We start from the raw sequence: 56,214 nt of genomic DNA, 5'->3' as shown, positions 1-56,214 counted from the left end.
CTTCTCGCCCATGAGATTAGCCAGCAATGCGTCACACCCGCCGGCATGGGAGTTTACCCCGCCGAGATCAGCACCCCGCCACCGGCGAGCAGCGCCTCCACCGCCCACGCAGGCAGTTTCCATACGCTGAGCAGCAGGAAGTCGGTGAGTATTTCGGGCTCATGCTCAATGATGGTTGTTGGAAATGCCTATGATCAAACGCATCTGTCTACGCAGCGGACGAGCGTCCGCTCCAGTGGCTGGAGTAATGTGGTCGCAGTTTGGTCGCAGTTTGCAGCGACTCTACGTTGTGTGTGTAAGCAATGTAAGTCTGCAAGCGGTTGATTTATCGACAAATGCCCGTGGCAAGCGCGGCCTAGAGTTGTCGTAAAACGGATTCAAAATCCGCCGGGTGCAAGCCCTTGTCGGTTCGAGTCCGACCGCCGGTACCATTTAAATCAAGCCGTTAGCGGTTCCTTCCTTGGCTTGGTTCTATAGCAAGATTCTAATGTGTCAACAGAGTGTCAATCGACCTTTGGCGAGTCATCGCGCCAGTTTGGTGTGCACGGCGCATGTGTAAGCTCGCCCCCATTCCTTTCTGTAGCTTTTAGGCTACAATGCTTTTGATGATGGAGCTGACACACTACCTCACCGCCGACGGACACGATCCATTTCAAGTGTGGTTAGATGACACTAAGGCCAAGGATCGTCAGGCCGCTATGCGGGTGCTGACTCGCCTAAACCGCTTGGCTGCTGGAAATGCAGGAGATACCAAGGCCGTTGGTGATGGGGTGCTGGAGCTACGCATCGATTACGGCCCTGGCTACCGCGTCTATTACGCCAAGGTGGGTAGGCGCCTGGTGATGTTGTTGATCGGTGGCACCAAGAAGCGCCAGCAGGCCGACATTGAGCAGGCCAAGGCGTTTCTGGCAGACCACCGAAGGAGAACCCGGACATGAAAAGCCACGATACCGCTGTGATTGAGATGCTGCGCGATGATCCTGACATGGCGATTGACTACCTACGCACTGCTTTTGACGAGCTGGACGAGGAGGGCGGAGAGTCTGCCTTCTTGATGGCCCTGCGCCATGTGGTGGAGGCTCAGGGTGGCATGGCTGTCGTTGCCGAGCGTGCCAAGGTGTCACGCGAAAGCCTGTACCGAGCGCTGTCCCCAAAGGGGAATCCAACGCTGCGAACCATGACGGCCGTTATCAAGGCGACTGGGATTCACTTCCACGATCTGACGCATCATGCCTCGTGATCTGAGAGAAGGCGTGGCAAGACGCATTATCCAGAATCATCTAAGCGCATCTCGAGTTTGTTTCAGGTGCTGCACTTGGTCACTGAGAACGCCCTTTAAATAGCCACTATGTGACGGACATTCCCCCAAGAGAGCAGAACGATGGCACTACCGCTGCGTGATACCCATACCCACTACGGCCGTATCAGCCGTGCCTTTCACTGGGCGATGGCGCTGCTGTTTGCCTGGCAGTTCACCAGCGTGGCGGCGCGGGTGCTGTTCGAGGATTCCATCTTCGACGATTTCATGTGGGCGTGGCATCGCGATGTCGGGGTGCTGCTGTTCACGCTACTGCTGTTGCGCGGTGCCTGGGGGCTGCTCAATCTGTCGCGGCGTCCGCCATCGGTGAGCGTGATGGCCAAGCTCGGTCATCTGGTGCTGTATGGGCTGATGCTGGTGGTACCGTTGGTGGCGCTGCTGCGTCAGTACGGTTCGGGGCGCTCGCTGTCGGCCTTCGGTATTCCATTGATGCCGGGCTTCGAGGGCCCCGAGATCGAGTGGATGGTAGCACTGGGCAGTGTTTTCCATGGCTTCCTGGGCTGGACGCTGCTGGTGCTGATCCTCGGCCATGTGGCGATGGTGGCAATTCATCGCCGTTACGCGCATCACGATGTGCTGACGCGCATGGCGGGAAGTCGCTAACGCTGAGCGTCTGTTGACGGTGGGGAGGGTGCCAAGGGCCCTGCGCTGGCGTAGTCTTAGGGTATCGCTACAACGAGGAACCCGTGCATGCCACGCAGCAAGAACAAGCGTCACAAGCCTACACCGTCGTCTTCCCGGCCGGCGCCGCGCAAGCGCCCCTTCAGCCCCAGGCGCCTGGTCCGCGGCGTGCTGATAGCAGTGGCGATTCTCGCCGTGCCGGCGGCCTGGTTCGCCATGGAGGCGTGGCAGGCGCGGGAGGTCAGTGACCTGAGCGTGATCGGCGGCGGCGAGCCGGTGGTGGTACAGGTGCACGAGCCGGGCTGCACCAGCTGCGAGCAGCTGCTCGAACAGGCTCAGGAGGCGCGCAGTCGCCTGGATGAGGAACTGACCCTGCGGCGCGCCAACATCGCCAGCAGTAGTGGTAGGCGGTTCGCCTATGAGTACGGCGTGTCGCAAAGTACCCTGGTGCTGTTCGATGCCCGCGGTGGGGTAGTGGATATCAAGCGCGGCGTGGTGCCAGCCGACGAGCTGGAGGCCGACTTCATCGCGCTGCAGGAACTGCCCCGCCCGCGTCGCCGCTAGGGCTGTCAAAGCCTTGGCGAAAGCCTTATAGTGAATCGATACACAGTCCTTTGCCCTATCCAGGGCGAAGGGCTGTTTTCGTTGTCAGGCCGTATCTACGTTATTATAGCGTTTGCGGATAGGAGAGACCCATGTCATCACGCCCCAAGATCATCATCAATCGGCTCGACGCCGAGCGGCTGCAGCGGCTGATCGATGCCGCCAGCGACAAGGACCTGGCGGTGGCCGAGTCGCTGGAAGCCGAGCTGGAGCGCGGTGAGGTGGTCGACCCCGAGCAGATCCCCGCCGACGTGGTCAGCATGAACAGCCAGGTGCAGTTTACCGATCTGGGACGTGGCCGTCAGCTGGTGCGCACCCTGGTCTATCCGCGCTCGCTGGCCGAGAGCGAGGATGGCCTGTCGGTGATGGCGCCGATCGGCGCGGCGCTGCTGGGTCTAAGGGTCGGCGACGTGATTGACTGGCCGCTGCCCGACGGCAGCGAGACCCGGCTGCGCATCGATGCGATTCTCTGGCAGCCTGAGCGCGAGGGGCAGTTCCACCGCTGAGAGCGGCCTGGCCAGGCTGTTTGAGCCCTTGAACGAGGAAATCGGATGCCGTTATCGCTGTGGTTGTCGCTGGTAGCGATCTGCGCGGTGGGTGCCATGTCGCCGGGCCCCAGCCTGGCACTAGTGCTGCGCCATACCCTGGGCGGTGGGCGCCTGCCGGGCGTCGTCGCGGCGCTCTCCCATGCGCTGGGCGTGGGCCTTTACGCGTTACTCACCGTATGGGGCCTGGGAGCGCTGATCGCCCGCCAGCCACTGCTGTTCCAGTTCATCACCTGGGCAGGGGCGGCCTATCTGGCCTGGCTGGGGATCAAGGCGTTGCGCGCCGGACGGGCGGCAGCCCTGGAGCCGAACGCGGTACTCACCACCGGTCCCCAGGCGGCCCGCGAGGGCATGTTGGTGGCGCTGGGCAATCCCAAGCTGATCCTGTTCTTCGTGGCGCTGCTCAGCCAGTTCGTCAGCCCCGAGATGAGTGTCGCGGCCAAGGCGCTGATCGTGCTCACCGCCATGATCATCGACGGTGGCTGGTACGTGATCGTGGCGGTGGCGCTGTCGCACTCGCGGGTGCTGCCCTGGCTGCAGGCCAGGGCGCACTGGGTCAACCGCATCACCGGCGTGCTGCTGATCGCGATTGCGCTGAGAGTGGTGGTCGGCTAGCCGTCAGTGGTCGTGGTGATGGTGGCCGTCGGCCGCCTCGCCGCCCTCGTTGGCCTCCTGAATCCACACTTCGACCTCGATCTCGCCCTGCTCGGCAAACTCCAGGGTCAGTGGGAAGCTATCGCCTTCGACGAGGGTCTCTTCCAGGCCCAGTAGCATCAGGTGGTAGCCGCCGCCGGGGCGCATGGTCACTGTCTCGCCGGCCTCGACGTCGATGGCGTCGAGTTTGCGCATCTGCATGTTGCCGTCGTCCATGATCATGTCGTGAATTTCCACCACCGCGCTGATCGGGCTGCTGGCGCCGACCAGCTCGGCGGGCTCGTCGACGGCGGTAATATCCAGGTAGGCGGCGCCGTTGGGCGCCCCCGGCGGCGTCGGGGTGGCGAAGGGGTGAGCGATGCGGATGTCGTCGAGGGTAAAGTCATGGGCACTGGCCAGTGACGGCAGCAGTGTGCAGCCGAGCAGCAGGGCGGAGGCAAGCGAGGCGGTGCGGGTGATCATCGATAATCCTTGTCGTCGTATGTTGGCGTTAACCCTTGGGTCACCCAAAGCTTACGACAGCCGGGCCGGCTGCCAAGCGTCGTTTTGTCGCAACCGCAGCATAGGGCTGTCAGTTGCTCGGTGTCACCCGTGCCAGAATTTCCGCCAGAGGGGCGTCCGCCGGCAGCACCCCGTAGGCGGGGCTGACCTCGCCCAGCCGTGCCCGGCAGAAGGTCGCGGCCACTGCGGTCGGGGTATGGCGCAGCAGCAGCGCTGCCTGCAGGCACTGGGCAAGGCGCTGGGTCAGCCAGCGTGCCTGGGGCACCAGCGCTTCGCTGGGCATGCCCAGGGTGCGCTCGAGCTCGCCCAGCGCGCGGTCGTAATGGGCATTCTGTCCACGCGGCGCGTCCAGCTCGTGGCGCAGTGCAGCCACCGCCTCGGGGTGCTTGCCCAGCACGCGCAGCACATCCAGACAGATCACATTGCCTGACCCCTCCCAAATCGAGTTGACCGGCGCCTCGCGGTACAGCCTGGCCAGCGGTGTCTCCTCGACGTAGCCAATGCCGCCCAGGCACTCCATGGCCTCGGCCATGAACCCCGGGCCGCGCTTGTTGTGCCAGTACTTGGCCAGCGCCGGGGTGATGCGCGCCAGGCCCTGCTCGTGTTCGCTATGCGGGGTGTCGAAGGCGCGGGCGATGCGCAGCGCCAGTGCCACGCCGGCCTCGACCTCGAGCGCCAGGTCGGCAATCACCGCGCGCATCAGCGGCTGATCGGCAAGACGCTGGCCGAAAGCGTGGCGGGTCTGGACGTGCTGCCAGGCCAGTAGCAGCGCCTGGCGCATCATGCCCACCGGCGCGGTGGCGGCGTCGAGGCGGGTTTGCTGAACCATCTCGAGAATGGTGGCGATGCCGCGCCCGGGTTCGCCGATCGGCTGTGCCCAGGCGTGGCGATACTCGATCTCGGCGGAGGCGTTGGCACGATTGCCGCATTTGTCCTTGAGGCGCTGCAGCTCGATGGCGTTGCGCTCGCCGTCTGGGGTGAAGCGCGGCACTAGAAAGCAGCCCAGACCCTCATCGGTCTGGGCCAGGGTCAGGAAGGCATCCGACATCGGCGCACTGCAGAACCACTTGTGGCCTACCAGGCGCACGCCGTCTTCGCTGGCTTCGGCGCGGGTGGTGTTGGCGCGCACGTCGCTGCCGCCCTGTTTCTCGGTCATCGCCATGCCCAGGGTCACTGCCGGCTTGTCGCTGGCCGGCAGGGCGCGGGGATCATAGTCCCAGGCCAGCAGGGGCGGCGCCCACTGGGCCAGCACCACGGGGGCATGACGCAGCGCCGGCATGGCGGCATGGGTCATGGTGACTGGGCAGCAGACGCCCGGCTCGGCCTGGGTCAGCAAATAGAGCGCGGCGACGTGGGCCTGGTGGCCGCCGCGGGCCTCCTCCTGCCAGGCCACGGCGTGCCAGCCCTGGTCGCAGGCCAGGTGCATCAGCTCGTGGTAGGCGGGGTGGTAGCTGACCTCGTCGAGGCGTCGGCCGTGGCGGTCGAACAGCCGCAGCTCCGGCGGATGGCGATTGGCCTGCTCGCCGAGCGTCTGGACGCGGCGGCTGCCGACCTGCTCGCCGAGAGGCGCCAGGCGGCGGGCGACCCACTCCGGGGCTTCTCGGGCCAGCGCCTGCTGTAGGGGAAGGTCCAGGGCGAACAGGTCGAGGTCGCTGTCCGCCGGCGGCTGGTTGAGCACCTCGTGGGTGGCGAGCCGCTGGCGTGGGGCATGGTCGTGCATGGCGAGGCTCCTGCAGCGCTGCTATGGATCGAGCATGGCCAGCGCTCAGCGTGGGGTCAACGTCGAGAGCTGCGCTAGCCGCGACTGATGCGACTGGTTACGCTGAGCACTGTTCTGCCATGGGAGTCCGTCATGCCCCCCGAGGTTTCCGCGCCGGCGCCGCTGATCGCTGATGAGCGCATCCAACTGGTCGATGCCTGCAACCGCCCTTGCGGCAGTGCGCCGCGTGCGCTGATGCGGCGCTTTCACTTCTGGCACCGCGCCACCTATGTGGTGGTGCTGAATGCTAGCGGCGAGCTCTGTGTCCAGCGCCGCACTCTGACCAAGGAGGTGTTTCCTGGAGGCCTCGACCTGGCCGCGGGAGGCGTGGTCGGTGCCGGCGAATCGGTACACGTGGCGGCGCGCCGTGAGCTGGCCGAGGAGCTCGGTATTCGCGGCGTGGCGCTGCGCTACTGCCTGGCCTTCCGCTACGCCGCCGATGGCAACCATATCTTCGGCAGCGTCTATCTGGTGCAGCATGACGGGCCGCTCGCGCTGCAGGCCGAGGAGGTTGCCGATGCCTTCTGGCTGCCGCTGGATGAGGCGCTGTCCCTCGACGAGGTGACCCCGGATACCCGCACTGCAGTGCGACGTTTGCAGCATGCAGGCCTTCTGGCGGAGGCGTCATGAACCGCCGTGAGCCGCTGGCTGCGGCGCGCCTCGACGACCTGCTGGCGGCCCTCGAGGCGGTGGTGCGCGGCAAGTCCCGGCAGGTGCGGTTGGCGCTGTGCTGTCTGCTGTGTCGCGGCCATCTGCTGATCGAGGATCTGCCGGGGCTGGGCAAGACCACCCTGGCCCAGTCGCTGGCGCGGGTGACCGGGCTGGACATGCAGCGCCTGCAGTTCACCAGCGACCTGCTGCCGGCCGACGTGCTGGGGGTTTCGGTGTTCGACCCGCGTCAGGCCAGCTTTCACTTCCATCCGGGGCCGATCTTTCATCAGCTGGTGCTGGCCGACGAAATCAATCGCGCCACTCCCAAGACCCAGAGCGCGCTGCTCGAGGCGATGGAGGAGGGGCAGGTCACGGTGGAGGGTGAGACCCGCCGTTTGCCTGAACCGTTCTTCGTCATCGCAACCCAGAACCCCCAGGAGCAGGCCGGCACCTTCGCGCTGCCGGAGTCGCAGCTCGACCGCTTCCTGATGCGCCTTTCGCTGGGCTACCCCGACGCGCGCGCCGAACGCGAGATCCTGCGCGGAGAAGCCGGTCGCGCCCAGTTGGAAGAGCTGGCCCAGTGGCTGGATGCCGAGACCCTGTGTGGCTGGCAGGCGCGGGTCGCCGAGGTGCATGTGGCGGATGCGTTGCTCGACTATCTGCAGGCGCTGGCCGCCGCCAGTCGCACGCATCCCGAGCTGCCCTGGGGGCTGTCGACCCGGGCGGTGCTGGCACTGCTGCACGCCGCCCGCGGCTGGGCGCTGCTGGCGGGGCGCGACCATGTGCTGCCGGAAGACGTCCAGGCGGTATGGGTGCCGGTAGTTGGCCATCGGCTCAGCGACGGGCGCCGCGAGGAGGGGGAGGCGCTGGCCCACCACCTGCTGGCCAGCGTGCCGGTCTCGGTCTAGGCCATGGCCGGTCTGTCTCCGATACGGCAGCTGCATGACTGGTGGCAGCGGCGACGGCTGAGCGCGGCCGGCCAGCCGCTCGGCGCCCAGCGGCTGTTCCTGATGCCGACCCGTTTCGGGGTGATCTGGGCGGTGCTGATCCCGGTGCTGCTGCTGTTCGGCATCAATTATCAGAACAACCTGGCCTATGGTCTGGCCTTCTGGCTGTTCGCCGTGGCGCTGGTGTCGCTATGGCGCGGCTGGCGCAACCTGCACGGTGTGTCCCTCACGGCGAGTGCCTCGGGCGAGGTGTTTGCCGGCGACCTGGCGCATCTGAGCGTTCGCCTGAGCGCGGCGCGCCACCGCCACGCGCTGCGCGTGGTACTGGTGGCTGGCCCAGGTCAGGTGGCCGCCGCCGAGGGGGAGATACGCGGTACCGAGTTGATCCTGCCGCTGGCGGTGCCCACTCTGCATCGCGGTCAATGGCGGCTGCCGCCGCTGCGTCTGGAGAGCGCCTGGCCGCTGGGGCTGGTGCGGTTGGTCGCCTGGATCGACAGTGGCGTCGAGCTGCTGGTCTATCCGGCTCCCGGTGAGACCGGCGAGGCCCTCGCGCGGCGCCGTGGTCAGGGGCTGGCGCCCCAGGACTTCGCCGGCCTGCGCCGTTTCGAACCCGGTGATGGCCCGGCGCGGCTGGCCTGGAAGCAGTGGAGCCGCACCGGCGTACTCAGCACCAAGGCGTTCAGCCTGCCACCGCGTCGCCAGCGCTGGCTCGACTACGATGCCTGCACCGGCGAGCCCGAGGCGCGGCTGTCGCAGCTGTGTGCGCAGCTGCTCGACTACCACCGCGCCGGTGACCTTTACGGGCTGCGCCTGCCGGGGCTCGAGCTGGCCCCGGCCAGCGGGCCGGCCCAGCGGCGCCGTGCGCTGCAAGCGCTGGCGCGCTGGGCCGCGCCGTCCACGAGGAGCGGCTCATGAGCGCCCCCTCGGCGCTGCTCGCCGACGGCCGCAGCCTGTCGGCGCCGCTGCTGATCCAGCTGTTCATCGGCCAGTGTCTGGTGCTGGCACTGCATCTGCCGTTCATGCCGCCGTGGCTGCTGGGCGTGGCGCTGGCCGCTGCCGGTTGGCGCTTCCTGCAACTGCGTCGGCGGTTGCCGCGGGCCGGCGTGCTGCTGCGCCTGACCGCGGTGGTCGGGGTGCTGGCGGGGCTATGGCTGCAATATGGTGGGCTGATGGGCATGCAGGCGCTGATGGGCGTGCTGCTGGGGATCTATCTGCTCAAGCTGCTCGAGACCCACGACCGCCGCGACGGCCGGGTGGTGGTGATCATCGGCTTCGTGACGCTGACTGCCGCCTTCCTCCACGATCAGAGCCTGCTGATGAGTGCTGCGGCGCTACTGGCCGCGGCCTGGCTGCTGCAGACACTGGTGGTGCTGGCCGGCGGCCGGCCCGGGCGCGCTGCCTGGCGCGAGGCGCTGTGGCTGCTGGCGCTGTCGGCGCCGCTGATGGTGGTGTTGTTCCTGGTGGTGCCGCGGATCGGTCCGCTGTGGAGCCTGCCCCAGGCCGATCAGGCCGCCACCGGGCTCAGCGATGAGATCGCCCCGGGCGACATTGCCCAGCTGTCACGCAGCGACGCGCGGGCCTTCAGAGCGCGATTCGACGGCGCCGAGCCGCCCCCTGCCGAGCGCTACTGGCGGGTCTATACCCTGTCGCAGTTCGACGGCGAGCGCTGGACGCGGATGGGTCCCGAGCAGCATGCGGCCAGCGCCGGCCAGCCGGTATCGCGTTTCGTCCAGGAGGCCAGCCGCTCGCCATACGATGCCGGCGCGCCGCGCTATATCGCCGAGCTGCTGCTGGAGCCGGACAGCCGCCCCTGGCGACCGAGCCTGGGGACACCGCTGGCCAGCGACGCCCGCCAGCGCTACCTGGCCGACGGCACCCTGGAAGGCCTGGTGCCGCTCTCATCACGGGGTCTGCTGCAGGTGGGCAGCAGTGCCGCAGCACCGCGCTATCCCGACCCCGCCGGGCCGGCCTGGCATCGGCTGCTGCCGCAGGACGCCAACCCGCGCAGCCGCGAGCTTGCCGAGCGACTTTGGCACGCGGCCGAGGGCGACCCGCGGCGCTATCTGGCGGCGCTCATGGCGCGCTTTGGTGAGGCGCCGTTTCGCTACACCCTGAGCCCGCCGCCGTTGGCCGGGCGCGACCGTATCGACGACTTCCTGTTCGATACCCGTGCCGGCTACTGCACTCACTACGCCTCGGCGGCGGCGGTGATGGCGCGGATGGTGGGTATTCCGGCGCGGGTGGTGGTGGGCTTTCAAGGCGGTGAGCGCCATCCCGACGGCCACTTCACGATACGCGACTACGACGCCCACGCCTGGATCGAGGTATGGTTGGATGGTGCCTGGGAGCGTCTCGATCCGACCGCGGCGATCGCCCCAGAGCGCATCGAGCAGGGCGCTGAGGCGTTTCTCGGCGGCAGCGATGACTTCCTGGCCGATGCACCCTTCTCGCCGCTACGGCTGCGCGAACTGGGCTGGGCCAACCGCCTGCGGCTCAACGTCGAGCGTGCCGAGTATCGCTGGCAGCGTGGTGTCATCGGCTATCAGCGCGAGCGCCGTGAGGCGCTACTGGCGGGGCTCACCGAGCGTCTCGCCACGCTGTGGTCGAGGTTGGGGCAACTGACCCTCGGCGACGCGCTGCATCTGGCCGCAGTCGCCACCGGGTTACTGCTGCTGTGGTCGGCGATACGCCGCTGGCGTCAGCGCTGCGCGGGCGGCGAGGGGCATCGGGTACGGCTGCTCCAGGCCTGGCTCGCCAAACGCGGCCACGGCCCCCTCGGCGGCGAGTCGCCGGCGGCCCACCTGCGCCGCATTGCCCCTGTGGCAGGACCGGCACAGGGGGCCCTGGAGGGCATGGCCAACGATCTCGAGCGGCTGCTGTATGCGCCGCTACCGGAGGCCGAGCGGCGCCTGCGCCGTCGCCGATTAGTGCGCCAGCTGGCCGAGATCAAGCGACGCTGGCCGCGTCGTAGATGATGGCTCGGACTGGCGCCGCGACGCCGGGCATGGCATCGTGGAAGCCTCGGTTTTGCGTTTTTCACCCAGCGCTAGCGGCGGCCATGGCATCTCGACCCTCACTCCCCTTGCATGAACTGGACTGTCGTACCCATCGCGGCGAGCCCTTCAACCTGCGCGCGCTGCGCGGCCAGGTGCTGCTGGTGGTCAACGTCGCCAGCCGCTGCGGCTATACCCCTCAGCTCAAGGAGCTGGAGTCGCTTTATCGGCACTACCATCGCCAGGGCTTTACGGTGCTGGCGTTTCCCTGCAACCAGTTCGCCCGTCAGTCGCCGGAGTCAGCCAAGGCCTTCTGCAGCTTCAGTGAGCGCGAGTATGCGGTGACCTTTCCGGTAATGGAGAAGGTCCGTGTCAACGGGCCGCGCGCCCATCCGCTGTTCGTGGCGCTGCGCCGTCAGGCCCCCGGGGTGCTGGGCAGCACCCTGATCAAGTGGAATTTCACCAAGTTCCTGGTCGGACGCGATGGCCGGGTGCTGCGTCGCTTCGGGCCGCGCGCCGGCGAGAGTCAGATGCGCGTGGCACTGGAGGAAGCCCTCGACCAGCCCTACGAGGTGTAGGGTCAGGGCGCTTCGCCGCGGGCGATCATCACCCGCGTCATCAGCTCGTTCCAGCGGTGGCGGGTCATCATGGTGATCAATCCCGAGAACAGCGCCCAGCTCTTGCGACGCCAGCCGCGCAGCCGCAAGTTGTGGGCCACCAGGCGCTTCATCAGCTGATGATCATCGAAGCGCCGCCACTCGCTGGCCACCGACATCTGGGTGCGTGACAGCACCGGTGCCAGCTCGATGCGAAAGATCCACTCGAGTTCGTCGAGGGTCAGCTCGTGGCGCTGGATGACCTCGACCATGCGTGCATAGTCGCGCTCGCGGGGTTCGCGATCCAACCACAGCGGGGCCAGTGCCAGCCACAGCTCGCCGCGTTCATCGACCAGAGTCTGGGCGTCCATCGTTCTCTCCTGCCGGGTTCGTCGCATCCTAGCCGGCAATCTTGTCCCACCCGGCGATCTACCTCAAGGGCGGACAGCGTCTAGCTGTGTGGGTAGAATGACGCCAACTGTCCACTGTCGTATCGAGGTCTGACGTGATCATCAAACCCAAGGTTCGCGGTTTCATCTGTACCACCACCCATCCGGTCGGCTGCGAGAAGAACGTGCTCGAGCAGATCGAAGCCACCCGTGCCCGCGGGCTCGACAAGAGCGCCGGGCCAAAGAAGGTGCTGGTGATCGGTGCCTCCAGCGGCTACGGGCTGGCGGCGCGCATTACGGCGGCCTTTGGCTACGGCGCCGACACCCTGGGGGTGTTCTTCGAGAAGCCGGGCAGCGAGAAGCGTACCGGCACCGCCGGTTGGTACAACAGCGCGGCGTTCGATAAGTTCGCCAAGGCCGAAGGGCTCTACAGCAAGTCGATCAACGGCGACGCCTTCTCCCATGAAGCGCGAGAAAAAGCCATCGAGATGATCAAGGCCGATCTCGGCCAGGTCGATCTGGTGGTCTACTCGCTGGCCTCGCCGGTGCGCAAGCTCCCCGACAGCGGTGAGCTCAAGCGCTCGGCGCTCAAGCCGATCGGCGAGACCTATCGCGCCACCGCCATCGATACCAACAAGGATGCCATCATCGAGGCCGAGGTCGAGCCCGCCACCCAGCAGGAGATCGACGACACCATCACGGTGATGGGCGGCGAGGACTGGGAGCTGTGGATGGGTGCCCTCGACCGGGCCGGCGTACTGGCACCGGGCGCGCGTAGCGTGGCATTCAGCTATATCGGCACCGAGATCACCTGGCCGATCTACTGGCACGGCGCGCTGGGCAAGGCCAAGGAGGACCTGGACCGTGCCGCCGGTGAGATCGACGCCAAACTCAAGGCCAGCGGTGGTGGCGCCAATGTGGCGGTGCTCAAATCGGTGGTGACCCAGGCCAGCGCGGCGATTCCGGTGATGCCGCTGTATATCGCCATGGTCTATCGGGTGATGAAGGAGCAGGGACTGCATGAGGGCACCATCGACCAGCTCAACCGGCTGTTCGGTGAGCACCTCTACTCCTCTCAAGGCCTGGCGGGCGAGTTCTCCACCGACGAGGCCCGCCGTCTGCGCCTCGATGACTGGGAGCTGCGCGATGACGTGCAGCAGGCCTGCAAGGACCTGTGGCCCAAGGTGACCAGCGATAACCTGTTCGAGATCACCGACTATGCCGGCTACAAGCACGAGTTCCTCAAGCTGTTCGGCTTCGAGCGCGACGACGTGGACTACGATGCCGATGCCGACCCGGTGGCCGACTTCGACGTGGTGGAGCTGTGAGCGAGTGGTGAACACCCCCGTTGCGGGGTAGTCTGAGGGGGTAACGCAGGATTTTTCCCTGGGCAGCGAGGAGGTCCCTATGGACACCAAGGAAAGCAAGACCCCGGAAGAAGAGAAAGAGCACGTGATGGGACAGCGGATCCCCGAGGACTTCGACGAAGCCGAGCCGCAGCGTCAGCCCGAGGCGAAGAAACCGCCCACGGGCATGCACAAGCTGCTGCCGGTGGCGGTGGTGCTGGTTCTGATCGCCGGCCTGGCGTTCCACTTCCTGGGCCGCTGACACTCGGCGGATACGCTTGACGCCGGGCCCGTAGGGCTCGGCGTTTGCGTATCTGCGACCCGTGCTTGCATCGCGCGTCGGTCGATTGGCCGCGGGGCACTGCCCGAAACGTGGCAATTGGGTAAGATGTGGGGCCCAGCCCCTCACAGCGATAGCGATGCCTGCACTTAGACCCGCCAGCGCCCAGCCGGGCAATAGCCGCCAGATCGCCTTCCTGCTGCTGCCGGGTTTCTCGCTGCTGGCGCAGGCCTGTGCCCTGGAACCGCTGCAGGTGGCCAATCAACTTGCCGGTGCGCGCCTCTATGTGCCGTCGACCTACGGTCTGGAGGCACGTGAGATCCGCAGTGCCAGTGAACTCGGGCTGACCCCGCGCCATGCGGTGGGAGAGGACGACGGCGGTCTCGATATGCTGCTGGTGTGCGCGCCCAGTCCGCTACCGCAGAGCCTGCCAGCGAAGGTATGCGATTGGCTCAAGCGCCTCGCCGGTCGCGGCGTGGTGCTGGGCGGCGTGGCCGGTGGGACCGAGGTGCTGGCCCGGGCCGGGGTGCTCGACGGTTACCGTGCGACCCTGCCATGGCAGCGCTTCGACGCCTTCGCCCGCGACTACCCGCGGGTCAATCTCTCCCAGCAACTGTTCGAGATCGACCGCGACCGGCTGACCTGCGGGGGCGGTACCGCGGCGATGGACATGATGATGACGCTGATCGGCCAGCACCACGGCCAGCGGCTCGCCGAGCGGGTCTCGGAGCATTTCGTCTGCGAGCGCATTCGCCCCGGCGATGAGCCCCAGCATGTGCCGCTGCGCTCGCGGTTGGGGCATGCGCCGCAGAGCCTGGTCGAGGCGGTCACGCTGATGGAGGCCAATATCGAGGAGCCGTTGACCACCCATGAGCTGGCCGAGCACCTGGGCATCTCGCGGCGCCAGCTCGAGCGGCTGTTCAAGAAGTACCTGCAGGCGGTGCCCAGCCGCTACTATCTGGACCTGCGCTTGCAAGAGGCGCGCAAGCTGCTGCGCGAATCCGACCGCGCGGTGGGCGATATCGCGCTGCTGACCGGCTTCTCGTCCGGCGCGCACTTCTCCACCGCCTATCGCAACCACTTCGGCATGACCCCGCGCGAGGAGCGCCTGGTCTGAGCGAGCTGCCCTGCGGGGCGTGACAAGGAGGTGCTTATTCGCGCACTACGCCCCCATTTATTTCTGCTGCTGGTGGCGGCGATCTTCGCCGGCAACATCCTGGTCGGCAAGGCGCTGGCGGGCCTGCCGCCGTTCACCATCTCGCTGGGTCGGGTCTTCATCGCGCTGCTGATCATGCTGCCTCTGGGCTGGCATCAGGCGCGCCGCGGCTGGCCGCTGTTTCGCGAGCACTGGCGGCCGCTGGTGGGGCTGGCGCTGACCGGGGTAGCGTTCTTCAATGCGTTGATCTATGCCGCGCTCAACTTCACCAGCGCGACCAACGTGGCGATTCTCGAGAGCATGATTCCGGTGGTGACATTGCTGTTCAGCGTGGCACTGCTCGGTGAGCGCTTCCGCGTCGTGCAGTGGCTGGGGGTGGCGCTGTCGCTGGCCGGTGCGGTGACGGTGATCACCGCCGGTCAACAGGGGCCTGCCCTCGCCGCCGGGATCAACCCCGGCGATGCCATCATGCTGCTGGCGGTGCTGGTGTGGGTGGGCTACTCGCTGCTGGTCAAGACGCACATGGCGCGCTTTCCGCGCTACGGCGGCCTGCTGGTAATGCTGGTGATCGCCAACTTGGCGCTGGCGCCGATCGCGCTGTTCGAAGGCGCCGCCCAGCAGCTGCCGCAGATCAGCGGCGAGCAGCTGCTGGGGCTGGCCTACCTGGGGATCTTCCCCTCGGTGGTGGCGCTGCTGCTCTACAACAGCGCCCTGGCCGACATCGGCCCGACCCGCGCGGCGATCTACCTCAACTTGTTGCCGGTGTTCACCATGCTCGGCGCCTGGTGGTGGCTCGACGAGCGCATCGTGGCGCTGCAGGTGCTGGCCAGTGCGGTGGTCATCGTCGGCGTGTGGTTGACCATCGCGCCGCGCAGGACATCGTGAGCGCCGCCAGAGCCTAACGCTTGCTGGCCAGCAGGGCGCGAAACAGATCACCCATCATCACCGGCGTGTCGTGCTCGATGACGAAGCCGGCGCTCTCCAGCAGCGGCCGGGCCTGGCGGGTGATATCGGTGGCCAGCGCCGTGGTCACCAGGTTTAGCGCACGGCGACCGATCCCGGCGGGATGGGCGTCGGGCTGGAACTTGTCCATCACGCACAGCTGGCCGTCGCGGGTCAGTACGCGGTGGGCCTCGGCCAGGCCGCGTGCCGGGTCCGGCATCACCGCCACGATCAGGTGCATCACCACCACGTCGAAGTGGCCGTCGGGGTAGTCGAGGTCGGCGGCGTCCATGCTGTATGCGGCGACATCGAGGTGCAGCGCCTCGGCGCGACGCGCGATGCGCTTGACCATGGCCGGCGCCAGGTCGGTGGCGTGGATCTCGACGTTGCGCGGCAGGAAGGGCAGGTCGAGCCCGGTGCCGGCGCCCACCAGCAGCACCCGCATGCCGGGCGTCCAGGTCACCTGCTCCAGCGACTGGCGCCGCGCGCGGCGGAAGGCGCGTCCGGCGACCAGGTCGTAGACCGGCGCATAGAGGCTGTAGCGCAGCCGATTCCAGGCGGTGGTGTTGAGCATGGTGACGCCCTCGCACATGCGGAAACTGACCGTTAGTCTAACCGCTTTTCATAATTCGCCGTCCCATTGCTGAAAGCCCGGCGTGACGACGGCGCCGTATACTCGTTGTATCAATCGATCCCCGTGGATGGAGACCCTCATGAGCCAGACCCCGACCCGCAGCGACTTCGACCGTTACATGACGCCCAACTATTCGCCGCAGCAGGTGATCCCGGTGCGCGGCGAGGGTAGCCGCCTATGGGACCAGCAGGGCCGTGAGTACATCGACTTCGCCGGCGGTATCGCGGTCAACTCGCTGGGGCACTGCCACCCGGTGCTGGTCAACGCCCTCAAGGCCCAGGCCGACAAGCTCTGGCACCTCTCCAACGTCTACACCAACGAGCCGGCGCTCAAGCTCGCCCGCGCTCTGGTCGAGCGCACCTTCGCCGACAAGGTGTTCATGTGCTCCTCCGGCGGCGAGGCCAACGAGGCGGCGCTCAAGCTGGCGCGGCGCTGGGCGGTGGACCACCACGGCGAGCACAAGGACAAGATCATCTCCTTCTCGCAATCCTTCCACGGGCGCACCTTCTTCACCGTCAGTGTCGGCGGCCAGCCCAAGTACTCCCAAGGCTTCGGCCCGGTGCCCGGCGGTATCCTGCACGCCACCTACAACGACCTCGACAGCGTGCGCGCGCTGGTCGGCGATGACACCTGCGCGATCATGGTCGAGCCGATGCAGGGCGAGGGCGGTATCGTCCCCGCGACCCAAGAGTTCCTGCAGGGCCTGCGCGATCTCTGCGACGCCCATAATGCCCTGCTGGTGTTCGATGAAGTGCAGACCGGCGCCGGACGCTGCGGCGAGCTCTACGCCTACAAGAACTATGGCGTGGTTCCCGACATCCTGACCAGCGCCAAGTCGCTGGGCGGCGGCATTCCGGTGGGCGCGATGCTGACCACCGATGCGATTGCCACCTCGCTGGCCGTCGGCACCCACGGCTCCACCTACGGCGGCAACCCGCTGGCTTCGGCGGTGGCCTTGGCAGCCATCGAATTCATCGATACGCCGGAGGTGCTGGCAGGGGTGAAGAAGCGCCACGAGCTGTTCCGCGAGCACCTCGAGACCATCAACCGCAAGCACGGGGTGTTCCAGGAGATCCGCGGCATGGGCCTGCTGATCGGCGCGCAGATGGCGCCAGCCTACCAGGACCAGGCCAAGGACATCCTGCCGCTGGCCATCGACGAGGGCCTGATGGCGCTGATCGCCGGCCCCAACGTGCTGCGCATGGCGCCGTCGCTGGTGATTCCCGAGGCCGATATCGAAGAGGGCATGGCGCGCCTCGAGCGTGCCATCGCCAAGTTGGTGGCCAAGGCGTGAGCCGAGTGCCCGCCCCATCGTCTCGCTCAGGAGGACACGCCATGCTGGTCGTTCGTCCCGCCCGCGCGGCTGACCTGCCGGCCCTGGAGCGTCTCGCCGGCAGCGCCACGCCGCGCCTGACCAACCTGCCGGCGCACCGCGACCGTCTCGAGGAGCGCATCACCCGCTCCCAGCGTGCCTTCAGTCGTGCAGTGGAGTTCCCCGGCGACGAGCACTACACCTTCGTGCTCGAGGACCGCGAGCGCGGCGAGGTGGTGGGCACCGCCACCATCCGCGCCCAGGCCGGCGCCAACGAGGCCTACTACACCTATCGCCAGGAGACCCTGATTCACGCCTCGCAGCAGCTCAACGTACGCCGCGAGGTGCAGACCCTGTCGCTGTCCCACGAGGTCTCCGAGGCGACCCTGCTGTGCGCGCTGTCGCTGGATCCCCGCTACCAGGGCACCAGCGCGGTGAGCCTGCTGCGCCGCGCGCGGCTGATGTTCATCGCCCAGTACCCGGAGCGCTTCGCCGAGATCCTCGCCGTGGCCTTCCCGGGCTACCTGGACGGCGACGGCGAGTCGCCGTTCTGGAACAGCGTCGGCCGCCACTTCTTCGTGCGCGGCTACCAGGAGATGAATCATATCGCCGGGGTGCGCTCGAAGAGCTTCATCGCCGAAGTGATGCCGCAGTTCCCACTCTACCTGCCGCTGCTCACGCCCCAGGCGCGGGCCGCCATTGGCCGTGAGCATCCGTACCACGAGCCAGCCCTGGAGGAGATGCTGGCCGAGGGCTTCGTGCGCTCGCGGCATGTCGATATCTTCGACGCCGGGCCGGTGGTCAAGGCCGAGCGCGCGCGCCTCGAGTCGTTCCGGCGCGCCGCCTGGCACCCAGTGCGGGTGCGCCCGGCGCATACCCTGCCCGACGCCGAGCCGGCAATGATCGCCAACCAGCAGCTCGCCGATTTTCGCTGCGTGGTGGCGCGCTATGCGCTGTCGCCCACCGGGCAGCTGATGCTGTCACCCGAGCATGCCGAGATTCTCGGTGTGGAAGAGGGCCGCGCAGTACTGGCCGCTCCCCTGGCGCTGCCCGCCGCCATCGATGCACTCGACGAGGGAGAACTGTGATGCACATTCGTCCGATTGCCCGCGGCGACCTCGACGGCCTCCAGGCGCTGGCCCAGCAGACCGGCGTGGGCTTCACCTCGCTGCCCGATAACCGCGACTTCCTGGCCAGCAAGATCGAACTGGCGGTCAGTGCCTTCGAGGAGCGCACGCCGGCGGACGACCGGCTCTACTTCTTCGTGCTCGAGGACGACACCAGCGGCGAGCTGGCCGGCTGCTGTGCCATCGAGGGGCAGGTCGGCCGCGAGGTGCCGTTCTACAACTACCGGCTAGGTACCCTGGCGCACTCCTCGGTGCAGCTCGACCTGCACCGTACCATCGACACCCTGTTCCTGAGCTCCGACCACACCGGCGATGCCGAGGTGTGCTCGCTCTATCTGCGCCCTGAGTATCGCCGCCACCGCAACGGTGCGCTGCTCTCCAAGGCGCGCTGGCTGTTCATGGCGCAGTTCCGCGACCGTTTCCCGGCCAAGGTGCTGGCGGAGATGCGCGGGGTCTTCAACGAGGCCGGCATCAGCCCGTTCTGGGAGTGCCTGGGCAGCCACTTCTTCCCCATGGACTTCAACGAGGCCGACCGCCTGACGGGGCTGGGGCAGAAGAGCTTCATCGGCGAGCTGATGCCCAAGTTCCCGATCTACACCACCTTCATGAGTGAGGAGGCGCGGGCCTGCATCGGCGAGGTCCACGAGCACACCCGTCCGGCGCTGGAGATGCTCAAGAAGGAGGGCCTGCGCTGGGAGGGCTATATCGACATCTTCGACGGCGGCCCCACGGTGGAGGCCTATATCGACGATGTGCGCGCGGTGCGCGATTCGCGGCTGTGCCAGGTCGAGGTCACGTCCCAGGCCGCCAGCAGCGAGCGCCACACCTGGCTGGCATCGACCACCGGGATGCTCGATTTCCGCGCCGCCTGGGTCGGCCGCGGCCCCGACGAGAACGGGGTGATCGTTCTTACCGAGGAGGAGGCGCAGCGACTAAACGTCGGTGCCGGCGATTCCCTCCGTCTACTCGAAACCTAGGAGATGCATATGCAAGCCAAACAGCAGCTGCTGATCGGCGGCGCCTGGGTCGACGGCGACGCGGAGCGGTTCGCCAAGCTCGACCCGGTGTCCCACCAGGAACTCTGGCAGGGTGCCAGTGCCGGCGCCACCCAGGTCGAGGCCGCCGTGGCCGCGGCGCGGCAGGCCTTCCCCGGCTGGGCGCGCACGCGTTTTGCCGAGCGCCAGGCGCTGGTCGAGCGCTTCCGCGGCGTGCTCGAGAGCCACCGCGAGGATCTGGCCACCGCGATTGCCGGCGAGACCGGCAAGCCGCTGTGGGAGGCGCGCACCGAGATTGGCGCCATGATCGGCAAGGTGGCGCTGTCGATCAGCGCCTACCACGAGCGCACCGGCGAGCGCGAACGCGACCTGGGCGGGACCCACGCCGTGCTGCGCCACCGCCCCCACGGCGTGATGGCGGTGTTCGGCCCCTATAATTTCCCCGGCCACCTGCCCAACGGACACATGGTGCCGGCGCTGCTGGCCGGCAACACGGTGGTCTTCAAGCCCAGCGAACAGACCCCGCTGACCGCCGACCTGGTGCTGCAGTGCTGGCGTGAGGCCGGCCTGCCCGCGGGCGTCATCAACCTGGTGCAGGGCGCCGCGCCGGTGGGCCAGGCGCTGGCCGCCAGCCGCGACATCGACGGCCTGCTGTTCACCGGCAGCGCCAAGGTCGGCGGCATGCTGCACCAGCAGTTCGCCGGCCAACTGGACAAGATCCTGGCCCTGGAGCTGGGTGGCAATAACCCGCTGGTGATCCGCGACGTGCCCGACCAGGATGCCACGGTGCTGACCATCCTGCAGTCGGCGTATCTCTCCGCCGGCCAGCGCTGCACCTGTGCGCGGCGGCTAATGGTGCCCGACGGCGAGGTCGGCGACCGGCTGATCGAGGCGCTGGTGTCGGCCATTGACAAGCTCCGGGTGGGCGGCCAGTTCAGCGAACCGGCGCCGTTCTACGGCGGGCTGGTCAGCGTCGCCGCCGCCGACGGCCTGCTCAAGGCCCAAGACGACCTGGAGGCGCTGGGCGGCACGCTGCTGTCGCGCATGCGGCGCCTGGAGGAGAACACCAGCCTGCTGAGCCCGGCGCTGATCGACGTGACCGGCCTCGCGCTACCCGACGAGGAGCACTTCGGGCCGCTGTTGAAGGTATACCGTTATAAAGACTGGGACGAAGCGGTCACTATCGCCAACGACACCCGCTACGGCCTCTCCGCCGGGCTGATCGGCGGCAGCCGCGACGACTGGGACGACTTCCTGCTGCGCATCCGCGCCGGCATCGTCAACTGGAACCGCCAGACCACCGGCGCCTCCGGCGACGCGCCCTTCGGCGGCGTCGGCGATAGCGGCAACCATCGGCCCAGCGCCTATTACGCGGCGGACTACTGTGCCTACCCTGTGGCCTCGATGGAGAGCGAGGATCTGCAGCTGCCGGACCAGCTGCCGCCGGGGGTGGTGCTATGAGCGACGCTTCGAGCCTGGACGTCCGCGAGGTCAACTTCGACGGCCTGGTGGGCCCTACCCACAACTACTCCGGACTGGCGCTGGGCAACGTGGCCTCGATGAGCCACGGCGGGCTGGTCTCCAATCCCCGCGAAGGGGCGCTGCAGGGGCTGGCCAAGATGAAGTCGCTGCTCGACGCCGGCTACGCCCAGGGGGTACTGCCGCCCCAGCAGCGCCCCGACCTGGGCGCGCTACGTGCGCTGGGCTTCAGCGGCACGCCCCACGAGGTGTTGACCCGTGCCGCCCGCGAGGCGCCGCAGCTGCTGCGTGCGGTGTGTTCGGCGTCGAGCATGTGGACCGCCAATGCCGGCACCGTGACGCCTAGCGTCGATGCCGCGGACGGGCGGATGCACTTTACCCCGGCCAACCTGCAGTCGAGCTTCCATCGCTATCTGGAGCCTGAGACCACCGGTCGCGTGCTGGCGGCGATCTTCAACGATCCGCGCCACTTCGCCCACCACCCGGTGCTGCCGGCGACCCCGGCGTTTTCCGACGAGGGCGCGGCCAACCACACGAGGCTCGCCGGCGAGCACGGCGAGCCAGGCGTGCACCTGTTCGTCTACGGCCGCCAGGCCTTCGGCGGCGACCCGGCCCATGAGCCCAAGCACTTTCCAGCGCGCCAGACGCTGGAGGCCAGCCAGGCGGTAGCCCGCCAGCACGGCCTCGGCGAGGCCCAGACGGTATTCGCCCAGCAGCACCCCGCGGCCATTGATGCCGGCGTGTTCCACAACGACGTGATCGCAGTGGGCAATGGCCCGGTATTGCTCTACCACGAGATGGCCTTCCGCGACGAGCAGGCGACCCTCGACGCCCTGCGTGCCAAGCTGGCCACGCCGCTGATTCCGGTGCGCGTGCCGCGCGAGGCGGTGAGCCTCGACGATGCCGTCGGCTCCTACCTGTTCAACTCCCAACTGCTCTCCAATCCCGACGGCTCGATGACCCTGGTGGTCCCTGGCGAGTGCCAGGAGAACGAGGCGGTATGGCGCACCATCCAGGACCTGCTGCTGGCGGGCCACAACCCCATCGGCGAGGTGCTGGTCAAGGACGTCAAGCAGAGCATGCGCAACGGCGGCGGCCCCGCCTGCCTGCGCCTGCGGGTGGCGCTCAGCGCCGCCGAGCGCCAGGCCCTGTGCGGCCGGGTGCTGCTCGACGAGGCGCTCTATACCGAGCTTACCGCCTGGGTCGAGCGCCACTACCGTGACCGCCTGGCGCCGAACGACCTCGCCGACCCGCAGCTCGCCGAGGAGACCCTGGCGGCGCTGGATGAGCTAACGCAGATCCTGCAGATCGGCTCGGTGTATCCGTTTCAGTTGGGGTAATACGCAATCGATCATGACGCCCCGGCCCGCCTACTGGCGGGCCGGGGCCTTTGTGGTTACCGTAAGGCTCTCATGTATTGGTGACCCAGGGAGCGCCGAGATGGCGGAAGCACTGATGATCGAGCGACTGAGCGCCGATTCGCCCCATGTCGCCATGGTGGCGGAATGGACCCATGCCGCCTGGGGGCATCTCAACCCCGGCATGACCCTCAATGATGCCATCGAGCGCCTGCGCGGAGAGTGCGGTGCGGTGGGCGTGCCCTCGGTGTTCGTCGCCATGCATGACGGCGTGCCGGTGGGCACGGCCAGCCTGGTGGTCGACGATATGAGCGACCGCCCCGATCTCTCCCCCTGGCTGGCCTCGGTCTTCGTGCTGCCCGAGTGGCGTGGCCGAGGCATCGCATCGTCGCTGGTGCAGCGGGTCGAGGCCGAGGCGCGAGACACGGGTATCGCGGTTTTTCATCTCTACACGCCGGATCAGCAGGCGCTCTATGCACGGCTGGGCTGGCAGGCGGTGGAGGAGCGCGACTATCGCGGCGAAGCGGTGACGATCATGCGCCGCCGCTTCGATGCAGACACTCCCTGATCGGGCGCGGTCCCAATGGCATCAGCATTATAATTGTAATGGCGGTAGACACTGACGCGGCTCATGCTGAAGGCATCGTTCATCATGCCGAGAGAGACTGCATGCCCGCGCCCCATCGCATGACCGCTACCCAACTGCTCGCCGCCTACCGCGACAAGTCACTGTCGCCACTCGACTACGCCGAGTCGTTGATCGCCCATATCGAGCGCTGGGAGCCCCATCTCAACGCCCTCTATGCCTACCGTCCCGAGGCCTTTCTCGCGGCGGCGCGCGCCTCCAGCGAGCGCTGGGCGCGGAGTGAGCCGCGGGGCGCCCTGGATGGCGTGCCGGTGACACTCAAGGAGCTGATCGCCACCCGTGGCCTGCCGGTGCCGGGGGGCACGGGGCTCGGCGAGCAGCCCAAGGCCAGTGAGGATGCGCCCCCCGCGGCGCGCCTGGCCGAAGACCATGCCCTGCTGGTGGCCAAGACCACCTGCCCTGATTACGGCATGCTCTCGTCGGGGCTCTCCTCCTTTCACGGCTTGACCCGTAACCCCTGGAACCTGGCGTGCAATACCGGCGGCTCGAGTTCCGGGGCAGGGGCGGCGGCAGCGGCCGGCTATGGCCCGCTGCACCTGGGCACCGATATCGGCGGTTCGATACGCCTGCCGGCGGCCTGGTGTGGGGTGGTGGGCTTCAAGCCGACCCTGGGGCGGATCCCCATCGATCCTTACTACGTGGGGCGCTGTGCCGGCCCCATGACGCGCAGCGTCGACGACGCCGCGCTGATGATGACGAGCCTGGCGCGCACCGACCGTCGCGATGCCATGCGCCTGCCGCCGGAGAGCATCGACTGGACGGATCTGCGCCTGGAACTGAAGGGGTTACGGCTAGGGGTGATGCTGGAGGCGGGGTGCGGTCTGCCGCTGGAAGCGCCGCTACGCCAGGCCGTGGAGTCCGCGGCGCAGCATCTGGAGGCCGCCGGGGCGACCCTGGTGTCGCTGGCGCCGGTACTGACCCGGGAGATGCTCGATGGCCTGGATCGCTTCTGGCGGGCGCGTCAGTGGAGCGAACTGGAGGCGCTTACGCCGGCGCAGCGCGAGCGGGTGCTGCCGGCGATTATTGCCTGGGCCGAGGATGGCGCGCGCTTGAGCGGCGTCGAGGCGGTGCGCGGTTTCCAGCAGACCCTGAACATGCGCCGCGCGACCGAAGCGGTGTTCGAGCAGGTGGATGCGGTGATCTCGCCGACCACGCCCAACGTGTCGTTCCCGGCCGACTGGGTCTCACCCACCAACGACCCCCTGCGTCCCTTCGAGCATATCGCCTATACGCTGCCGTGGAACATGGGCGAGCAGCCGGCGATATCCCTCAATGCCGGTTTCAGCGGCGAGGGCATGCCGCTGGGGGTGCAGTTGATCGGGCCGCGCTTCGCCGATCACCTGGTGCTCAAGCTGGCCAAGGCGCTCGAGGAGCGGCTGGACGTGGCACCGCGCTGGCCATCGCTCCCTTGAGCCGAGGGCTTGCTGGGGGCCAGCGGACCGTCCTCAGTAGTAGAGCGCTAGATACAGCGCGGCCGGGCAGTTGCCCGGCCGCGTCGTCTTAGCCTGTTGCGAGGCTCAGCTGCCGCTGGCGGCACCGCCGACCACGCCGCCGCGCAGTCCGTCCGTCTTGCCGCTGCTGCGCAGGTGCTTGCCCACCGCGTCTTCCGGTGTGCCGGCCAGGTCGCGGAACATGCCCATCGAGCCGAGCAGGGCGCTGGACTCGTAGGGTACGAAGACCCGCTCGCCGTCCTTGGCCATGGTCGGCAGCGCCTTGATATAGCTCTGGCCGAGCAGATAGCCGACCACGGTCTGCTTGTTCTCCTCGCTGTCGCCAATGGCGTTGAGCACCAGCTTGATCGACTCCTGCTCGCCCTGGGCGCGCAGGATGGCCGACTCCTTGTCGCCCTCGGCGTTGAGGATCGACGACTCGCGCTGGCCCTGGGCCTTGGCGATGGCTGCCGACTTTTCGCCTTCGGCTTCGGTCACCGTGGCGCGACGCTTGCGCTCGGCGGCCATCTGCAGGCGCATGGCGGTCTCGACTTCCTCGGGCATGGCGATGTCCTGCACCTCGACCCGCGACAGCTTGACACCCCACTTGGAGGCCGGCTCCTCCATGGCGCTCTGGATCTCGTTGTTGACCTCGGCGCGGGACTCGAACAGCTTGTCGAGCTCCATCTTGCCGACCACCGAGCGCAGCGTGGTCTTGGCCAGTACTTCCACCGCCTGGCTCATGTTCTCGACTTCATAGACGGCACGCTTGGGGTCGATGATCTGGTAGTAGAGGGCGCCGTTGATGCGCACCGTGACGTTGTCGGTGGTCACCACCGGCTGGCCGGGGAAGTCCATCACCGTCTCGCGGCGATCGATGCGGATCTCGTCGCTGGTGATGGCGTGGTAGTCATCGCCCATCTTGCGGTAGCGGATCATGGTGATGGCGCGGGGCTGGTCGATGAACGGGATGATGATATTGATGCCGCTCTCCAGCACGCGGTGAAACGAGCCGAGGCGCTCGATCACCATGACCTCGGACTGGCGAACGATCACTAGCCCCTTGACGACGATCAGGATGCCGATAAAGACGACGATCAGGGCCAGTATCAGGCCCGGGCTCACGGGTAAATCCATGTTCAGTGCTCCTTGGGTGATGCAATGGTGACGATGGCGGTAGTGCCATCGAATTCCTTGAAGACCACGGCGGTGCCCAGCGGCAGCTCGGTGGCGGCGCTTTCCTGCACGCGCAGGCGGTAGAAATCGCCGTTGACCTTGATGCCGGTGGCGCCGTCGTAGTCGCGAATCAGGGTGCGGTAGACACGGCCTTTCTCGACCCCGGTGCCGGTGGTGCCGTAGGCCACGCCGCGCGGCGTGAACCATGGGCGGATGAACTTGATCGCCAGCGGCACCAGCACGCCGGCGGCGATGGCCAGGCCGATCAGCTGCCAGGCCAGCGGCAGGCCGAACCAGGCCAGCAGGGCGGCCACCAGTGCCGCAAGGCCCAGTGCCAGAAGCACCATGGCGCCGGAGGTGAGTTCGGCAAGCGCCAGCAGTAGGCCAAGCGCCAGCCACAGCAAGGCTGGGTTCCAGTCCATGGGGTTCCTCCTTGTGGCCAGAAGCGGCCCCCATGGTACTGCATTGGGGCGCAGCGGGGGGCATTTGTCGGGGGCGGGGCAACATGGCATGGTCAGGTCTCAGTTTCAGGAGCCCCACGCATGACGCAGCGCTTCTCGCCCCGCCAGGCCTACGATGATGCCGTGGCGCATCTCGACTTTGCCGCCGATGCCGCCCAGGCGCATGCCGCGGACGTCCTCGATGCCTGCTATCGGGCGCTACATGACGAAAGCGCTCGACCCAGCGGCGTCTATCTGTGGGGGCCGGTGGGGCGCGGCAAGACCTGGCTGATGGACCGCTTCCACGCCTCGCTTGCGGTGCCCGCGCGGCGCCAGCACTTTCACCACTTCATGCGCTGGGTGCACCGCCGCCAGTTCCAGCTCAGCGGCACGCCGGACCCGCTCACGGTGATGGCCCGCGAGCTGCGCGAGGAGGTCCAGGTGCTGTGCCTGGATGAGCTGTTCGTCAGCGACATCGCCGACGCCATGCTGCTCGGCCGGCTGATGCAGGCGTTGTTCGACGCCGGAGTGGTGCTGGTCACCACCTCCAACCAGCCGCCGAATCAGCTGTATGCCGAGGGCTACAATCGCGAGCGCTTCCTGCCGGCGATCGCCGCCATCGAGCGGCATCTGCAGGTCGTGGCGATGGATGGAGGCTGCGATCACCGCGAGCATCCGGGTCGCGCCGAGCCGCGCTTCTGGGTGCGGGCGCCGCAGCGTTTGGCCCGGGTCTTTGCCGAGCTTAGCAACGGCCAGTCGACCAGCAGCGAGCCCCTCGACCTGGGTGGGCGCGCCATCGAGGTGGAAGCGCGCAGCGAGGCGGTGCTGTGGTGTCGCTATGCGGCGCTCTGCGAGCAGCCGCTGGGGGCGCTGGACTTCATCGGCCTGTGCGACCGCTTTGGGGACATCCTGGTCGGCGGGGTGCCGGCCATGGGCGGCGCAGCCGGCAACCCGCTCGAGGAGGCCAAGATCGAAGACCTGGGGCCGGATACCGCCGGCGGTGGCGTGCGGCGCGGCTTTTCACGGCAGGATGACGGCGCGCGACGCTTCATCGCCCTGGTCGATGAGTGCTACGACCGCGGCGTGCCGCTGTATATCGAGGCGCAGGTGCCCATCGAGGAGCTTTATGCCCAGGGTGAACTGAGCTTTTCCTTTCGCCGCGTGGCCAGCCGTCTCAAGGAGATGCAGCTGGCCCGCTTCGGTGCTGCACCTCAGCGCTCCGGTGCCAGCGCCTAGCGCTCAGGCGCCTCGGTCTGGCCGCGAATCTCGCCGGTCTCGTCGCGGTAGGTGCCGGGACGCTGCTGCTCGCCGGGGCTGTCTTCCTGGGGCACGCCCCACATGGTTTCGCGGCTGCCGTCGGGGAAGGTGTTAACGGTGCAACCTGCCAGTATGACCAGGGTCAATGTCAGGCCGCACAGCTGCGGTAGGGTAGATGTCAGGCGGCGCATGGTCAGGCTCCGAGGATGGATGCAATGCCGCTAGCATGCGGCTGCGGGGGCCAGGATTTCAAGCCTGCTGCTGCCTGGCCGTTGCCCTGCTGGTCTGCTTGACCTGTGGGCGGCCCACAGCTTTTACATTGATGGCCTGACACGATGCGTTTCAGGAGCCAGGAGTTTTTCATGATGCGATCTACCCAGACCGAACCCCGTACCGCTACCTATGATGCCGATACCTCCCGCCGGCCGCTGGCCCTGCTGCTGGGCAGCCTGGGGGTGGCCGCGGTGCTGGCGCTGAGCCCGCTGGCCGAGGCAGGCAGCCACGAGCACGACCATGGCCATGGCGATGAGCACGCCCACGACGATCATCAGATGGATGACCAGGAGCACGCCGACGACCCCGCGGTAAAGGCCTACCGCGAAGCCAACGAGCGCATGCACGAGGGCATGATGGTCGGCTTCACCGGCGATGCCGACGTCGACTTCGCCCGCGGCATGATCCCGCACCACCAGGGCGCCATCGACATGGCCAATATCGTCCTTGAACACGGCGAGGACGAGGCGCTGCAGCAGCTGGCCCGCGAGATCATCGACGCCCAGGAGGAGGAGATCGCCTTCCTCGAAGCCTGGCTCGAGGAGCACGGCCACTGACGCTTTCGCCACGCTTTGCCGACTGATACGACGCCCGCTGCAGCGGGCGTCGTCGTTTGCGGCTGCGCCATCTACGCCCCACGCTTACGCCACCCCTACGCCCCCCGAGGAGGAGCCATCCCACGCGTCGATTGGCGAGGCTAGTCGGGTCAACGATACTTTCTCGATAACAACAATGGGGCATGACCTATGCATACCGTTCTCAATCGCCGCCTCACGCCGCTGCTCGCCGCCACCCTGCTGGGCGCCGCTGCCGCGCCGGCACTGGCCTTCGACGACGACCGCCTGACCATCTGGATGGGCGACAACAAGGGCCAGGACGGCATTCGCGAGGTGGCGGCCCAGTTCACCGACGAGACCGGCATCGAGGTCGAGGTGGTCTTTCCCGATAACCTCACCGACCGCTTCCAGCAGGCCGCCGGCAGCGGCCAGGGGCCCGATATCGTGATCTGGGCCCACGACCGCCTCGGCGAGTGGGCCCAGAGCGGCCTGCTCACGCCGCTCTCACCCGGCGACGGCTTCCGCGCCGACTACTTCGACTTCACCTGGGATGCCACGCTGTGGAATGGCGACACCTACGGCTACCCGGTCTCGGTGGAGTCGCTGGGGCTGATCTACAACAAGGCGCTGGTCGACGAGGCGCCGCAGAGCTTCGCCGAGCTGGTGGCGCTGGACGCCGAGCTTGCCGAGCAGGGCAAGAAGGCGATCCTGTTCGACTACAGCGAGCCCTACTACGGCTGGCCGCTGCTCGCCGCCAACGGCGGCTACCCCTTCAAGCAGACCGAGGAGGGCTTCGACGTCAGCGATATCGGCGTCAACAATGAGGGTGCCGTGCAGGGCGCCGAGCTGCTGGTTGAGCTGATCGACAGCGGCGTGCTGCCCCGCGGCACCGATTACAGCATCGCCGACACCCGCTTCAACCGCGGCGAGGTGGCCACCATGATCAGCGGCCCCTGGGCCTGGCCAAACCTGGAGCGCAGCGGCATCGACTACGGCGTGGCGTTGCTGCCCAAGGTCGGCGACGAGCGCGCCCGGGCCATGTATGGCGTGATGACGGCGATGATCAATGCCGCCTCGCCCAACGACTTCCTGGCGGTGGAATTCCTCGAAAGCTACCTGCTCAGCGAGGCCGGCATGCGCACCTTCAACAGCGACGGCTCGCTGGGGGCGGTGGCGCATATCGCCTATCAGGAAGAGTTGGAAAGCGACGCCAATATCGCCGCGACCCTGGCCAACGCCGAGATCGGCATGCCGATGCCCAATATTCCCGAGATGGGCGCCTTCTGGGCCGCCATGGAGCCGGCGCTGCAGAATATCGGCAGCGGCCGCCAGTCGCCACGGGAAGCCCTCGACGCCGCGGCGCGCCGCATGCGCCAGTAAGTCTACCCGACGCCCATGGCCGGCGGCACCCATGCCGCCGGCCCGCTCCCGCAGGATATCGACATGTATACGACCAACGCTTCCCGAGGCCTGCCGCGACACCGTTCGCGGCATGTCGCCGAGCGCTATACCCGCTGGGCCATGCGCGGCCTGGTAGCGGCCCTGGTGCTGACCCTGATGTGGCTGGTGCTGGCCTTTCATCTCAACGGCCAGTGGATGTTCGCGCTGCTGTTCCTGGTGCTTGGCGCCTCGCTGGCGGTGGTGTTCACCAAGCGCACCCTGATGAGCCACCGCTACATCTTTCCGGCAGTGGCGGGGCTCGGGGTGTTCGTGATCTTCCCGCTGCTCTATACCATCGGCATCAGCTTCAGCAACTACAGCTCCAGCAACCTGCTCAGCGAAGACCGGGTGCGCGGTCAGCTGCTGGCGCGGACCTATCAGGAGGAGGGTGCTTCCTTCACCTTCCAGGCCTATCGCGAGGGTGACCGGGTGCGGCTCACCCTGGAGCGCGAGGGGGAGCCCCCGCTGGAGGGCGAGGCCGATGCCGAACTGGAGGCCGCCCTGGAGGGGGCCACCCGCTTCATCAGTGGGCCCCTCGACCTCGACGACGACGCCACCCGGCGCATCGAGATCGAGCCGCTGCACCAGGCCCTCGACGCCGAGCCGCTCGAGATGCGCGAGGTGATCGCCGCCCGCGACGCCCTGCAGGCGCTGCGCCTGGTGACCCCGGAAGGCCTGGAACTGCGCATGGCGGGGCTGCGCCACTTCGCGCCCATGCTCGACCGCTATGAGGCCAGCGATGACGGCTCGCTCCATGATCGCCGCGACGACCGGGTGCTGACGCCGGACCGCGAGACCGGCTTCTTCGTCAGCGACGATGGCCAGCGCATCACCCCCGGCTGGCCGGTGGCGGTGGGCCTGGACAACTACAAGCGGATCTTCGCCGACCCGGATATCCGCGGCCCCTTCATGCAGATCTTTGTCTGGACCTTCGCCTTCGCCGGTCTCACCGTGCTGTTCACCCTGGTCGTCGGTTTCACCCTCGCCTCGCTGCTGCAGTGGGACCAGCTGCGCGGCAAGGCGATCTACCGCACGCTGCTGATCCTGCCCTACGCGGTGCCGGCGTTCATCTCGATCCTTATCTTCAAGGGCATGTTCAACCAGCACTTCGGCGAGGTGAACATGATCCTCGACGGGGTGTTCGGCATCCGCCCCGAGTGGTTTACCGACCCGTGGCTGGCGCGCAGCATGCTGTTGATCGTCAATACCTGGCTCGGCTACCCCTATATGCTACTGCTGTGCATGGGCCTGATCCAGTCGATCCCCCGCGATCTCTACGAGGCCTCGGCGGTGGACGGCGGGGGGCCGCTCACCAACATGCTGACCATCACCCTGCCGCTGATCCTCAAGCCCCTGACGCCGCTGCTGATCGCCGCCTTCGCCTTCAACTTCAACAACTTCGTGCTGATCGCCCTGCTCACCGGCGGTAACCCCGATATCCTCGGCGCCAGCACCCCGGCGGGCACCACCGACCTGCTCGTCAGCTACACCTACCGCATCGCCTTCCAGGATGCCGGCCAGGACTTCGGGCTGGCGGCGGCCATCGCCACCCTGATCTTCCTGCTGGTGGCGGGCATGTCGCTGCTCAATCTGCGCCTGTCCAAGGTCAAGGTCTGATAAGGAGAAACCGTCATGGCCATGGTTCAACCCCGCTCGATCCGCGCCCGCCGTCTGGGCGCGCATCTCGCCCTGATCGGCTTCGTCTCGCTGATCGTCTTTCCGCTGCTGCTGGTGATCTCGATCTCGTTTCGCGAGGGCAACTTCGCCACCGGCAGCCTGATCCCCGAACGCTTCTCGCTGGAGCACTGGTCGCTGGCGCTGGGCATCCCCTGGGAGCGTGCCGACGGCAGCGTGGTCCAGCCGCCGTTCCCGGTACTGCTGTGGCTGTGGAACTCGATCAAGGTGGCGGTGGTGTCGTCGCTGCTGATCCTGATGCTCGCCACCACCAGCGCCTACGCCTTCGCGCGCATGCGCTTCAAGGGCAAGGCGCCGCTCCTCAAGGGCATGCTGATCTTCCAGATGTTCCCGGCGGTGCTCTCGCTGGTGGCGCTCTACGCGCTGTTCGACCGCCTCGGCCAGCTGGTGCCGTGGCTTGGCATCAACACCCACGGGGCGTTGATCGTCGCCTCACTGGGCGCCGTGGCGCTGCATATCTGGACCATCAAGGGCTACTTCGAGTCCATCGACGGCTCGCTAGAGGAGGCCGCCATGGTCGACGGCGCCAGCACCTGGCAGGCGTTCCGCTATATCCTGCTGCCGCTGTCGGTGCCGATTCTGATGGTGGTGTTCATTCTCGCCTTCGTGATGAGCATCATGGAGTACCCCATGGCCTCGGTGCTGCTGGTCGACGAGCACAAGCTGACGCTCGCCGTGGGTGCCCAGCAGTACCTGGCCGACCACAACCAGCGCTGGGGTAACTTCGCCGCCGCCGCGGTGCTCTCCGGCCTGCCCATCACCGTCGCCTTCCTGATCTGTCAGCGCTGGATCATCGGCGGGCTGACCGCCGGCGGCGTCAAGGGCTAGCGTTCCGCCTCGTTTCCTCGCCCTGAGCAGAGCCTTGCTCGACCCCGATCATATGATCGGGGTTCTTTTGGGTAGACGTTGAGGCAGGCAATAAATCGCCCCGGGCTGGATAAGCACCGGGGCGCAGGGTGGTGGTCGATCGGCGCTCAGTGGGTGACGCCGGGGATCTCCACCTGGCGAGGACAGGCGCTGCCGTCGGCGCCGAACAGGTGGCAGTGCTTGCCGTCAAGGCCGAGGGTGACGGCCTGGTGGTCGTCGAGATGGGCGAGGCCGTCGAGGCGCTGGGTTAGCGTCGCCTCGACCCCTTCCACCTGCAGGTGGGCGAGGGTCTCGTAGCCGAGCTTCTCGGCGACCATCAGGCGCGCCTGGAGCGTCGCCTCGGCCTGGTCCGGGGCGACGAAGTCCTCGGCGCGCACGCCCAGGGTGGCGCGCTCGCCAGCCTTGAGCCGGGCACCGTCGACGGCCACCTGGAGGGTGGCGCCGCCGGGCAGGCGCACCGCCGTATGCAGGCGACCGGGGTCGAGCACTTCGACGCTCAGGGTGTTGATGCGCGGTGAGCCGATGAATTCGGCGACCTCCAGGGTCCTGGGGAAGTGGTAGAGCGACAGCGGCGCGCCGACCTGGGCGATGCGGCCGCCTGAGAGCAGCACAATGCGGTCGGCCAGGGTCATCGCCTCGACCTGGTCGTGGGTGACGTAGATCATGGTCGCCTGCAGGCGCTTGTGCAGCTCGGCGATCTGCACCCGCATGTCGACCCGCAGCGCCGCATCCAGGTTTGAGAGCGGCTCGTCGAACAGGAACACCGCCGGCTCCTTGACCAGGGTGCGACCGATGGCGACCCGCTGGCGCTGGCCGCCGGAGAGGTCCTTGGGGCGGCGTTCGAGCAGTTCGCTGAGGTGCAGCATCTCGGCGGCGTGCTGCACGCGCCGGCGGATCTCGGCCTTGTCGGTGCGCGCCAGCTTGAGGCCGAAGGCCATGTTCTCCGCCACGCTCATGTGCGGATAGAGCGCGTAGGACTGGAACACCATGCCGATGTCGCGCTCCTGGGGCGGGATCTCGTTGATGCGCTCGCCGTCCAGGCACATCTCGCCCTGGGTGATGTCCTCCAGCCCGGCAATCATGCGCAGCAGGGTCGACTTGCCGCAGCCCGAAGGGCCGACGAAGACCACGAACTCGCCGTCCTCGATGGTCAGGTCGATATCTCGAGAGATCTCCACCTCGCCGAAGGCCTTGCCGATCCCTTCCAGTGTCAGGCGTCCCATGGGTTGTCCTCCGAGCAGCGCGCGATGGCAATGCCGTAAGCGGGTAGCGTCAGGGTGCCGTTCTGCCAGCGGCCGTTGACCAGCGGCGGAGCATCCGCCAGTGGCTCGGCGCTGGCCGGGGCGGCGACCTCGCAGGGCGTGGCGGCGAAGTTGAGGGCCACCAGCAGGCGTTCGCCCTGATAGCGTCGTTCGAAGCGCATCACCTCGCCCTGCAGCGAATGGTAGCGCACGTCGCCCTTGACCAGCGCGGGCAGCCCGCGGCGGAAGGCCAGGAAGGCGCGGTAGGCGTTGAGCAGCGAGGCCGGGTCGTCATCCTGCCGGTCAACCGCCAGGTTGGCATGCTCGACGGGCACCGGCAGCCAGGGTGTGGCGCTGCTGAAGCCGGCGTACCGGGCATTGGCGACCCAGGGGTGAGGCGTGCGGCAGCCGTCGCGGCCCTTGTAGGCCGGCCAGAAGGTGATGCCGGCGGGGTCGACCAGCTGTTCGAAACTCAACTGGGCCTCGGGCAGCCCCAGTTCCTCGCCCTGGTAGAGGCAGACGCTGCCGCGCTGGGTGAGCAGGAAGGCCATGTAGAGGCGCAGCGCGGCGGGATTGTCGGCGGCCTGCCAGCGGGTGGCGAGACGCACTACGTCGTGGTTGCCCAGCGCCCAGCACGGCCAGCCGTCAGCGATGCGCCGCTCCATTTCGGTGAGGGTGTGCTGCAGGAAGGCCGGGTCGTGGCGCTCGCCGAGCAGGTCGAAGGAGTAGGCCATGTGCAGCCGCTTGCCGCCCTGGGTGTACTCGGCCATCACCCGCAGCGAGTCGTCGTCGCCGACCTCGCCGACGCTGGTGGTGCCGGGGTACTCGTCGAGCAGCGCGCGCAGCTTCTCGAGGAATATCAGATTGTCCGGCTGGGTCTTGTCGTGAAGGTGGTGCTGGAAGCCGTAGGGGTTGTCGGGGCGCACGCCGAGAAAGCCCTCTGCCAGGTCCTCGCGGGGCGGGTTGTCCTCGAGCTTGCCGTGGGTGCAGAAGTTGACCGCGTCGAGGCGGAAGCCGTCCACGCCGCGCTCCAGCCAGAAGCGCACCTCGCCGAGGATCGCCTCGATCACCGCCGGGTTGTGGAAGTTGAGATCCGGCTGGCTGGCCAGGAAGTTGTGCAGGTAGTACTGGCAGCGACGCGTGTCCCACTGCCAGCTCGAGCCGCCGAACACCGACTGCCAGTTGGTGGGCGGCGAGCCGTCGGCGCGGGCATCGGCCCACACGTACCAGTCCGCCTTGGGATTGTCGCGGCTGGCGCGGCTCTCGCTGAACCAGGCGTGCTGGTCGGAGCTGTGCGACAGCACCTGGTCGATGGTGACCCTGAGGCCGCGGGCGTGGGCCGCCTCCACAAGGCGGTCGAAGTCGTCGAGGCTGCCGAACATCGGGTCCACGTCGCGGTAGTCGCTGATGTCGTAGCCGAAGTCCTTCATTGGCGAGGTGAAGAAGGGTGACAGCCAGATGGCGTCGACGTTGAGGGAGGCGATGTAGTCGAGCTGGTCGATCACCCCCTGCAGGTCACCGATGCCGTCGCCGCGGCTGTCCATGAAGCTGCGCGGGTAGATCTGGTAGATCACCGCGCCGCGCCACCAGTCGGCCCCCTGGGGGCCTACGTAGCGAGAAGCCTGTGCCATGTGCGCATGTTCCTTGTTGTGGTTGATCGATAACCCGCGGCGCACAGCAGTGCTGCCGCGAGACTAGGCGTAATGGCCATGGTGCGCGGCACCGGCACGGGTGAAATCCTCCCGGCGGCGTAGGAGGCGGCGTAGAGGGGGGGAGGAGGCGCGGCTAGTCGCCCTGGATGTGTGCCAGCAGCTCGCCAGCCAGGGCGATGGCCTCATCGCGGCGGCGGATGTTCTGCTTCTGGTAGAGGCTGCGGATATGCGTCTTGACGGTGGTCGGCGCAACCGAGAGCTGCTCGGCGATCTGCTCGTTGGAGAGCCCGGCGTGGATCAGGCCAAGGATCTGCCATTCGCGACGGGTCAGCGGCGAGGTGCGAATCAGCTCGGGTACGTCGGGGCGGGCGACGATATCGGCGATGACCGCCTCGTCGAGCATCAGCCTCACGGCGTTGCCGAACTCACGCTGGCGCCCGGTCAGCTCGATCAGCCGCGTGGCGCGTTGGCAGGCCAGCTCGTCGAGTTCGCCGCCATCGAGCAGCGCCTGCAGCAGCTCGGACAGCGGTGGGCCGAGGCGCAGGAAGCTGCCGATCAGGGCGGTGCGCGAGGCGAGCGTCAGCGCCTGGTGGAGGTGCGCAAGGGCGGTGCTGCGGTCGTCGCGCTGCCAGGCCAAGGCGGTCAGACACAGCTGGTTGCGGTTGGCGTCGGTGACCAGGCCGAGCCGGGCGGTATGGGCCTCGAGCGGCTCGAGCAGCGCCTCGGCCTCGTCGCAGCGGCCGAGCAGGGTCAGGGCGCGGGCGTGGTTGCGCACGTTGCACTGAGCGAAGTGATTGCTGGCCCGTTCCGGCTCGGCGCGGGGCGCCTCCTGCAGCCAGCGCGCTACGGCGTCGAGGTCGTGGGTCGCTTGCCACCAGGCGAGCAGGGTGGCGTGGGCGTTGGCCACCCAGTCGATATGGTAGTCACCCTCGGCGAGAATCTTGCGCAGGCGGCGGATATGGTCGGCGCACTGGGCCTGGTCGCCGCGGCTCTGGGCCACCTTGGCGAGGCTGATATGGCACTGCAGGGTCCAGCGTTCGCCCTGGCCGTCGAGCACCGCGATGCCGGCCAGCGCCGCCTGCTCGGCGTCGTCGAGGCGGTGCCACTCCCACAGCAGCTGGCTGCGGATGCGGTAGAGAAATTCCGCTACCGGCAGCTGCGTCTGGCCACTCTGCTCGAGGTGGGCGAAGGCGCGCTCCTGGATGTCGTAGGCGGCCTGCAGGCGGCCCTGGGCGACCAGGGTCTCGGACTGATGGCACAGCGACCACAGCCGCAGCTGGGCGTCGCCGAGGCGAGCCGCCTCGCGTTCCACCTCGCGAATCCGCGTCAGCGACTCGTCGAGGTGGCCGAGCACGAAGCGCGCCTCGGTGAGGATCGCCGCGGCGGCCACCGGCGTCGAGGCCAGATAGCGGGCGGGCAGGCTCAGGGCCTGCTCGGCCAGCGGTGCGGCGCGCTCGGCGTCGCCCTGATTGATCGCCAACTGGGCGCGCAGGGTGGCGAATTCGGCGCCCAGTGCCTGCCACTCGGGGGCATCCAGTTGGGCCTCGATCCAGCCGATGGCGCGGGCGGTGAGGTCGAATTGGAACTGGGCGTGGGTCACCCAGCCGTAGAGCAGGGTCAGCTCGGGGGCGGCGACGATGCGCGTCTCGCCGAGCCGTGCCAGGGCCTCGGCGAGACGGGCGACATGACCGTTGGCCAGCAGCGTCGGACCATGGGCGACGAGCAGCGCGACGAGGTCTTCCGGGGCCTCGGCCTGGATCGCCTGATCGAGCGCCGCCGCCGCGTCGCCGAGCGCCAACCACGCCTGGCTGGCGCGGCGGTGCAGTTGGCGCTGGCTGTCGAGGCTCAGCTCATGGCGGCGATGACGCAGGTAGCCGGCGAACAGCCGCTGAAAGCGGTACCACTGCTGATGCGGGTCGAGCGCCTCGATGAACAGCCCGGCCTGTTCCAGGGCAGCGAGGCGCTGGGTCAGGCGCTCACCTTCCAGCAGCCGCGCCACCAGCGCCGGCGAGAAGCGCTCGAGCACGCCGAGCTGCAGTAGCAGGCGGCGGTCCTCGTCGTCGAGCTCGGCATCGAGCAGGTCGTCGAACCAGGCCACGAAGTCGGGGTGGGCGCCACTCAGGCGGTCGACCAGGGCGTCGAAGCCGGCCCGGGTGGTGGTGCGCTCGACCAGCCAGGTGAGCGCCATCACCCAGCCGCCGCTGCGGCGCAGGGCCCGCTCCAGGCTGACCCGGGTGGGGGGAAAGCTGAGTTGCTCGGCGCACAGGGTCTGTGCCTCCTCGACGTCGAAGGCCAGCTCGGCGAGGCCGATCTCCTCCAGCTCGCCGCGCAGACGCAGTGCCGCCAGGCCCAGGGCCGGGCGGGTGCGCGCGATCAGCGTCAGGGTAAGCCAGCGCGGCTGGTGGCGCAGCCACAGCTGCAGGGCGTCGAGGATCTCGGGGTCGCGCAGATGCTCGGCCTCGTCGAGCACCAGTCGCCGCGGTGTCAGCACCTCGGGCAGCGCCGCCAGCCACGCCTCGCACTGCTGGGCGAGGGGGGCTGCCGCGTCGAGGGCCGGCAGGGAGACGGCATCGTCCAGCAGCCTTTCCAGCGCGGCATGGAAATAGGCGGCAAAGCGCCCCGGGGTGTCGTCGCGCCGCTCCAGACGCAGCCAGGCGGCGTGCTGCTCCAGGGCCGGCAGCCGCTCGGCCACCAGGGTGCTCTTGCCATACCCCGGCGGCGCCTGCACCACCAACAGGCGCACCCGCTCGTCGAGAGCGAAACGGTCGTTGAGGCGCGGCCTAGCTACCACGCAGGGCGGCGGCGGAGGCGGGGCGAGTTTCTCCTTGAGCAGCGGCATGGCGAGCGGATCGGTGGTGGCTTTATCGTTTCAGTTCTACCAGTATGCCTAGCTCATGACGCCAGCGGTGAGCTGTTAGACGAAGGTCTCAAGATGCGCCAGTGTCGGCCTGACGGCTCGCTTGGCGTATGCTGACGCCAAACAGCAGGGAGAGCATGGTGTGACGGGGTGGATCTATTGGCTGGACATGGCCGGGGTGATCGTCTTTGCGCTGTCGGGGGTAATACTAGCCTGCCGCTCGCGGATGGACCCTTTCGGCATGCTGGTGCTGGCGGCGGTGACCGGCATCGGCGGGGGCACCCTGCGCGACCTGGTGCTGGGCGTGCGGCCGGTGTTTTGGGTCACAGACCCGACCTACCTGTGGGTGATTCTGGCCACGGTAGCGGTGTCGATCCTCGGCTTTCACTATATCCACCGCCTGACGCGCACCTTCCTGCCGGTGACCGACGCCTTCGGCCTGGCGCTATTCACGGTGATCGGCGCCCACAAGGCGCTGTTGCTGGGCAGTCCTGGCGTGGTGGCGGTGCTGATGGGGCTGATGACCGGGGTGGCCGGCGGCATGATTCGCGACATGCTGGCGCGCCGCGTGCCGATGGTGCTGCGCCAGGAGGTCTACGCCACGGCATCGATCGCCGGTGGCACGGTGTTCGTGCTGCTCAGCGCTTGGCAGGCGCCCACCGCGGTGGCCATCGGCCTGGGGCTGGTGGTAACCCTCGGCCTGCGCCTGGCGGCGATTCGCTGGCGGCTGACACTGCCGACCTTCGCCTGGGTGGTCACCGAGCCGCCACCCTCGAACGCCGAGCCGCCGCTCTCATCAGAGCCCGACGCTACGCCGTCGCCCAAGCGGCGCCGCGGCAAGGCGCGGGTCAAGCTGATCCGCCCCGGCCGTCGGCAGGGGCGGCGTTAGCCAGCGGCTATACTGACGTCAGGTGCCAACAGGGAGGTGCCCGAGATGCGTCATGCATTCCCACGTGGATGGCTGGTGGCCTGGCTGGTGCTGCTATGGCTGGCGGGCTGTGCCGCCCAGGGCCCTGCGCCTGCGACCGAGGCGAGCGTCGCCGAGGCGATTCAGGCCCGTTACGAAGCCGAGCTGTTCACGCTGCCGCTGGACAAGCAGCGCCACTACGCCCAGCGGCTCTATCGTATCAGCGGCGACCCGCGCTACGTGCCGTTGACCGAAAGCCACGCCAAGCGGCTGATGCTGCGTATCAACGAGGAGCTCGACGGCTTGGCTGCGCATGACGACTACGCCGCACGGCGCAGCCTGGCGCTGCTCGACGCCTACCCCACGCGTACCGCCAAGCAGCGTGCCCGGCGCCAGATGTTCGCCGACTGGGACGAGGTGATCTACGCCCGCAGCCTGCTGTTCTCGCTGGTGCAGCTCGACTACTACGGGTTGCTCGGCACGCCGCGCCTGGCCGGCCACGAGCGAGCCCTCGACTATCTGGGCGAGGTCGACTTCGCCGCCTTCTTGAGCGACCCGCAGGTGCTGTCGGTGTACGCCGCCCAGGTGGCCAATATGGTTCACTACCTGCATCAGCTGGAGATCGTCGACCTGCGCGACGAGGTGGTTACCGCCTTCCGCGAGCACTATTCGCCGGCGCGGGTCGCGACGTTGGATGTCGACGAATACCGCAATCGCATCTACGGCATGACTCACTTCGTGATCGCCGACAGCCGCTACTACCAGCGCGACGTCAGCGCTAGCGAACATGCCTGGATTCTCGATGCATTTGCCGCCGAGCTGCCGCGTATCCTGGCTGATACCACCGAGGACATCATGGCCGAGGTGGGGATCAGTTTCCTGCTCGCCGACCAGGGCGACCATTTGGCAGTGGCGCGGCTGCGCGAGGCGATCGTTGCCGCCTTCGACCCGCAGGCGAGGATGATCCCCGCCACCGATGGCAGTACCGATCTCGAGCGCGGCGAGCATCGCAACGTGCTGGCGATCATGCTGCTGAGTTGGCCGGCACAGCTGTACCCCGGCCCCGACCTGAGTGAGATTGGCTACTGGTCAGTGCCAGGCGTTATGCCACCTGTATCTTCTCCTCAGTGGGAATCAGGAAGTCACGCAGTATACCTTCCATTGTTTGCCGCGCCTCAGCATGTTCAAGGTCAAGGAAGTGTCCGGTATTCGGCACTACCTCAAAGGCACACTGCTGCATATACTCTTTGGCAATGATAACGTCCTGCGGAGTCGTGTATTCATCCAGTTCCCCATTGACGAATAGAGTTGGTATTTTAATGTCGCCTAGTAGTTGTTCATAGTCGGTGTCGTTGAGGGACAGTATTTGTTCAATATGAAAGCAAACCTGCTGAAGCTCATGCTGGTCCAGGCGTGAGAGATGCCTGTAATTGATATGTTTCAGAAGACGCGGAAGATATTTTCCCACCTCTTCGTTGAGAAGGTTGGCGGCAGTTTTTACGTCGCCTTGCTGGATGTAGTGCCGAGCACCGTGAACATAGCGCAGCATCGCGTTGTTGAGCTGGGTCGAGAAGGATGCCAGAACGGCTTTCTTGATCGAGCTGGGAGACTGCGACAAGGCCATCATGGCGGCATAACCGCCCCAGGAAACAGATAGCAGTGATGTGGGTTTGAAGCGCTCGATGAGCGCAAGTAGTATATTGACTTCATCCTCTTTATCGATGATGCCGCCTGCCGAGTTATATTGTTTCGACTGGCCTGCGAATGGCAGGTCGAAGAGGATGACATTCATGCCGTCGCGCAGATATTTGACACAGTTGGTAAATGAGGCCGTAGTGGCAAGAGCTCCATTTACCATGATAATACTTTCAGAGTTATGTGGCTGCTGGTAGAGTTCTACATGGATGTGGTATTTGTCTATCGGTACGACGTCGGTGTCGGCTTTCATTTCCCCTTCCCCTTCCCCTTCCCCTGCGTTAGGTGGACATCGGTTGATGTGAGCTTAAGCGTGCAGCATGAGTGTCTTGAACAAGATGCCTGAGCTACGGGCGGATCAAGATATCGCAAGCAAGGTTTTGTTTATAAGTTCCTTCTTGTTTGCATTTCATTGTTTAGTATGGTGGCTGATATGTATGTAAGCAGGTGCTTAACTTCATGTAGGAGATTTGCCGCGGGGTATGTGGGATAAAGGCCTTATAAGTAAGTATTAATATATAAGTGTTATCGCTGTGTATTGGAGGCGGTTGATTGCGTAGTGTCGTGTGTTCCGCCGTGAGCGGCAGGTGCCTTGAGGGAGGCTTGGAACCGGGCTCTCGTATCGGGGGAGGGCATCGCCTGGATCACGGCGGGTCGACCTCCAGCGCTTCCAGCCAGTGGCTCTCGGAGGCGAACGCATCGCTGAACACCGGCTGACGCTCGAACCAACTCCGCGCCCCGGGCCACTGCCAGCGGCGCCGGCCGTCGGCCAGCGCCACGCCGAGGGCCAGGGCACCGTAGCGTGCGTAGAACACGCCGCGCGCTGAGGCCTCGCCGAGCCGCAGGTTGGCGCGCAACTCGCGGCCCTGACCGTTGAGCTCGAGATCATGGATATCCAGGCGCTGCTGGCGCATGTCGAGCCGCGCCGAGCCGCGGATATCGCGCACGGTAAGCAGGTTGCGCAGCCAGCGTCGCTCATTGGCGGCGCTGACGAACAGTTCCACCAGCGGCCCGCTGTCGCGCATCGCCAGGCGCAGTTGGCTGTCCAGCACCAGCGGCCGCTGCCATGTCAGGCGCCCCTCGGCAAGCTCCAGGTCGGCCCACCAGCCCGCGGAGCGGGCGTCGTCGTCGGCCAGTTGAAGGTTGCTCAGCGAAACCCGCGAGCCGCTGCTGTCGAAGGTCATATCACGCAGGTCGCCGTCATTGAGCCGCGCATCGATCATCAGGCTGCCGCTGAGCTGACGCTCGCGGAAGGCCAGCTGCGCGTCGGGGGCGTCGAGGCGCAGCATGCCGTGTGCCTGGTAGCCGTCGAGGCGCAGGTCGCTGGCCAGCGTGGCGCGCCCACCCAGCAGCGTCAGCGGCGAGTCGTCCGGCAGGTAGGCATTGAACACGGCAAGGTCCGGCGCCTCGATGTGCGGCAGGGCGATATGCGTATCCAGGGCCTGTAGCCCGGCGTCGAGATCGAGCCGGCGGGCTTCGGCGGTGAGCTGCATATGACGGCCCTCGATCAGCGCCTCGTCGGCGTCGCCGCGGCGCAGGGCCAGCTGCGGCATGCGTAGGGTCAGCGCCGCGCTGGGCGCCTCAAGGCTGCCGGTAGCGGTGGCCACCAGCTGGCCGTCGCCGCGGGCGCTGAGGTCGAGAAAGGCCAGTGAGAACGGCGTGGCGTCGAGGCGCAGCTCGCTGCCCGGCACCAGCCGGCCGGCGTCGAGCTCGATGTCGGCGCGTAGCTGGGCGCTGCCGTCCACCGCCAGGCCGTGTTCGCTGGTCAGCAGCGCGTTGAACAGCGCCATGTCGGCGAGCAGGCCGTCGAGGCGTAGCCGGCCGCTGGGCGTGCGTGCGCCGCCCTGCTGCCAGCCGCTGCCGCCGGTAAGCACCGCGTCGCGGGCGACCACCACGCTGCGTGTCTCGGCGTCCGCGGCGCTGGCTTGGAGCGCCAGCCGTGAGCCGCTGATATCGAGTCGCCCGCTGTCGAAGCGCGCCTGGTTGATGATCAGTTCGAGGTCGGCGGCACCGCTCAGCGTCTGGCCAAGCAGCTGGCCACGAACGGCGTTGCCGTCGAGGGTGACTCGCCCGCGGGCGCTGTCGCGGTCGACCACCAGCACGCCGCTGGTGGTGGCGGTGCCGCCGTCCAGCTGCCAGGCCGGTGAGTCGGGCAGGTAGAGGTTTAGCGCGGCGACATCGGGCACCTCGGCGGCCTGCCACGCCAGTTGCGCTTCGGGGTTGCCCAGCTGGCGACCGCTGTCAGGCAGTTCGCCAGTGGCACTGAGCGAGAGATGCGGCGCGTCGAACAGCTGGCGGCCGTCGCTCAGGCGGCTTACGCCGACCTCGCGCAGGTCCAGGGTCAGCAGCCCGCGCTGCGGCGTGTCGTCGACCACGCTGGCGGTGAGGGTGCCCTGGCCGAGGGTGTCGAGGCCCAGGAAGCGTCCGCCGATCGCCTGCGAGTCGATCTGCAGCCGGCTGCCGGGCAGCGGCCGGCCCTGGTGGATATCGAACTCGGCGCTCAGGCGTCCGCCACCGCGCAGGCCCAGCGTCTGGTCGACGAACAGCTCGCCGAGCAGACCATCGAGCACGCCGAGATTGTCGATCTCGCCGGAAACACTCAGGGCGGCGTCGAACGGCGTGGTGGCGAGCAGCGGGGCGGCGACCACCGGGTCGTCGCGGTGAGTGTCACCGGCGGCGACAAATGGCTCCAGCGGCAGCAGTGGCCAGGCGCTGGCCAGCTCGGCGCGGGGGAACACCAGCGAGGTGGTCAGTGGTTCTTCGGCGTCGTCGCCGGTGGCTGCCAGCCTGAGATGCGTGCCGGAGAGGTGGAGCTGGCCGCTGCGCGGGTCGAGCAGCGGCAGTGCCAGGGTCAGTCCCAGGCGCCCGCGCATCGGGGTGTCGCCGAGGCGCAGGCCGACCTCGTCGCCGTCGAGGCGGAAGGTGCCGGAGAGGGCGTCGTTGCGGAAGTCGAGAAAACCGCGCAGGCGCGCACGGCCGCCTTCCAGTTGGAGCGGTATGGCGGCGGGCAGATAGGGCGCCAGCGCGGCGATGTCGGTCAGCTCGGTGTCCTCCCAGCGCAGCCCGGCGCGGTGCAGGCGCTCGGGGGGCTGGTCGAGGCGCAGCCGGTCGCCGGCCAGGGCGATGCGAAAGCCGTCGCCGCGCATCACCTCGGCGCCGCCCTGCTGCCACATGCGCATGTCGTCCAGCGCCAGACCCAGGCGGGTTTCCGGCTCACCGTGCTCGTCGCTGATGGTGGCGCGGATGCTGCCGTCACCGAGCAGCTGGTAGCGCTGGCCGCCGGGGGTCAGGCGGGTGCTGTCGAGGGACACGCCGAGGTCGGGGGAGTCGAGCTGCAGCTCGCTGCCGGGCAGCAGTTCGCCACCCTCGAATAGCAGGCGCCCGGTGAGGTCGCCGTGGCCGCTGACCTCGAGCCACTCGAGCCCCAGCAGGTAGTCGCTGAACACCGCATAGGCGTCGCTGGCACCGGCCAGCTCGATCTCGCCGTCGACCGCAGTAACGATATCGCCGCCGCGCTGATCGGCAAAGTCGAAGGGGGCAAGCGCCAGGCGCGCGTCGAGCTGGATGTCCTCGACCAGGGTCACCGCATCGCGGGTGACCCGGCCGTCATCGAGGTCGAGCGCCACGCCCTGAATGGAGAGTTCGCGCTGCTGCCAAGCCAGTTGGCTGAGACTCAGCCTGCCGCTACCGGCGATGCGCAGCCGGCCCACGGCGACTTCATGGATGCGCCGGGCATCGAGCCGCTCGATCTCGATGCGCCCATCGAACAGCGGGCGCAGCGCGACCTGGAGGCTGACCTGCTCGACGTCAAGCCCCAGCCAGCGCGGTGCCTGCTGAACCAGTTCCAGGCGGGCGGCACTGAGCTGGCCGGGGTACCAGCTCCAGGCGCGCTCCCAGCGCAGGTCGAGTTCGGCACGCGCCAGCGGTTCATCGAGCAGGGCAGCGCGCAGCCGCTCGCTGTTGAGCAGGGTGTTGGCCAGCGCCAGATACACCAGCCACAGGCCGAGCAGTGCCAGCAGCAGGACCTTGGCGACGCGCCGTACCGGCGTAGACGAACGCCACGCCATCAGCGCTGTCGCAGCGGTTGGAGAGCGGCATAAAAGGCGTCAGCGGCGTGCCGAAACGCGCTCGCCGGGCGCGATGCCGCTAGACAACGCATGACACTATGGGTCAACCTGCCGCCTCCTTTGCCGTATGGAATATGGCATCATCCCTTGATACACCACTTATGCGCAGGCACATAACGCATGTTTCTCGATGATTTTCATTCGGTCAGGGATGGCCGCATCGGTATCTCCGCGGATCAGGCCAGTCACTTCGCCAAACGCGTGGCGGGGGATTACAACCCGATCCATAACCCCGATGCGCGGCGCTTCTGCGTGCCCGGCGACCTGCTGTTCTCGCTGGTGCTGATGCGTTTCGGCCTGTCGCAGCACATGAATTTCCGCTTCCTGAGCATGGTCGGAGCCGACGTGGCGCTGGATTTTCTTGAGCATGATGATGGCTGCATTCGCGTCACCGACGACTCCGGCAAGGTCTACCTCGAGGTCGAGCGGCGCGGCGAATCGACCCGCGACGAGTCGGTGGTCGAGGCCTTCGCGCGGCGCTACGTGGCGTTTTCCGGAAAGAATTTCCCGCACTACCTGAAGCCGCTGATGGAGGCCCAGGGGGTGATGTTCAACCCCCAGCGTCCGCTGGTGATCTACGACAGCATGGGCTTCTCGCTGACTCGCCTGGATGCCGTGGAACCCGGCCTGGAGCTGGCCGGTTCGTCGTTCGAGGTCACCGGCAAGCGCGGCGATGTACTGCTCGAATTCGACATGACCAGCGCCGGCGAGACCATCGGCCACGGCTCCAAGAAGCTGGTGGTCAGCGGCCTGCGCGACTACGACGCCAGCGCTATGGATGCCATCGTCGACGAGTTCTACCGCCTCAAGCACGCCTACGAAGCCTCGACCGCCTAGTACTCAGCGGGTGACCACGGTGATCGGGCACGGCGATCGATCGATCACCTTGTGACTGACCCCGCCAAGCAGCTGTTCGCGCCACTGGCTCATGCCGCGTCGGCCCATGATCAGCATCGGCTTGCCGCCGGCCTGGCGGGCGTGGTCGAGGATCGCTTCCGCCGGCGCGCGGCCGATCAGGCACTGTTCGATGATCGGCGACTCGACCCCGGCCAGGTGCTTCTTGGCGTGCGAGAAGATCCAGTCGCACTCGCGGCGTTCGGTGTCACGCTGGCGCGTCGGAGTGGCGGGGTCGTCGGGGTCGCGCGGCACGCAGTACATCAGCTCCACCGGCAGCTTGCCGGAGATCGCCAGGCCGGCGGCCAGCTCGGCGGCGGCGGCGCTGTGCGATGAACCGTCCACCGGCAGCAGGATGCGGTCGATATGCTCGTCATCGTCGATCGACATCTGGTCGTGCACCACGCATACCGGGCAGCGTGCCTTGTGAATTACCGCATTGCTGAGGTTGCCGCGCAGCAGCTTGCCGAGCCGGTCGAGCCCCTGGGCGCCCATCACCAGCATGCTGTCGGGAATCTCGCTGGTGTGGTCGATGATCTCGCGGGCCAGGTGGCGCACGAAGTCGTGTTCGCGCAGAGTCACCTCTTCCACCTCTACGCCAAGGTCACTGCCCAGCGCCTGACGCGCCTGGGCGAAGGCGCGGGTCACCGAGCCCTGGATCACTTCATGGTCGTAGTCGACCTCGTCGAGGCGGTTGGCGGGGATATCGCTGAGCTCGGCGGGGTACAGCGGCTGCACGTGCAGCAGCTGCAGCGGCGCCTGCCACAGCCGTGCCAGCTGGGCAGCGTGGCGCACCGCCGCCAGGGTGGCCCGCGAACCGTCCACCGGCACCACGATCTGTGAGATTGGCCTGCTCATCTATCTAGGGCTCCTGTTATTATCGAAACTGCTTAACTGCCAATAGCCTAGCGCAGAGTGGCGGGTCTTGTCGGCTAGCGGATCGCCAGGCGCTTGCCAAACATCATACCGCCCCAGCTGAGTCGATTGACCAGCGCGTTGAGCCAGATCGACCCGGCCATGCCGACGACCAGCAGCAGTGCCGCATAGAGTGGCAGCGAGAAGTGCACGTAGCGGTCGACGAAATCGACCACGGCGAAAAACAGCGGGTGGGCCAGATAGATGCCGAACGAGTACTCATTGATCTTCTTGACCAGCGGCGGCGCCGGACGATCCTTGAGATAGCGCATCAGCCACAGGGTAAACAGGATGAAGAAGGGGATCACCCAGCTCTCCTTGGAGGAGTACTCGAGCTGGCCGGCGAAAGTCAGCGCCACGATCACCGCCACCCAGCCGGCCAGCCACCACGGATTGGCCAGCTGGCGCAGTGCGCTGACGCGCTCCAGATGCGGGTAGTGGCGGACCAGCACCAGCGCCAGGAAAAACAGGTAGATCCAGCCCACCGGGACGATCCAGTGCAGGTAGCCCGGCGGGGATACCTCGAACCAGCGGGTCACGCCCCAGTAGCCGGCGCTGATCAGGCTGCCGAGCACCAGCCAGGGGGCGGCAGGCAGGTAGCGGCCCAGGTCGTAGCGGGTATAGACCCAGTAGAAGACATAGAACTGCATGGCGATGATCAGGAAGTAGCCATGCCAGCCGGCGTAGATCATGTACTCGACGAAGTTGTCGACGAAGCCCAGTTCGCCGCCGTCGGCGGTCACGCTCAGGTAGTTGGTGGTGGAGTAGATCAACCCGTAGACCACATAAGGCACCATCACGTACTTGACGCGGTTGGCCAGGAAACCCTCGGGGATATGACTGCCGTAGCGCGCCGAGAACAGGAAGATGGAGATGAAGATGAATACCGGCGTGCCGAGCACGGTGGGGATACGCGCCAGGTCGATGTAGAGGTTGTCGTAGCGCTGGTTGATACGGTCGAGGAAATGAAAGCAGAAGACTGCCAGGCATCCGTAGAAGCGTAGCCAGTAGATTTCCTCGATGCGTTTCATGGCTCCCCCAATCCATTCGATGACGATCGTTAGCCGTTGAACGACCTTGCGTGGCGTGATGTCCGACCGCAGCGAGGCCAAGTAATTCCTTGGCAGACAATTATCCTTTTCATTTCATGGCTTTTTCGTTTCAGGGCTGGTTGCTTGCCTGAATAGGGAGACATCTGGATATGACGCTAACGCTGCGTGGACTGCTACTCGCGATGATGACGCTGTTGTTCGCTACCCCGGCACTGGCGGGACAGGTTAGCCATCAGCGCTTCGCGTCGGAGACCCTGGGGCGTGAATACCCCTACACCATCTACCTGCCCGACGGCTATGCGGTGTCCAATCAGAGCTATCCGGTGATCTATCTGCTGCACGGTTCGTTCGGCACCGACCGCGACTGGACCTCCAGTGGCAACCTGCGCGCGGTGGCCGACCGGCTGATTCAACAAGGTCGCATTCCGCCGGCGGTGATCGTCATGCCGGGGAGCTTCAGTTGGTGGGTGGATGGTCACAACGAGGCGGCGCGCACGGCCTTCTTCGAGGACCTGATGCCACATATCGAGGCCGCCTGGCATGTGCACGAGCACCGCGAAGGGCGAGCCATCGGCGGCAACTCGGCGGGAGGGTACGGTTCCCTCAACTTCATTCTCGAACGTCCCGACCTGTTTGCCGCCGCCGCCGCGCTGAGCCCGGCCAGCTACAGTCCGATGCCGCCCGGCAACTCCTCGGCGCGTCGCCACCCGGCCTTCCTCGACGACGAGGAGCGCTTCGATCCGGTGCTATGGTCGCAACTCAACTATACCGCCTACCTCGACGACTACCTGGCGCAGTCGCAGGTCGTGCCGCTCTACCTCAGTGCGGGCAATCGCGACCCCCTGGACGCCGAGGAGCACGCCCGGCGTATCTACCGCGAGCTGGTCGATCACCAGCCCGAGCACCTGATGCTCGAGGTCCTGCGCGGCGGCCACACCTGGCGGGTATGGCGCACCAGCCTGCCCAGTGCCTTGATGTTCATGGGCGACTACCTCGACCCGCCGCGGGCGCTGGAGGAGTAAGCGTCGTGTACGGGCATTATGTCCTTCAGTACTAAGCTTGGGTGAAAACGCTCCTGATGCGTTGCAGCCTGCGCTCAACTTTGTTGCATGGCGGCCGATACTCGTTGCAGATGGCCACCGCCAAGTCCGGTGGCTGCACCCTGTCGAACGATATCCGGGAGTCGGTCCATGCGACGTCGAATTGCACTGCTGCTGGGAGCCCTGTGGCTGCTGGCTCCACACGCCCAGGCTGAACTCAAGTTTGGTCTGGTGGCACCGCTCAGCGGCCCCGCCGCCTCGCTCGGCAACGGCATGCGCCAGGGCATCGAGGCGCATTTCGCCGAGGTCAACGCCGCCGGCGGCGTGCACGGCGCCGAGCTCACCCTGCTGGCCCGCGACGACCGCTACGAGCCGCTGCGAGCTGCACCCGAGACCCGGCGGCTGATCGAGGAGGACGAGGTGCTGGCGGCGATCGGCAACGTCGGCACGCCCACCGCCATCGTCACCATTCCGCTGCATAACGAGTACCAGACGCTGCTCTACGGCGCCTTCACCGGCGCCGGCGTGCTGCGCCGCGATCCGCCCGACCGCCACGTCATCAACTACCGCGCCAGCTATGTGCAGGAGACCGCGGCGATGGTCGAGGGCCTGCTCGAGGCGGGCATCGCCCCGGACGAGATCGCCTTCTTCACCCAGAACGACGGTTTCGGTGATGCCGGTTACATCGGCGGCATTCGGGCGCTGGAGTCCCACGGCTTCGAGGCCGCGCGCGAGCTCGCTCACGGCCGTTTCACGCGCAATACCCGCAACGTTCACCAGGCGCTGGCGACCATTCTGCAGGCCCCGGTAACGCCCCGCGCAATCATCATGGTGGGTACCTACGGGCCGGTCGCCGACTTCATTCGCGAGGCGCGCCAGGACCTCCCCGAGGCGCTGTTCCTCAACGTCTCCTTCGTCGGCAGCCAGGCGCTGGCCGATGAGCTTGGTGAGCTGGCCGAAGACGTGATCATCACCCAGGTGGTGCCGCCGCTGGATGCCGACCTGCCCGGCGTGGCGGCCTACCGCGAGGCGCTCGAGACCCATGCCAACGGCGCCAGCCCCGACTTCATCTCGCTGGAGGGTTATCTGGCGGCGGCACTGTTCGTCAAGGGACTGGAAGCGGCCGGCCCCGAGCCGGACCGCGAGGCGCTGGTCGATGCGCTGCTGGGGCTTGGCGAGGTCGACCTCGGCATCGGCGAGCCGCTGCGCCTGGGGCGCGGCGATCACCAGGCCAGCGACGCGGTATGGCCGACCATCATCCGCAATGGCGGCTTCGACGCGGTGGACTGGTCCACCCTCGCACGCTGACCCCCTGCCGTACGGGCGGGGCCGTTACCAATTTCCAAGGGGCACGACATGAAACGTACTCTCAGTCTGCGCGCGATGCTGATCGGGCTGTTCCTGGCCGCGGTCATCGGGGCGGTGGTGCTGGCCGCTACCGGCTTGATGTCGAACCAGCGGCTGGTCGACTCGCAGCGCTTCATTCTCGGTGAGGTGCTGCCCCAGCAGGAGGCGAGCCGAGGCATGGTCGACAGCATGGCAGCCTTCGGCGCTCGCCATGCTGACCTGCTGGCCGCCGCCGACGAGGCGGCGCTGGCCGAGGTCATCTCCCAGGCGACGCTCGACGAGCGCTTCCTGGCAGCGCGGGAGGGGCTTAGCGAGCGTGACGATAGCGCCCAGCGCGAGCGCTTGGCCAGGCTCGATGCCGGCTATGCGGCACTGCTCGAGGCGGACAGCGCCCTCGACGACGTGCGCCGCGAAGACCTGGCCCTTGCGGCCACCATGGACGAGCGCATCGCCGCCATGCAGCAGCGTATCGTCGAGGTCATGATCAGCGCCGAGGACATGGCCGGTCGCGCCACCCTGGCTGACGTTCGCGCGCGGCGTGACCAGCGCACGCGGGTCGAGGCCTGGCTCGAGGAGGGCATGACCACGCTGCCCACCGAGCTGGTCGAGGGCCTGCTCGACGACGGCGGCAATATCGCCGAAACCAGCAGTACTGTGCGCACCGCGGTGGCGTTGCTGGCCGACCTTGGCCGCCAGCTGATGCAGGTCGAGAGCAGCGACCGGCTGGTCAACCTGCGCTACAACGAGATCGCCCAGCAGCTCAACCTGGCGCGCCAGTCGTTGGGCGCCATCGCCGGATCGACGCGCGCCAGCACCGAGCAGAGCGAGCGCGCCACGGCGCTGACCGAGATCATCGACGAGCTGGATGGCCTGATGGTGAGTGGTGGCCAGTCGGTCTATGCGCTGCGCCACGAGCAGCTCGATCTGCGTCAGGGTCAGGCACAGGCCCTGGGCGACGTGGCCACGGCGATGGGCGACATGCGCGCCACGCTCGGCGAGCTCGAGGCCGACGGCGTGGCCCAGGCCGACCTGGCCGCGGGCCAGGCCGAGGAGTTGGCCAACGCCGGGCGCGTGCTGCAGATCGGCGTGACCCTGGCGGTCATCCTGGTGCTGGCGATCTTCGGCTGGCGCACCCTGGTGCGCGTGCTGGGCCCGCTCGGGCAGATGCGCCGCCAGATGGAGAGCATCAGCGGCGCGGCCGGCGAGAACGCTGACCTGTCGCTGCGCCTGGCGTTGCAGCGCGACGACGAGATCGGCCGCACCGCCCAGGCCTTCAACCGCATGATGGATACCTTCGAGAGCATCGTGGCGCAGATCCGCGACGGCGCCGGGGCGATCGCCGCCAGCAGCCGTGAGATCGCCTCGGGCAACGACGACCTGTCGCAGCGCACCGAGGAGCAGTCCTCGTCGCTGGCCGAGACCGCCTCGAGCCTCGAGCAGATCACCGCCACCGTCAAGCAGACCGCCGACTACGCCAACCAGGCGCGCGACGCCAGCCAGGAGGTCGACCGGCGTGCCCACTCCGCCGGCGACGTGGCCGGCCGCACCAACGATGCGATGCAGGCGATCCGCCTCTCCAGCGAGAAGATCACCAGCATCATCACCGCCATCGACGATATCGCCTTCCAGACCAACCTGCTGGCGCTCAACGCCTCGGTGGAGGCGGCGCGGGCCGGCGAGCAGGGCCGCGGCTTCGCGGTGGTGGCCCAGGAGGTGCGCAAGCTGGCCAGCCGCAGCGCCGAGGAGGCGTCACAGATCCGACGCCTGGTCGACGACAGCGTCAGCAAGGTCGGCGAGGGCGCCAGCCTGGTACGTGCCACCAGCGAGCATCTGCAGGAGATCATCGATAGCCTCAAGCACGTCAGCGGCTATGTGACCGAGATCGCCAGTGCCACCCACGAGCAGTCGGCGGGCATCGAGGAGATCAACCAGGCCATCGCCCAGCTCGACCAGGTCACTCACCAGAACGCCCAGCTGGTTCAGGAGGCCTCGAGCGCCAGCCATGTGCTCGACCAGCAGGCTGCCGACATGCACGCCCTGGTGGGGCGCTTCCGGGTCGCCGCCGCAGGCGACAGCCCGGCGGCCCTGCCCGAGCCCTCACAAGACGAGGTCGAAACCTGGCGCTGAGCGATGCAGACAAGCAGTGCCTGCCGCTAGCCGGTATGCTGTAGCAGGTCATGGCATAGCAGTAGAGGCAGGCAATGAGCGACTACCCGATCCCCGCAGACGAGCAGGCACGGCTGGCAGCACTGTGTGAGCTTGAGCTGCTCAACACCGATGTCGAGCCGGCCTTCGATCGGGTCACTCGGCTGGTTTCGCGGCTGCTGGAGGTGCCTGTCGCGCTGGTGACGCTAATCGATACCCAGCGCCAATGGCTCAAGTCACGGGTCGGGATCGATATCGAGACAACCGCTCGCAGCGAGTCGGTGTGTACCTGGACGATTGCCCAGCGCTCTACGCTGGTCATCGAGGACCTTAGCCAGGATCCGCGTTTCGCCACGCTGGACGGAGTCAAGCGCGAGGATGGCCTGCGCTTCTACGCCGGTATCCCGCTGTTCAACTCGGCCGATGTCGCGCTGGGCTCGCTGTGTGCGGTGGATTATCGGCCGCGGCGGCTCGATGCCGAGCAGCTGGCAACGCTGCAGGACCTGGCGGCGATCATCAACCAGGAGATCCAGCTGCGCGAGGCCAATCGCCGTCTGGTGACCACCCTGGCCGATCACGCCGAGATCCACCGAGCGTTGGATGCCCGCGAGACCGAGCTGCGGCTGATCGTCGACAACGCCTACGATGCCTATATCGGCCTCGACGGCCAGGCGCGAGTCACCGACTGGAATCGTGCGGCCGGGCAGATGTTTGGTATCGCGCGGCAGGCGGCGTTGGGCATGTCGCTCGCGCAGCTGATCGACCCGTTGACGTTGCCCCCGGCGGGTGAGCGCAGCATCAGCGAAGCGTTGGCCAGGCGCCGCGACGGCCACGCACTGCCGGTCGAGGTCCGCATGCGGGCGTTTAAGGTCGGCGCCGAGATTCGTTACAGCATCTTCGTTCACGACATTACCGAGCGCCGCCAGCTCGACGCCCTGCGCGATCTGGAGGCGCGTCAGGACGTGCTCACCGGGCTGCCCAATCGTCGCGCCCTGGACGAGCGGCTGCCTGAGGCGATGGCGCGGGTGATGCGCTCGGGCAAGCCGTTGGCGCTGCTGTTCATGGACCTGGACGGTTTCAAGGCGGTCAATGATGACCATGGCCACGACGCCGGCGACGCGCTGCTGCGTGAGGTTGCTCGGCGCCTGCTCGAGGCGGTGCGCCAGACCGACCATGTGGCGCGCCTGGCGGGGGATGAGTTCGTGGTGCTGCTCGAAGGCATCGGCGAGGCCGATGCGCTGGCCTTCGCCGAGCGGCTGGTGGCGCGCGTGGAAGCGCCGGTGAGGCTTGGCGATGCCCAGGCCGAGGTCAGCACCAGCATCGGCGTGGCACTGTACGGGCCGGGCGACGTAGGTACCGCGGCCCAGCTGCTCAAGCGTGCCGACGTGGCGATGTATGCCGCCAAGCGCGCCGGCAAGGCGCAGGTACACCTGGCAGAGGATGCCGACGACTCATGATCCGTACGCTGATGGTCGACGACACGGGCCGCTGGCAGCAGGGCGGCGAGGAGCTGATTGCCGCCTGGCGGGACAGCACCGAAGCGCATATCTGGATCGATATGCAGGGCGAATCCCAGGACTGTGAGCGCGAGATGCTCGAGGCCTTCGACTGCCATCCACTGGCGATCATCGATGCCCACCGCGATCGGCACCCGCCCAAGATCGAGGAGTTCGAGCACCACACCCTGATCATCTATCGCGGCATCGCCGCCTTCGACGCCGAGCTCAACTACCGGGCCCAGCCGCTGTGCTTCTTCATCGGCGAGCGCTTCCTGATCAGCCTTCATCCCAGCGAGGCGCGCAGCATCGAGCGGCTGTTCGACGAGCACGGCACGGCACTGCTGCAGGCCTCGCCGCAGCAGGTCGCGCTCAAGGTGATGTACATCTCGGCGGGCTACTACCTCGACAGCCTGCTGGAGTTCGAGGGGGTGCTCAGCGACCTCGAGGACGAACTCCTCGAGGCTGGCAACGACCAGCTGATGCGGCGCATCACCGCCTACCGCTCGCGGCTGGTGAAGATGCGCCGCATCTTCAACTACCACAAGGGCATTACCCAGGAACTGATCGCCTACGACTACCGGCATTTGCCGCGTGACGACAGCGACACCCTGCACGCCATCAACGATGTCTACGAGCGCTTCGAGCGGCTGTACAGCCTGACCCAGATGTACTACGACATCTGCGGCGATCTGGTGAACGGCTATATCTCGATCTCTTCCCACCAGCTCAACATCACCATGCGCGTGCTGACGGTGATCTCGGCGATCTTCATCCCGCTGACCTTCATCGCCGGCCTCTACGGCATGAACTTCGAGTACATGCCGGAACTCGGCTGGCGCTACGCCTACTTCGTGGTGCTGGGCGTCATGCTCGGCATCGGGGTAACGCTGGTGGGGCTGTTTCACCGCAAGGGTTGGTTTCGTTAACGGTGACGGCTGCTATCTTAGCGCGAGTGTCTGGGGCCAAAAAACATCATCGCATTATGGAGTAACCACCATGAATCAGCTGCCCCCCGAGGGCGAGCTGTCGTTGGTCGATAAGCTCGATCACAGCGTCTACAAGACCCTGCTGGAGTCGACCAAGGCGATTCCCTGGAAGATCGACTGGAAGACCCTGCAGTTTGCCTATATCGGCCCGCAGATCGAGGCGCTGCTGGGCTGGACGCCGGAGAGTTGGGTCAGCGTCGACGACTGGGCGACGCGCATGCATCCCGAGGACCGCGACTGGGTCGTCAATTTCTGCGTGTCGCAATCCCGCCAGGGCAGCGACCACGAGGCCGACTACCGCGCCCTGACCCGCGACGGCGACTATGTGTGGATTCGTGATGTGGTTCACGTAGTGCGTGACGCCGAAGGCGAGGTCGAGGCGCTGGTCGGGTTCATGTTCGACATCAGCGAGCGCAAGGCCAACGAAGAGCAACTGGTGCGGCTGCAGCGCGAGCTCGAGGCCTACTCCTACCAGGACGGCCTGACCGGTGTCGCCAACCGCCGCCGGCTGGATGACTACCTCACCCAGGCCTGGGAGGAGGCGCGCCGCAACACTCAGCCGCTGTCGCTGATCATGATCGATATCGATCACTTCAAGGAGTACAACGACCACTACGGCCATCTGGCCGGCGATGAGGCGCTCAAGGGCGTCGCCGAGGCGCTGAGCCGCGTGGCCACTCGGCCCCGCGATGGCTTCGCGCGCTTCGGTGGCGAGGAGTTCATGTGGGTGCTGCCGGAAACCCCGGGCCCCGCCGCCCTGCAGCTGGCCGAGCGCTGTCGACGTGAAATCTGCGAGTTGCAGCTGGCGCATGCCGCCTCGCCGCTGGGCAACCTCACCATCAGCCAGGGCGTGGCGACGCGGATTCCCGCCCACGACGATTCGCTGGCAAGCCTGCTTGATCAGGTCGACCGCCAGCTCTACCTCGCCAAGCAGGCTGGGCGCAACCGGTGCAGTGCCTCGGGCTAGGCAGAGGCGGGCTGGCTAAGGCGCGTTAGCCGCAGGTGCAGCGCTGCCAGGCCCAGCCCGAGCACTACCAGCATGCCGCCGAGCAGCGGCGGGAAGGCCTCGGCGCCGGCCAGGTCGAGCAGCGGGCCGGTCAGCGACGGCACCAGCAGCGCACCGCTGCCGGCGGCGGTGAAGATCAGCCCGGTGGTGCGCCCGCTCATCTCCATCACCTGGTTGCTGAGGCTGAACAGCGTAGGAAAGATCGCCGAGGCCGCCAGGCCGAACAGCAGCGAGCCCAGCCACAGCGGCAGCCACACTGCATGCAGCGCCAGCGCCGTGCCCCCGCCGAGCAGCAGGCAGCCGATCAGGATCGCCCACGGCGAACACCAGCGCAGCAGCGGGATCGCCAGCAGGCGCCCGGCGGAGAGGGCCAGCCAGAACAGCGTGACCAGCAGTGCGGCGCGCTCGGCGGTGAGCCCGGTGAGTACGCCGTAGGCGGTGATCCAGCCGGCGAAGGTGATCTCGGCCCCGACGTAGAGCGCGAACAGCAGCATGAACAGCGCCAGCAGCAGCGGGTCGTGATGCTTGGGGGCGCGCGGCGCGGCGTCCTCATCGCTGGCCAGCTTGCTGGGACTCTTCAGTCGCGACAGCGGCCACAGCATCGCCAGCAGATAGGCGGCCACCACCCAGAAGGCCCACTGGAACAGGCCCGTCATGGCCAGCGCCGCGACCATGACCAACGGCACCAGCATATTGCCCAGCCCGAAGCAGAAGTGCAGGGCGCTGACGTGGGGCCCGGCGGCGTCGCGGTGGCGCCACAGCAGCAGGGTGTTGCCGCCGGCGTTGAGCGACACCTCGGAGAAGCCCAGCAGCAGGAACAGCGCGGTCAGCAGCCACAGCGACGGGCTCAGCGGGGCCACGGCG

51 protein-coding genes, 1 tRNA gene and 1 pseudogene (2 of these 53 cut by a window edge) are annotated in these 56,214 nt (G+C 67.2%); 38 read left to right on the top strand and 15 right to left on the bottom strand.

Going from position 1 to position 56,214, the window contains the following annotated elements; all coding sequences use genetic code 11:
- The 8 genes from QC821_RS17695 to QC821_RS17660 all read left to right on the top strand — a co-directional run.
- Positions 1–14, top strand: partial view of a glycerate kinase gene (locus tag QC821_RS17695; protein ID WP_309724241.1) — the end only. The gene continues 1,123 nt to the left of window position 1, outside the view; the window shows 14 of its 1,137 coding nt (coding positions 1,124–1,137); the start codon falls outside the window, past its left edge; its stop codon occupies positions 12–14.
- 334 nt (positions 15–348) lie between these two features.
- Positions 349–431: transfer RNA gene (locus QC821_RS17690), tRNA-OTHER, on the top strand.
- A gap of 174 nt (positions 432–605) precedes the next feature.
- Entirely contained in the window at positions 606–938 is a 333-nt protein-coding gene (locus QC821_RS17685) for a type II toxin-antitoxin system RelE/ParE family toxin (protein WP_309724239.1), read from the top strand.
- Complete coding sequence (locus tag QC821_RS17680; RefSeq protein ID WP_095622248.1) at positions 935–1,240, top strand: addiction module antidote protein; 306 nt, start codon at positions 935–937, stop codon at positions 1,238–1,240. The genes QC821_RS17685 and QC821_RS17680 overlap by 4 nt, the downstream gene beginning before the upstream one ends.
- A gap of 141 nt (positions 1,241–1,381) precedes the next feature.
- Complete coding sequence (locus QC821_RS17675; protein WP_309724236.1) at positions 1,382–1,921, top strand: cytochrome b; 540 nt, start codon at positions 1,382–1,384, stop codon at positions 1,919–1,921.
- Positions 1,922–2,008: 87 nt separating this feature from the next.
- The gene (locus QC821_RS17670; RefSeq protein WP_309724233.1) at positions 2,009–2,503 is read left to right on the top strand and encodes a hypothetical protein; all 495 of its coding nucleotides are present in this window, start codon (positions 2,009–2,011) and stop codon (positions 2,501–2,503) included.
- 131 nt (positions 2,504–2,634) lie between these two features.
- Positions 2,635–3,048: a nucleoside diphosphate kinase regulator gene (gene rnk, locus QC821_RS17665; protein ID WP_309724231.1), complete on the top strand. Its 414-nt coding sequence runs from the start codon at positions 2,635–2,637 to the stop codon at positions 3,046–3,048.
- A gap of 45 nt (positions 3,049–3,093) precedes the next feature.
- Entirely contained in the window at positions 3,094–3,702 is a 609-nt protein-coding gene (locus QC821_RS17660; protein WP_309724229.1) for a LysE family translocator, read from the top strand.
- Positions 3,703–3,705: 3 nt separating this feature from the next.
- Here QC821_RS17660 and QC821_RS17655 read toward each other — a convergent pair whose 3' ends face one another.
- On the bottom strand, positions 3,706–4,203 hold the full coding sequence (locus QC821_RS17655; RefSeq protein WP_309724227.1) for a copper chaperone PCu(A)C: 498 nt from the start codon (positions 4,201–4,203) through the stop codon (positions 3,706–3,708).
- 109 nt (positions 4,204–4,312) lie between these two features.
- The gene (locus tag QC821_RS17650) at positions 4,313–5,962 is read right to left on the bottom strand and encodes an isovaleryl-CoA dehydrogenase (RefSeq protein WP_309724225.1); all 1,650 of its coding nucleotides are present in this window, start codon (positions 5,960–5,962) and stop codon (positions 4,313–4,315) included.
- A gap of 132 nt (positions 5,963–6,094) precedes the next feature.
- Between QC821_RS17650 and QC821_RS17645 the strand changes: the two genes are divergently transcribed.
- From QC821_RS17645 to QC821_RS17625, 5 genes are all read left to right on the top strand, one after another.
- Entirely contained in the window at positions 6,095–6,631 is a 537-nt protein-coding gene (locus QC821_RS17645) for an NUDIX hydrolase (protein WP_309724223.1), read from the top strand.
- Positions 6,628–7,560, top strand: coding sequence for an AAA family ATPase (locus QC821_RS17640; RefSeq protein ID WP_089657320.1), 933 nt, complete (start codon positions 6,628–6,630; stop codon positions 7,558–7,560). Before QC821_RS17645 ends, QC821_RS17640 begins: the two co-directional genes overlap by 4 nt.
- 3 nt (positions 7,561–7,563) lie before the next feature.
- Positions 7,564–8,514 (top strand): DUF58 domain-containing protein, encoded by a 951-nt coding sequence (locus QC821_RS17635; RefSeq protein ID WP_309724220.1) that lies wholly within the window; start codon positions 7,564–7,566, stop codon positions 8,512–8,514.
- The gene (locus QC821_RS17630; protein ID WP_309724219.1) at positions 8,511–10,574 is read left to right on the top strand and encodes a transglutaminase TgpA family protein; all 2,064 of its coding nucleotides are present in this window, start codon (positions 8,511–8,513) and stop codon (positions 10,572–10,574) included. Before QC821_RS17635 ends, QC821_RS17630 begins: the two co-directional genes overlap by 4 nt.
- 83 nt (positions 10,575–10,657) lie before the next feature.
- Positions 10,658–11,170 carry a glutathione peroxidase gene (locus QC821_RS17625; protein WP_309724217.1) on the top strand — a complete coding sequence of 171 codons (513 nt, stop codon included), beginning with the start codon at positions 10,658–10,660 and terminating at the stop codon, positions 11,168–11,170.
- Positions 11,171–11,172: 2 nt separating this feature from the next.
- Here QC821_RS17625 and QC821_RS17620 read toward each other — a convergent pair whose 3' ends face one another.
- Positions 11,173–11,559 (bottom strand): DUF7079 family protein, encoded by a 387-nt coding sequence (locus QC821_RS17620; protein WP_309724215.1) that lies wholly within the window; start codon positions 11,557–11,559, stop codon positions 11,173–11,175.
- Between the two features lie 134 nt (positions 11,560–11,693).
- Here QC821_RS17620 and fabV point away from each other — a divergent pair, with 134 nt between their 5' ends.
- The 4 genes from fabV (at position 11,694) to QC821_RS17600 (ending at position 15,244) form a co-directional block, all read left to right on the top strand.
- A complete protein-coding gene (gene fabV, locus QC821_RS17615) occupies positions 11,694–12,905 on the top strand; it encodes an enoyl-ACP reductase FabV (protein WP_309724214.1) in 1,212 nt (403 codons plus the stop codon).
- Between the two features lie 79 nt (positions 12,906–12,984).
- Complete coding sequence (locus tag QC821_RS17610) at positions 12,985–13,185, top strand: hypothetical protein (protein ID WP_309724211.1); 201 nt, start codon at positions 12,985–12,987, stop codon at positions 13,183–13,185.
- 157 nt (positions 13,186–13,342) lie between these two features.
- Positions 13,343–14,320, top strand: coding sequence for a GlxA family transcriptional regulator (locus QC821_RS17605; RefSeq protein WP_309724209.1), 978 nt, complete (start codon positions 13,343–13,345; stop codon positions 14,318–14,320).
- 30 nt (positions 14,321–14,350) lie between these two features.
- Positions 14,351–15,244: a DMT family transporter gene (locus QC821_RS17600; RefSeq protein WP_309724207.1), complete on the top strand. Its 894-nt coding sequence runs from the start codon at positions 14,351–14,353 to the stop codon at positions 15,242–15,244.
- A gap of 13 nt (positions 15,245–15,257) precedes the next feature.
- On the opposite strand, the gene QC821_RS17595 is transcribed toward QC821_RS17600, so the two are convergent.
- Positions 15,258–15,875, bottom strand: coding sequence for a class I SAM-dependent methyltransferase (locus QC821_RS17595; protein ID WP_309724205.1), 618 nt, complete (start codon positions 15,873–15,875; stop codon positions 15,258–15,260).
- Between the two features lie 139 nt (positions 15,876–16,014).
- On the opposite strand from QC821_RS17595, the gene QC821_RS17590 reads away from it, so the two are divergent.
- The 7 genes from QC821_RS17590 to QC821_RS17560 all read left to right on the top strand — a co-directional run bounded on the left by QC821_RS17590 (position 16,015) and on the right by QC821_RS17560 (position 24,264).
- Entirely contained in the window at positions 16,015–17,229 is a 1,215-nt protein-coding gene (locus QC821_RS17590; RefSeq protein WP_309724203.1) for an aspartate aminotransferase family protein, read from the top strand.
- 41 nt (positions 17,230–17,270) lie between these two features.
- On the top strand, positions 17,271–18,335 hold the full coding sequence (locus tag QC821_RS17585; protein ID WP_309724201.1) for an arginine N-succinyltransferase: 1,065 nt from the start codon (positions 17,271–17,273) through the stop codon (positions 18,333–18,335).
- Positions 18,335–19,351, top strand: coding sequence for an arginine N-succinyltransferase (astA, locus tag QC821_RS17580; protein WP_309724200.1), 1,017 nt, complete (start codon positions 18,335–18,337; stop codon positions 19,349–19,351). Before QC821_RS17585 ends, astA begins: the two co-directional genes overlap by 1 nt.
- Positions 19,352–19,360: 9 nt before the next feature.
- Positions 19,361–20,830: a succinylglutamate-semialdehyde dehydrogenase gene (astD, locus tag QC821_RS17575; RefSeq protein ID WP_309724199.1), complete on the top strand. Its 1,470-nt coding sequence runs from the start codon at positions 19,361–19,363 to the stop codon at positions 20,828–20,830.
- Positions 20,827–22,188: an N-succinylarginine dihydrolase gene (gene astB, locus QC821_RS17570; protein WP_309724197.1), complete on the top strand. Its 1,362-nt coding sequence runs from the start codon at positions 20,827–20,829 to the stop codon at positions 22,186–22,188. The genes astD and astB overlap by 4 nt, the downstream gene beginning before the upstream one ends.
- Before the next feature lie 100 nt (positions 22,189–22,288).
- Positions 22,289–22,774 carry a GNAT family N-acetyltransferase gene (locus tag QC821_RS17565; RefSeq protein ID WP_309724194.1) on the top strand — a complete coding sequence of 162 codons (486 nt, stop codon included), beginning with the start codon at positions 22,289–22,291 and terminating at the stop codon, positions 22,772–22,774.
- A gap of 101 nt (positions 22,775–22,875) precedes the next feature.
- Positions 22,876–24,264, top strand: a complete 1,389-nt coding sequence (locus tag QC821_RS17560; protein ID WP_309724192.1) for an amidase — start codon at positions 22,876–22,878, stop codon at positions 24,262–24,264.
- 105 nt (positions 24,265–24,369) lie between these two features.
- Here the strand turns inward: QC821_RS17560 and QC821_RS17555 are convergent, their stop codons facing one another.
- Both QC821_RS17555 and QC821_RS17550 read right to left on the bottom strand, forming a co-directional pair.
- A complete protein-coding gene (locus tag QC821_RS17555; protein WP_076749127.1) occupies positions 24,370–25,419 on the bottom strand; it encodes an SPFH domain-containing protein in 1,050 nt (349 codons plus the stop codon).
- 2 nt (positions 25,420–25,421) lie between these two features.
- On the bottom strand, positions 25,422–25,880 hold the full coding sequence (locus QC821_RS17550; protein WP_309724188.1) for a nodulation efficiency, NfeD-like protein: 459 nt from the start codon (positions 25,878–25,880) through the stop codon (positions 25,422–25,424).
- A 120-nt stretch (positions 25,881–26,000) separates the two neighbouring features.
- On the opposite strand from QC821_RS17550, the gene zapE reads away from it, so the two are divergent.
- On the top strand, positions 26,001–27,134 hold the full coding sequence (zapE, locus tag QC821_RS17545; protein ID WP_309724186.1) for a cell division protein ZapE: 1,134 nt from the start codon (positions 26,001–26,003) through the stop codon (positions 27,132–27,134).
- Here zapE and QC821_RS17540 read toward each other — a convergent pair.
- Positions 27,131–27,346, bottom strand: coding sequence for a hypothetical protein (locus QC821_RS17540; protein ID WP_309724184.1), 216 nt, complete (start codon positions 27,344–27,346; stop codon positions 27,131–27,133). The genes zapE and QC821_RS17540 overlap by 4 nt on opposite strands.
- Positions 27,347–27,517: 171 nt before the next feature.
- Here QC821_RS17540 and copM point away from each other — a divergent pair, with 171 nt between their 5' ends.
- The 4 genes from copM (at position 27,518) to malG (ending at position 31,948) form a co-directional block, all read left to right on the top strand.
- Positions 27,518–27,985, top strand: a complete 468-nt coding sequence (copM, locus tag QC821_RS17535; protein WP_309724182.1) for a CopM family metallochaperone — start codon at positions 27,518–27,520, stop codon at positions 27,983–27,985.
- A gap of 189 nt (positions 27,986–28,174) precedes the next feature.
- Positions 28,175–29,365 (top strand): maltose/maltodextrin ABC transporter substrate-binding protein MalE, encoded by a 1,191-nt coding sequence (gene malE, locus QC821_RS17530; RefSeq protein WP_309724180.1) that lies wholly within the window; start codon positions 28,175–28,177, stop codon positions 29,363–29,365.
- Positions 29,366–29,428: 63 nt separating this feature from the next.
- Complete coding sequence (malF, locus tag QC821_RS17525) at positions 29,429–31,042, top strand: maltose ABC transporter permease MalF (RefSeq protein WP_309724179.1); 1,614 nt, start codon at positions 29,429–29,431, stop codon at positions 31,040–31,042.
- Between the two features lie 15 nt (positions 31,043–31,057).
- Positions 31,058–31,948 carry a maltose ABC transporter permease MalG gene (malG, locus tag QC821_RS17520; RefSeq protein ID WP_156889365.1) on the top strand — a complete coding sequence of 297 codons (891 nt, stop codon included), beginning with the start codon at positions 31,058–31,060 and terminating at the stop codon, positions 31,946–31,948.
- A gap of 146 nt (positions 31,949–32,094) precedes the next feature.
- Here the strand turns inward: malG and ugpC are convergent, their stop codons facing one another.
- The 3 genes from ugpC to malT all read right to left on the bottom strand — a co-directional run bounded on the left by ugpC (position 32,095) and on the right by malT (position 37,719).
- Complete coding sequence (ugpC, locus tag QC821_RS17515; protein WP_309724176.1) at positions 32,095–33,210, bottom strand: sn-glycerol-3-phosphate ABC transporter ATP-binding protein UgpC; 1,116 nt, start codon at positions 33,208–33,210, stop codon at positions 32,095–32,097.
- On the bottom strand, positions 33,198–34,859 hold the full coding sequence (locus QC821_RS17510; protein WP_309724175.1) for an alpha-amylase family glycosyl hydrolase: 1,662 nt from the start codon (positions 34,857–34,859) through the stop codon (positions 33,198–33,200). The genes ugpC and QC821_RS17510 overlap by 13 nt, the downstream gene beginning before the upstream one ends.
- Before the next feature lie 154 nt (positions 34,860–35,013).
- Positions 35,014–37,719, bottom strand: coding sequence for an HTH-type transcriptional regulator MalT (gene malT / locus QC821_RS17505; RefSeq protein WP_309724173.1), 2,706 nt, complete (start codon positions 37,717–37,719; stop codon positions 35,014–35,016).
- Positions 37,720–37,879: 160 nt separating this feature from the next.
- Here malT and QC821_RS17500 point away from each other — a divergent pair, with 160 nt between their 5' ends.
- Positions 37,880–38,626 carry a trimeric intracellular cation channel family protein gene (locus QC821_RS17500; RefSeq protein WP_309724172.1) on the top strand — a complete coding sequence of 249 codons (747 nt, stop codon included), beginning with the start codon at positions 37,880–37,882 and terminating at the stop codon, positions 38,624–38,626.
- 45 nt (positions 38,627–38,671) lie between these two features.
- A pseudogene (locus QC821_RS17495) lies at positions 38,672–39,712 on the top strand (DUF3541 domain-containing protein); the annotation flags it as partial.
- A gap of 34 nt (positions 39,713–39,746) precedes the next feature.
- Here QC821_RS17495 and QC821_RS17490 read toward each other — a convergent pair.
- Both QC821_RS17490 and QC821_RS17485 read right to left on the bottom strand, forming a co-directional pair.
- Positions 39,747–40,592: an alpha/beta fold hydrolase gene (locus QC821_RS17490; RefSeq protein ID WP_309724170.1), complete on the bottom strand. Its 846-nt coding sequence runs from the start codon at positions 40,590–40,592 to the stop codon at positions 39,747–39,749.
- 391 nt (positions 40,593–40,983) lie between these two features.
- Positions 40,984–44,406, bottom strand: a complete 3,423-nt coding sequence (locus QC821_RS17485) for a hypothetical protein (RefSeq protein WP_309724169.1) — start codon at positions 44,404–44,406, stop codon at positions 40,984–40,986.
- Between the two features lie 180 nt (positions 44,407–44,586).
- Here QC821_RS17485 and QC821_RS17480 point away from each other — a divergent pair, with 180 nt between their 5' ends.
- A complete protein-coding gene (locus tag QC821_RS17480) occupies positions 44,587–45,303 on the top strand; it encodes a DUF3581 family protein (protein WP_309724167.1) in 717 nt (238 codons plus the stop codon).
- A 3-nt stretch (positions 45,304–45,306) separates the two neighbouring features.
- Here QC821_RS17480 and QC821_RS17475 read toward each other — a convergent pair whose 3' ends face one another.
- Both QC821_RS17475 and QC821_RS17470 read right to left on the bottom strand, forming a co-directional pair.
- A complete protein-coding gene (locus QC821_RS17475) occupies positions 45,307–46,218 on the bottom strand; it encodes a universal stress protein (RefSeq protein WP_309724165.1) in 912 nt (303 codons plus the stop codon).
- A 74-nt stretch (positions 46,219–46,292) separates the two neighbouring features.
- The gene (locus tag QC821_RS17470) at positions 46,293–47,306 is read right to left on the bottom strand and encodes an acyltransferase family protein (RefSeq protein WP_309724163.1); all 1,014 of its coding nucleotides are present in this window, start codon (positions 47,304–47,306) and stop codon (positions 46,293–46,295) included.
- A gap of 170 nt (positions 47,307–47,476) precedes the next feature.
- Here QC821_RS17470 and QC821_RS17465 point away from each other — a divergent pair, with 170 nt between their 5' ends.
- From QC821_RS17465 to QC821_RS17440, 6 genes are all read left to right on the top strand, one after another.
- Positions 47,477–48,349 (top strand): alpha/beta hydrolase, encoded by an 873-nt coding sequence (locus QC821_RS17465; protein ID WP_309724161.1) that lies wholly within the window; start codon positions 47,477–47,479, stop codon positions 48,347–48,349.
- A gap of 168 nt (positions 48,350–48,517) precedes the next feature.
- On the top strand, positions 48,518–49,675 hold the full coding sequence (locus QC821_RS17460) for an ABC transporter substrate-binding protein (RefSeq protein ID WP_309724159.1): 1,158 nt from the start codon (positions 48,518–48,520) through the stop codon (positions 49,673–49,675).
- 48 nt (positions 49,676–49,723) lie between these two features.
- The gene (locus tag QC821_RS17455; RefSeq protein ID WP_309724157.1) at positions 49,724–51,841 is read left to right on the top strand and encodes a methyl-accepting chemotaxis protein; all 2,118 of its coding nucleotides are present in this window, start codon (positions 49,724–49,726) and stop codon (positions 51,839–51,841) included.
- A 74-nt stretch (positions 51,842–51,915) separates the two neighbouring features.
- On the top strand, positions 51,916–53,316 hold the full coding sequence (locus QC821_RS17450; protein ID WP_309724156.1) for a sensor domain-containing diguanylate cyclase: 1,401 nt from the start codon (positions 51,916–51,918) through the stop codon (positions 53,314–53,316).
- Positions 53,313–54,284 (top strand): magnesium transporter CorA family protein, encoded by a 972-nt coding sequence (locus tag QC821_RS17445; protein ID WP_309724155.1) that lies wholly within the window; start codon positions 53,313–53,315, stop codon positions 54,282–54,284. The genes QC821_RS17450 and QC821_RS17445 overlap by 4 nt, the downstream gene beginning before the upstream one ends.
- A 70-nt stretch (positions 54,285–54,354) precedes the next feature.
- Entirely contained in the window at positions 54,355–55,311 is a 957-nt protein-coding gene (locus QC821_RS17440) for a sensor domain-containing diguanylate cyclase (RefSeq protein WP_309724154.1), read from the top strand.
- Here the strand turns inward: QC821_RS17440 and QC821_RS17435 are convergent.
- On the bottom strand, positions 55,308–56,214 hold the 3' portion of the coding sequence (locus tag QC821_RS17435) for an MFS transporter (protein ID WP_309724152.1). The gene runs 269 nt beyond the window's last position; only the last 907 of its 1,176 coding nucleotides appear in the window; the start codon falls outside the window, past its right edge — the gene reads right to left on this strand; its stop codon occupies positions 55,308–55,310. The two genes, QC821_RS17440 and QC821_RS17435, sit on opposite strands and share 4 nt — an antisense overlap.

Origin of the sequence: Franzmannia qiaohouensis (assembly GCF_031451695.1) — a bacterium.
GTDB classification, from domain to species: Bacteria; Pseudomonadota; Gammaproteobacteria; order Pseudomonadales; family Halomonadaceae; genus Franzmannia; species Franzmannia qiaohouensis.
This window is presented reverse-complemented; position numbering and strand designations above follow the sequence as displayed.

What these genes read in the sequence shown, in the direction of transcription:
- QC821_RS17475 (WP_309724165.1), bottom strand. Translation starts at nt 46,218, where the DNA reads ATGAGCAGGCCAATCTCACAGATCGTGGTGCCGGTGGACGGTTCGCGG.
- QC821_RS17620 (WP_309724215.1), bottom strand. Translation starts at nt 11,559, where the DNA reads ATGGACGCCCAGACTCTGGTCGATGAACGCGGCGAGCTGTGGCTGGCA.
- QC821_RS17625 (WP_309724217.1), top strand. Translation starts at nt 10,658, where the DNA reads ATGGCATCTCGACCCTCACTCCCCTTGCATGAACTGGACTGTCGTACC.
- zapE (WP_309724186.1), top strand. Translation starts at nt 26,001, where the DNA reads ATGACGCAGCGCTTCTCGCCCCGCCAGGCCTACGATGATGCCGTGGCG.
- QC821_RS17550 (WP_309724188.1), bottom strand. Translation starts at nt 25,880, where the DNA reads ATGGACTGGAACCCAGCCTTGCTGTGGCTGGCGCTTGGCCTACTGCTG.
- QC821_RS17480 (WP_309724167.1), top strand. Translation starts at nt 44,587, where the DNA reads ATGTTTCTCGATGATTTTCATTCGGTCAGGGATGGCCGCATCGGTATC.
- QC821_RS17635 (WP_309724220.1), top strand. Translation starts at nt 7,564, where the DNA reads ATGGCCGGTCTGTCTCCGATACGGCAGCTGCATGACTGGTGGCAGCGG.
- QC821_RS17605 (WP_309724209.1), top strand. Translation starts at nt 13,343, where the DNA reads ATGCCTGCACTTAGACCCGCCAGCGCCCAGCCGGGCAATAGCCGCCAG.
- QC821_RS17450 (WP_309724156.1), top strand. Translation starts at nt 51,916, where the DNA reads ATGAGCGACTACCCGATCCCCGCAGACGAGCAGGCACGGCTGGCAGCA.
- QC821_RS17440 (WP_309724154.1), top strand. Translation starts at nt 54,355, where the DNA reads ATGAATCAGCTGCCCCCCGAGGGCGAGCTGTCGTTGGTCGATAAGCTC.
- malG (WP_156889365.1), top strand. Translation starts at nt 31,058, where the DNA reads ATGGCCATGGTTCAACCCCGCTCGATCCGCGCCCGCCGTCTGGGCGCG.
- QC821_RS17560 (WP_309724192.1), top strand. Translation starts at nt 22,876, where the DNA reads ATGCCCGCGCCCCATCGCATGACCGCTACCCAACTGCTCGCCGCCTAC.
- QC821_RS17630 (WP_309724219.1), top strand. Translation starts at nt 8,511, where the DNA reads ATGAGCGCCCCCTCGGCGCTGCTCGCCGACGGCCGCAGCCTGTCGGCG.
- astB (WP_309724197.1), top strand. Translation starts at nt 20,827, where the DNA reads ATGAGCGACGCTTCGAGCCTGGACGTCCGCGAGGTCAACTTCGACGGC.
- QC821_RS17680 (WP_095622248.1), top strand. Translation starts at nt 935, where the DNA reads ATGAAAAGCCACGATACCGCTGTGATTGAGATGCTGCGCGATGATCCT.
- QC821_RS17470 (WP_309724163.1), bottom strand. Translation starts at nt 47,306, where the DNA reads ATGAAACGCATCGAGGAAATCTACTGGCTACGCTTCTACGGATGCCTG.
- QC821_RS17650 (WP_309724225.1), bottom strand. Translation starts at nt 5,962, where the DNA reads ATGCACGACCATGCCCCACGCCAGCGGCTCGCCACCCACGAGGTGCTC.
- QC821_RS17490 (WP_309724170.1), bottom strand. Translation starts at nt 40,592, where the DNA reads ATGAAAGCCGACACCGACGTCGTACCGATAGACAAATACCACATCCAT.
- malT (WP_309724173.1), bottom strand. Translation starts at nt 37,719, where the DNA reads ATGCCGCTGCTCAAGGAGAAACTCGCCCCGCCTCCGCCGCCGCCCTGC.
- astA (WP_309724200.1), top strand. Translation starts at nt 18,335, where the DNA reads ATGCACATTCGTCCGATTGCCCGCGGCGACCTCGACGGCCTCCAGGCG.
- malE (WP_309724180.1), top strand. Translation starts at nt 28,175, where the DNA reads ATGCATACCGTTCTCAATCGCCGCCTCACGCCGCTGCTCGCCGCCACC.
- QC821_RS17540 (WP_309724184.1), bottom strand. Translation starts at nt 27,346, where the DNA reads ATGCGCCGCCTGACATCTACCCTACCGCAGCTGTGCGGCCTGACATTG.
- QC821_RS17555 (WP_076749127.1), bottom strand. Translation starts at nt 25,419, where the DNA reads ATGGATTTACCCGTGAGCCCGGGCCTGATACTGGCCCTGATCGTCGTC.
- QC821_RS17655 (WP_309724227.1), bottom strand. Translation starts at nt 4,203, where the DNA reads ATGATCACCCGCACCGCCTCGCTTGCCTCCGCCCTGCTGCTCGGCTGC.
- rnk (WP_309724231.1), top strand. Translation starts at nt 2,635, where the DNA reads ATGTCATCACGCCCCAAGATCATCATCAATCGGCTCGACGCCGAGCGG.
- QC821_RS17645 (WP_309724223.1), top strand. Translation starts at nt 6,095, where the DNA reads ATGCCCCCCGAGGTTTCCGCGCCGGCGCCGCTGATCGCTGATGAGCGC.
- astD (WP_309724199.1), top strand. Translation starts at nt 19,361, where the DNA reads ATGCAAGCCAAACAGCAGCTGCTGATCGGCGGCGCCTGGGTCGACGGC.
- QC821_RS17610 (WP_309724211.1), top strand. Translation starts at nt 12,985, where the DNA reads ATGGACACCAAGGAAAGCAAGACCCCGGAAGAAGAGAAAGAGCACGTG.
- QC821_RS17590 (WP_309724203.1), top strand. Translation starts at nt 16,015, where the DNA reads ATGAGCCAGACCCCGACCCGCAGCGACTTCGACCGTTACATGACGCCC.
- QC821_RS17465 (WP_309724161.1), top strand. Translation starts at nt 47,477, where the DNA reads ATGACGCTAACGCTGCGTGGACTGCTACTCGCGATGATGACGCTGTTG.
- QC821_RS17510 (WP_309724175.1), bottom strand. Translation starts at nt 34,859, where the DNA reads ATGGCACAGGCTTCTCGCTACGTAGGCCCCCAGGGGGCCGACTGGTGG.
- QC821_RS17585 (WP_309724201.1), top strand. Translation starts at nt 17,271, where the DNA reads ATGCTGGTCGTTCGTCCCGCCCGCGCGGCTGACCTGCCGGCCCTGGAG.
- copM (WP_309724182.1), top strand. Translation starts at nt 27,518, where the DNA reads ATGATGCGATCTACCCAGACCGAACCCCGTACCGCTACCTATGATGCC.
- QC821_RS17445 (WP_309724155.1), top strand. Translation starts at nt 53,313, where the DNA reads ATGATCCGTACGCTGATGGTCGACGACACGGGCCGCTGGCAGCAGGGC.
- QC821_RS17455 (WP_309724157.1), top strand. Translation starts at nt 49,724, where the DNA reads ATGAAACGTACTCTCAGTCTGCGCGCGATGCTGATCGGGCTGTTCCTG.
- QC821_RS17660 (WP_309724229.1), top strand. Translation starts at nt 3,094, where the DNA reads ATGCCGTTATCGCTGTGGTTGTCGCTGGTAGCGATCTGCGCGGTGGGT.
- QC821_RS17595 (WP_309724205.1), bottom strand. Translation starts at nt 15,875, where the DNA reads ATGCTCAACACCACCGCCTGGAATCGGCTGCGCTACAGCCTCTATGCG.
- QC821_RS17485 (WP_309724169.1), bottom strand. Translation starts at nt 44,406, where the DNA reads ATGGCGTGGCGTTCGTCTACGCCGGTACGGCGCGTCGCCAAGGTCCTG.
- QC821_RS17460 (WP_309724159.1), top strand. Translation starts at nt 48,518, where the DNA reads ATGCGACGTCGAATTGCACTGCTGCTGGGAGCCCTGTGGCTGCTGGCT.
- ugpC (WP_309724176.1), bottom strand. Translation starts at nt 33,210, where the DNA reads ATGGGACGCCTGACACTGGAAGGGATCGGCAAGGCCTTCGGCGAGGTG.
- QC821_RS17675 (WP_309724236.1), top strand. Translation starts at nt 1,382, where the DNA reads ATGGCACTACCGCTGCGTGATACCCATACCCACTACGGCCGTATCAGC.
- QC821_RS17670 (WP_309724233.1), top strand. Translation starts at nt 2,009, where the DNA reads ATGCCACGCAGCAAGAACAAGCGTCACAAGCCTACACCGTCGTCTTCC.
- QC821_RS17640 (WP_089657320.1), top strand. Translation starts at nt 6,628, where the DNA reads ATGAACCGCCGTGAGCCGCTGGCTGCGGCGCGCCTCGACGACCTGCTG.
- QC821_RS17565 (WP_309724194.1), top strand. Translation starts at nt 22,289, where the DNA reads ATGGCGGAAGCACTGATGATCGAGCGACTGAGCGCCGATTCGCCCCAT.
- malF (WP_309724179.1), top strand. Translation starts at nt 29,429, where the DNA reads ATGTATACGACCAACGCTTCCCGAGGCCTGCCGCGACACCGTTCGCGG.
- QC821_RS17685 (WP_309724239.1), top strand. Translation starts at nt 606, where the DNA reads ATGATGGAGCTGACACACTACCTCACCGCCGACGGACACGATCCATTT.